Source organism: Bradyrhizobium sp. B025 (genome assembly GCF_042257955.1).
In the GTDB taxonomy this organism is placed as follows: Bacteria; Pseudomonadota; Alphaproteobacteria; order Rhizobiales; family Xanthobacteraceae; genus Bradyrhizobium; species Bradyrhizobium diazoefficiens.
Map to the genome: position 1 here is coordinate 6221702 of NZ_CP170150.1, position 57671 is coordinate 6279372.

At 59.6% G+C, this 57671-nt stretch carries 41 protein-coding genes and 2 pseudogenes (1 of these 43 cut by a window edge); 24 read left to right on the forward strand and 19 right to left on the reverse strand.

Annotated elements, in window-relative coordinates:
- Window positions 1-5 precede the first annotated feature (5 nt).
- The 3 genes from ACE10W_RS29345 to ACE10W_RS29355 all read right to left on the reverse strand — a co-directional run bounded on the left by ACE10W_RS29345 (window position 6) and on the right by ACE10W_RS29355 (window position 3956).
- On the reverse strand, window positions 6-1013 hold the full coding sequence (locus ACE10W_RS29345) for an NAD-dependent epimerase (protein WP_110116884.1): 1008 nt from the start codon (window positions 1011-1013) through the stop codon (window positions 6-8).
- Between the two features lie 12 nt (window positions 1014-1025).
- Window positions 1026-2309 carry a nucleotide sugar dehydrogenase gene (locus tag ACE10W_RS29350; RefSeq protein WP_110117350.1) on the reverse strand — a complete coding sequence of 428 codons (1284 nt, stop codon included), beginning with the start codon at window positions 2307-2309 and terminating at the stop codon, window positions 1026-1028.
- A gap of 393 nt (window positions 2310-2702) precedes the next feature.
- On the reverse strand, window positions 2703-3956 hold the full coding sequence (locus ACE10W_RS29355) for a glycosyltransferase family 4 protein (RefSeq protein ID WP_304564124.1): 1254 nt from the start codon (window positions 3954-3956) through the stop codon (window positions 2703-2705).
- A gap of 177 nt (window positions 3957-4133) precedes the next feature.
- Between ACE10W_RS29355 and ACE10W_RS29360 the strand changes: the two genes are divergently transcribed.
- The 4 genes and pseudogenes from ACE10W_RS29360 to ACE10W_RS29375 all read left to right on the forward strand — a co-directional run.
- Window positions 4134-5147: a deacetylase gene (locus ACE10W_RS29360; RefSeq protein WP_110116886.1), complete on the forward strand. Its 1014-nt coding sequence runs from the start codon at window positions 4134-4136 to the stop codon at window positions 5145-5147.
- Between the two features lie 38 nt (window positions 5148-5185).
- Window positions 5186-6070 carry a heparin lyase I family protein gene (locus ACE10W_RS29365; RefSeq protein WP_162603713.1) on the forward strand — a complete coding sequence of 295 codons (885 nt, stop codon included), beginning with the start codon at window positions 5186-5188 and terminating at the stop codon, window positions 6068-6070.
- Window positions 6067-7560: an O-antigen ligase gene (locus ACE10W_RS29370; RefSeq protein WP_304564123.1), complete on the forward strand. Its 1494-nt coding sequence runs from the start codon at window positions 6067-6069 to the stop codon at window positions 7558-7560. Before ACE10W_RS29365 ends, ACE10W_RS29370 begins: the two co-directional genes overlap by 4 nt.
- 215 nt (window positions 7561-7775) lie before the next feature.
- Window positions 7776-8095, forward strand: a pseudogene (locus ACE10W_RS29375) (IS481 family transposase); the annotation flags it as partial.
- A gap of 93 nt (window positions 8096-8188) precedes the next feature.
- Here the strand turns inward: ACE10W_RS29375 and ACE10W_RS29380 are convergent.
- Window positions 8189-8589 (reverse strand): annotated as a pseudogene (locus tag ACE10W_RS29380) (transposase); the annotation flags it as partial.
- 255 nt (window positions 8590-8844) lie between these two features.
- On the opposite strand from ACE10W_RS29380, the gene ACE10W_RS29385 reads away from it, so the two are divergent.
- Both ACE10W_RS29385 and ACE10W_RS29390 read left to right on the forward strand, forming a co-directional pair.
- On the forward strand, window positions 8845-9639 hold the full coding sequence (locus ACE10W_RS29385; protein WP_110116889.1) for a bifunctional 2-polyprenyl-6-hydroxyphenol methylase/3-demethylubiquinol 3-O-methyltransferase UbiG: 795 nt from the start codon (window positions 8845-8847) through the stop codon (window positions 9637-9639).
- A 147-nt stretch (window positions 9640-9786) separates the two neighbouring features.
- On the forward strand, window positions 9787-10281 hold the full coding sequence (locus ACE10W_RS29390) for an IS3 family transposase (RefSeq protein WP_110116890.1): 495 nt from the start codon (window positions 9787-9789) through the stop codon (window positions 10279-10281).
- Here ACE10W_RS29390 and ACE10W_RS29395 read toward each other — a convergent pair.
- The 6 genes from ACE10W_RS29395 to ACE10W_RS29420 all read right to left on the reverse strand — a co-directional run bounded on the left by ACE10W_RS29395 (window position 10268) and on the right by ACE10W_RS29420 (window position 18924).
- Window positions 10268-11107, reverse strand: a complete 840-nt coding sequence (locus ACE10W_RS29395; RefSeq protein ID WP_110116891.1) for a bifunctional 2-polyprenyl-6-hydroxyphenol methylase/3-demethylubiquinol 3-O-methyltransferase UbiG — start codon at window positions 11105-11107, stop codon at window positions 10268-10270. The two genes, ACE10W_RS29390 and ACE10W_RS29395, sit on opposite strands and share 14 nt — an antisense overlap.
- Window positions 11108-11280: 173 nt before the next feature.
- Window positions 11281-11466, reverse strand: a complete 186-nt coding sequence (locus ACE10W_RS29400) for a hypothetical protein (RefSeq protein WP_304564122.1) — start codon at window positions 11464-11466, stop codon at window positions 11281-11283.
- A 510-nt stretch (window positions 11467-11976) separates the two neighbouring features.
- The gene (locus ACE10W_RS29405; RefSeq protein ID WP_162603715.1) at window positions 11977-12762 is read right to left on the reverse strand and encodes a GNAT family N-acetyltransferase; all 786 of its coding nucleotides are present in this window, start codon (window positions 12760-12762) and stop codon (window positions 11977-11979) included.
- Window positions 12763-12785: 23 nt separating this feature from the next.
- On the reverse strand, window positions 12786-14294 hold the full coding sequence (locus ACE10W_RS29410; protein WP_162603716.1) for a lipopolysaccharide biosynthesis protein: 1509 nt from the start codon (window positions 14292-14294) through the stop codon (window positions 12786-12788).
- A 648-nt stretch (window positions 14295-14942) separates the two neighbouring features.
- The gene (locus ACE10W_RS29415) at window positions 14943-16052 is read right to left on the reverse strand and encodes a glycosyltransferase (protein ID WP_304564121.1); all 1110 of its coding nucleotides are present in this window, start codon (window positions 16050-16052) and stop codon (window positions 14943-14945) included.
- A gap of 1123 nt (window positions 16053-17175) precedes the next feature.
- Window positions 17176-18924, reverse strand: a complete 1749-nt coding sequence (locus ACE10W_RS29420) for a hypothetical protein (protein WP_110116896.1) — start codon at window positions 18922-18924, stop codon at window positions 17176-17178.
- Between the two features lie 149 nt (window positions 18925-19073).
- Here ACE10W_RS29420 and ACE10W_RS29425 point away from each other — a divergent pair, with 149 nt between their 5' ends.
- The 10 genes from ACE10W_RS29425 (at window position 19074) to ACE10W_RS29470 (ending at window position 34837) form a co-directional block, all read left to right on the forward strand.
- Entirely contained in the window at window positions 19074-20306 is a 1233-nt protein-coding gene (locus ACE10W_RS29425) for a glycosyltransferase family 4 protein (RefSeq protein WP_110116897.1), read from the forward strand.
- 395 nt (window positions 20307-20701) lie between these two features.
- A complete protein-coding gene (locus ACE10W_RS29430; RefSeq protein ID WP_110116898.1) occupies window positions 20702-21820 on the forward strand; it encodes a Gfo/Idh/MocA family protein in 1119 nt (372 codons plus the stop codon).
- Window positions 21807-22466, forward strand: a complete 660-nt coding sequence (locus ACE10W_RS29435; RefSeq protein WP_110116899.1) for a sugar transferase — start codon at window positions 21807-21809, stop codon at window positions 22464-22466. The genes ACE10W_RS29430 and ACE10W_RS29435 overlap by 14 nt, the downstream gene beginning before the upstream one ends.
- A gap of 41 nt (window positions 22467-22507) precedes the next feature.
- Window positions 22508-23686, forward strand: a complete 1179-nt coding sequence (locus ACE10W_RS29440) for a DegT/DnrJ/EryC1/StrS aminotransferase family protein (protein WP_110116900.1) — start codon at window positions 22508-22510, stop codon at window positions 23684-23686.
- On the forward strand, window positions 23686-24435 hold the full coding sequence (locus ACE10W_RS29445; RefSeq protein WP_110116901.1) for a DapH/DapD/GlmU-related protein: 750 nt from the start codon (window positions 23686-23688) through the stop codon (window positions 24433-24435). The genes ACE10W_RS29440 and ACE10W_RS29445 overlap by 1 nt, the downstream gene beginning before the upstream one ends.
- Window positions 24436-24540: 105 nt before the next feature.
- The gene (locus ACE10W_RS29450) at window positions 24541-25458 is read left to right on the forward strand and encodes a glycosyltransferase (protein ID WP_162603718.1); all 918 of its coding nucleotides are present in this window, start codon (window positions 24541-24543) and stop codon (window positions 25456-25458) included.
- A 1468-nt stretch (window positions 25459-26926) separates the two neighbouring features.
- On the forward strand, window positions 26927-27955 hold the full coding sequence (locus ACE10W_RS29455) for a polysaccharide deacetylase family protein (RefSeq protein ID WP_110116905.1): 1029 nt from the start codon (window positions 26927-26929) through the stop codon (window positions 27953-27955).
- Window positions 27956-28397: 442 nt separating this feature from the next.
- Entirely contained in the window at window positions 28398-30668 is a 2271-nt protein-coding gene (locus tag ACE10W_RS29460) for a heparin lyase I family protein (RefSeq protein ID WP_304564120.1), read from the forward strand.
- Between the two features lie 109 nt (window positions 30669-30777).
- Window positions 30778-33426 carry a type I secretion system permease/ATPase gene (locus ACE10W_RS29465; RefSeq protein WP_110116906.1) on the forward strand — a complete coding sequence of 883 codons (2649 nt, stop codon included), beginning with the start codon at window positions 30778-30780 and terminating at the stop codon, window positions 33424-33426.
- Window positions 33413-34837, forward strand: a complete 1425-nt coding sequence (locus tag ACE10W_RS29470) for an HlyD family type I secretion periplasmic adaptor subunit (protein WP_162603720.1) — start codon at window positions 33413-33415, stop codon at window positions 34835-34837. Before ACE10W_RS29465 ends, ACE10W_RS29470 begins: the two co-directional genes overlap by 14 nt.
- 78 nt (window positions 34838-34915) lie before the next feature.
- Here ACE10W_RS29470 and ACE10W_RS29475 read toward each other — a convergent pair whose 3' ends face one another.
- A complete protein-coding gene (locus ACE10W_RS29475) occupies window positions 34916-36256 on the reverse strand; it encodes a carboxylate--amine ligase (RefSeq protein ID WP_110116907.1) in 1341 nt (446 codons plus the stop codon).
- Window positions 36257-36266: 10 nt separating this feature from the next.
- The gene (locus tag ACE10W_RS29480; RefSeq protein ID WP_304564119.1) at window positions 36267-37397 is read right to left on the reverse strand and encodes an NAD(P)-binding domain-containing protein; all 1131 of its coding nucleotides are present in this window, start codon (window positions 37395-37397) and stop codon (window positions 36267-36269) included.
- Between the two features lie 971 nt (window positions 37398-38368).
- Between ACE10W_RS29480 and ACE10W_RS29485 the strand changes: the two genes are divergently transcribed.
- Window positions 38369-39751 carry a polysaccharide biosynthesis/export family protein gene (locus ACE10W_RS29485; protein ID WP_110116909.1) on the forward strand — a complete coding sequence of 461 codons (1383 nt, stop codon included), beginning with the start codon at window positions 38369-38371 and terminating at the stop codon, window positions 39749-39751.
- Between the two features lie 532 nt (window positions 39752-40283).
- Complete coding sequence (gene galE / locus ACE10W_RS29490) at window positions 40284-41342, forward strand: UDP-glucose 4-epimerase GalE (RefSeq protein WP_110116910.1); 1059 nt, start codon at window positions 40284-40286, stop codon at window positions 41340-41342.
- Between the two features lie 903 nt (window positions 41343-42245).
- Here the strand turns inward: galE and ACE10W_RS29495 are convergent.
- Complete coding sequence (locus tag ACE10W_RS29495; RefSeq protein WP_110116912.1) at window positions 42246-42626, reverse strand: VanZ family protein; 381 nt, start codon at window positions 42624-42626, stop codon at window positions 42246-42248.
- Window positions 42627-42947: 321 nt separating this feature from the next.
- Here ACE10W_RS29495 and ACE10W_RS29500 point away from each other — a divergent pair, with 321 nt between their 5' ends.
- The 6 genes from ACE10W_RS29500 to ACE10W_RS29525 all read left to right on the forward strand — a co-directional run bounded on the left by ACE10W_RS29500 (window position 42948) and on the right by ACE10W_RS29525 (window position 50080).
- Window positions 42948-43169 carry a hypothetical protein gene (locus ACE10W_RS29500; protein WP_162603722.1) on the forward strand — a complete coding sequence of 74 codons (222 nt, stop codon included), beginning with the start codon at window positions 42948-42950 and terminating at the stop codon, window positions 43167-43169.
- Between the two features lie 428 nt (window positions 43170-43597).
- On the forward strand, window positions 43598-45967 hold the full coding sequence (locus ACE10W_RS29505) for a hypothetical protein (protein WP_110116913.1): 2370 nt from the start codon (window positions 43598-43600) through the stop codon (window positions 45965-45967).
- Window positions 45968-46060: 93 nt separating this feature from the next.
- The gene (locus ACE10W_RS29510; protein WP_110116914.1) at window positions 46061-47104 is read left to right on the forward strand and encodes a TAXI family TRAP transporter solute-binding subunit; all 1044 of its coding nucleotides are present in this window, start codon (window positions 46061-46063) and stop codon (window positions 47102-47104) included.
- Window positions 47101-47721, forward strand: coding sequence for a hypothetical protein (locus tag ACE10W_RS29515; RefSeq protein ID WP_171463803.1), 621 nt, complete (start codon window positions 47101-47103; stop codon window positions 47719-47721). Before ACE10W_RS29510 ends, ACE10W_RS29515 begins: the two co-directional genes overlap by 4 nt.
- Before the next feature lie 36 nt (window positions 47722-47757).
- Entirely contained in the window at window positions 47758-48363 is a 606-nt protein-coding gene (locus ACE10W_RS29520; RefSeq protein ID WP_011089058.1) for a DsrE family protein, read from the forward strand.
- A gap of 820 nt (window positions 48364-49183) precedes the next feature.
- Window positions 49184-50080: a LysR family transcriptional regulator gene (locus ACE10W_RS29525; RefSeq protein ID WP_038967682.1), complete on the forward strand. Its 897-nt coding sequence runs from the start codon at window positions 49184-49186 to the stop codon at window positions 50078-50080.
- 10 nt (window positions 50081-50090) lie between these two features.
- Here ACE10W_RS29525 and ACE10W_RS29530 read toward each other — a convergent pair whose 3' ends face one another.
- From ACE10W_RS29530 to ACE10W_RS29555, 6 genes are all read right to left on the reverse strand, one after another.
- Entirely contained in the window at window positions 50091-51170 is a 1080-nt protein-coding gene (locus tag ACE10W_RS29530; protein WP_304564118.1) for an isocitrate/isopropylmalate dehydrogenase family protein, read from the reverse strand.
- A gap of 81 nt (window positions 51171-51251) precedes the next feature.
- A complete protein-coding gene (locus ACE10W_RS29535) occupies window positions 51252-52733 on the reverse strand; it encodes an aldehyde dehydrogenase (RefSeq protein WP_011089062.1) in 1482 nt (493 codons plus the stop codon).
- A 98-nt stretch (window positions 52734-52831) separates the two neighbouring features.
- Window positions 52832-53695, reverse strand: coding sequence for an NAD(P)-dependent oxidoreductase (locus tag ACE10W_RS29540; RefSeq protein WP_375762221.1), 864 nt, complete (start codon window positions 53693-53695; stop codon window positions 52832-52834).
- 116 nt (window positions 53696-53811) lie between these two features.
- On the reverse strand, window positions 53812-55305 hold the full coding sequence (locus ACE10W_RS29545) for a sugar ABC transporter ATP-binding protein (protein WP_304564117.1): 1494 nt from the start codon (window positions 55303-55305) through the stop codon (window positions 53812-53814).
- 4 nt (window positions 55306-55309) lie between these two features.
- Complete coding sequence (locus ACE10W_RS29550) at window positions 55310-56392, reverse strand: strictosidine synthase (protein WP_304564116.1); 1083 nt, start codon at window positions 56390-56392, stop codon at window positions 55310-55312.
- Window positions 56389-57671: the 3' portion of an ABC transporter permease gene (locus tag ACE10W_RS29555; RefSeq protein ID WP_375762222.1), read on the reverse strand. It continues 838 nt past the right edge of the window; the window shows 1283 of its 2121 coding nt (coding positions 839-2121); its start codon lies beyond the right edge, outside the window — the gene reads right to left on this strand; the stop codon is at window positions 56389-56391. Before ACE10W_RS29555 ends, ACE10W_RS29550 begins: the two co-directional genes overlap by 4 nt.

A 57671-nucleotide genomic window follows, 5' to 3' on the forward strand; every position in this document is an offset into this window, starting at 1 on the left:
TACCGCTAAAGCCTGTGATACTCACGATACCATGTCGCGAACCGTGCAACCCCCTCGTCGATTGTCGTGGACGGGCGGAACCCGAGGTCACGCTCAAGCTCGGCAATATCGGCGTAGGTTGCCTCGACATCGCCGGGCTGCATCGGAAGCATTTCCTTGATCGCCGTCCTGCCGAACTCTTTCTCCAGCAGCGATACCACATCCGTTAGATCTTCAGGACGGTTGTTGCCGACATTATAAATTTTCCAAGGAGCGCTGCTGGTCGCGGGATCCGCAGGCGCGCCCGGCCGGCCCTGGGGTGGACGATCGATCAGGCGTACGACCGTCTCGCTCACGTCATCGATATAGGTGAAGTCGCGCCGCATCTTTCCATGGTTAAACAGCTTGATCACCTCGCCGCCTAGGATTGCCTTAGCAAAGATGAACATCGCCATGTCCGGCCGGCCCCAGGGACCATAGACCGTGAAGAACCGCAAGCCGGTCGCTGGAATGCGATAGAGATGGCTATAGGCATGCGCCATCAGCTCGTTGGCTTTCTTGGAGGCGGCATAAAGGCTGATCGGATGGTCGACATTGTCCCGCACCGAGAAGGGCAGCTTCGTATTCGCGCCGTACACTGACGACGAGGATGCGAAGACGAGATGCCGGCACCCATTGTGACGACACCCCTCCAGCACATTGATGAACCCATCGAGGTTCGCATCGACATAGGCGTATGGGTTTTGTAGTGAATAGCGGACGCCGGCTTGAGCCGCGAGATGAATCACGATCGGGAATCGATGCTGTTTGAACAGTGCCATCGATGCTGCGCGATCAGCTAGATCATGCTTCACAAATGTGAACTTCGGATCGCGCTTGAGAAGCTCGATGCGCGCTTCTTTCAACTTGGTATCGTAGTAGGCATTGACACTGTCAGCGCCGACCACCTCGCGACCGTTAGCCAAGAGCTGTCGAGCAACATGAAAACCAATGAAGCCCGCAGCCCCGGTCACCAGTACTTTGTCGTTCAGCATCTTATCTCCGGATCAGAGCCGCCACAGTTCGATGACGGCGGGCTTTGCGGCACGATTTAGCTTTGCCTTGACGTCGAGCACGAGGCCCGAGCCATTGCGCAGCAGGCGCTGAACAAACGGCCAGCCACCGTCGACATAGGGCTGATGGGCGACGGCGAGAATGATAGCATCTGCAGGTTCCAGCGCATCCAGCTCGGTCAACATCACCCCATACTCATGCTGGCTATCGGCAACATTCGCCAGCGGATCATGGATCTGCACCGTGAGCCCGAAAGACTGAAGCTCGTGAACGATGTCGATGACGCGGGAGTTGCGAGTGTCGGGAACGTCTTCCTTGAAAGTCAGCCCGAGGATGGTCACGATCCCATTCTGAGCTCGGCGCCGCAATAGCCCACGAACGCATTCACGCGCCACTCGTTGACCCATGCCGTCGTTGATGCGTCGCCCAGCGAGAATTACCTCGGGATGATAGCCAGCTTTTTCGGCACGATAAGTCAGGTAATAGGGATCGACACCGATACAGTGGCCGCCGACAAGTCCCGGCTGGAACGGCATGAAATTCCATTTGGTCCGCGCCGCAGCCAGGACGTCGCCAGTATCGATATTTAGCGCCTGGAATATTAGCGACAGCTCGTTCATGAAGGCGATATTCAAGTCGCGCTGAGTATTCTCGATGACCTTTGCGGCTTCTGCTACGCGGATCGAAGGAGCACGATGAACACCGGCGCTGACCACAGATCCATAGACATCCGCCACGATCTCCAGCGTTCTGGCATCCTGCGCCGAGACCACCTTGGTAATCGTTTCAAAGCGGTGCTTCCGGTCGCCCGGATTGATCCGCTCGGGGGAGTAGCCGACCGTAAACTCTACGCCAGCCTTCAGGCGAGAGTTTTGCTCAAGTATCGGAACGCAGTCTTCCTCCACGGCGCCGGGATATACGGTTGATTCATATACGACGATATCACCTCTCTTGAGCACCGCGCCCACTGACCGCGACGCCGCCATCATCGCGCGCAGGTCCGGACTCCGAGCCTCGTCAATCGGAGTCGGCACAGTGACGATGAAGAAATCGGCCTTCACCAGTTCGGCTGGGTCGGCGGTAAACAGTAGCGTTTCTTGGCGCAAATCACCGCTCTCAGCCTCACGGGTCCGGTCCTTTCCTTCCCTGAGTTCAGCGACACGTCCGCAATCCACGTCGAATCCAACGACCGGCACTCCGGAACGCGCGAACGACACAGCCACAGGCAACCCAACATAACCGAGCCCAATCACCGCAATTTTTCGGCCGTGCATCATAATTGATGTCCAGTCGTCCGCGCGCCATTGACGCCGCTCGCCCCGCCTGAGAGCGACGTGGGACAACGCGTGTTCGGACAGGGCACGCTGATCTGACGGCACAGCGTGGATAGCATCCATCTATTCGCGAGATTCCGCGGCGTGCCGACTGATATATCGGGAAACATGAACCACGGTCGTAACATCACGGATCCTTCGCCGACCAACATGGCACCCAGATTATCCGTGGCAATGGGAGTCGTGGGCCTGTTCAGTTTTCTGCCGATCCTGATCATGGGCGTTTTCTTTTCGTATAATTTCACGCGACGCGTGAACCTTTTCGGATTGCCCCGTCGACTTCCCGCTTCACACTACTCGCCCTAATGCCATGAGCAGAAATCGATCGATTGTCGCTCACCGCGATTGCGTCCGCGAGGGTCTCGGCCGCGCCGGCTGCCATGAGCGTTTTGACTTAGCAACAAGAGGCGTCAAAGCGGCAATCAACTCACAAGCTTTTACCGCCGGCGAGTGATTGGCCTTAACATAGGTCTGACATCGTCGCGCGAGCGCATTGTAGTTGTCCGCGTCGATATCCCAAATTGCCTTCACTGATCTGCAGAGTTCCAACTCATCCTCAGCCGATGCACCGAGTGCATGACGCAAGACGATCAAATCCGGATCGACAGTCCGGCGCGTCACGACGGGTGTGCCCGCGGCCAGAGCCTCCAGGAACGCGTTCGAGAAGCCCTCATAATGCGATGTGCAGAGAAGCATCGCCGATTCTGATAGGAATGCTTGAATGTCGGTCCTCCGGACATAACCAACCAATTTAACATTTGGGAGATGGCGCAGGCTATTCACGGCGTCCATCGTCGATTGATCAGCATTTTCGGACGGCATCCCTGCGACGCGAAATTCGATGGTGGGAAGTTCCTGGGCGATCCGAAAAAGTAGAGGCAAGTTCTTTGGATAGCGAAAGACTCCAAGCCACGCGACATATCCGCGTTCTGCGCGCGGCAAAGGAGCGGTCGCGTCCTCTGCAACGACAATAGGATTATGAATGATGTGAATAGGCTTTCCGGGAAAACGTGCTGCCAAGCGGTCGCGCTGATACTGATTTTGACAGAGAAATCCGGCTGCTCGATGCCGGGCCCAAGAATAAGACAAGCATTCAAACTGCCGAAGACCGATTTTGTATCGTTCATCGACGTCTGCGTCGCTTACAACGCGGTAAACGAACGGAATTCTCAATTGGTCGGCGACGAAAGCCATGATGGCGGTGCCGACCCCGCGTGCGCCCTGAATGATGATATCCGGATGATAGGCGCGAGCGGCTGCCAGTAGTTTGGGAATATGTGAGTAGAACCACCTCGCAACCCGCACCCCCTGCGTCGGATCATAGGTCTCGATAAGTCTTATTGGCGGGTTCGAACCAACGTGGGCCAAAGCGCCTTTCCAGGTAAGGACCGCGGCTTCGTGGCCGGCGTCTTCAAGAGCGCGAAGCCATGTTGAAAGTTCGATCGCCCACCCGCCGACCGGATAGTTCTCATCCTTCAGCAGATAAGGAATGAAATGATCTATCGAGAGAATTCGCACTTGATACCCACAGCGTTGATTGAATTTTAGCCCCGCGCCGCCGCGGCTCAATGGACCATCCTGACTACCCATTTATTGCCAATTTCCATCCAGTGATCCGGTATGTACTGATTTTAGCTGCAACGGAGTGGCTGAGTGGCAAAGTGCTGCAGATGCGTCCCTTAGCAGTTTGCTGGCCTCTGCCAGATTCCTCGGCACAGTGCTCGGTCGGTAGCGACGTCGACGTGCGGCTAAGGTAGAGTAGATGTCTTGAGAAGCTTTCTAATTACGATCGATACAGAGGGCGATAACAGCTGGAGCAGGCGTTCAACGGTCGAAACTCGCAATGCTTCCTTTCTTCCTCGCTTTCAGTCGCTATGTGAGAACTTCGGACTGAAGCCCACCTACCTGGTGAACTTTGAAATGGCCAACGATCGTGGTTTTGTTGAATTTGGCCGCGATCTAATCGCACGAGGTACCGGCGAAATCGGGATGCATTTGCACGCTTGGAATTCGCCCCCAATCCATCCTTTGACCAGCAATGATTCCTGGTACCAGCCCTTTCTGATCGAGTATCCAGAAGACGAAATCCGGAATAAAATAGAATTTCACACGCATTTTCTTGAGGACGTTTTCGGCGTCAAAATGTTGAGCCACCGATCGGGCCGCTGGACCCTTGATGGATTCTATGCCGATGTGTTGAGGGAGTTCGGATTTAAGGTAGACTGTTCCGTAACCCCTCATGTGGATTGGCGCAGCACGATGGGAGATCCGGACGGCGCGGGAGGGACCGATTATCGAGGGTTTCTTGAGCAGCATTATTGGATGAGTGAACGAAATATCGCGCTTCCGGGAAGGTCTTCGTTACTCGAGGTCCCAATGACGATCATCAACCGATCGCCCGCTTTTCTGACCCGAGCGACTCAAGCTTGTGAGGACATATCAGACTTACTGGATAGGGCCCGGCGCTACATTTGGCCGCTGGATTGGCTGCGCCCCAATGGGTCGAATTTGACGTCGATGCTGCGCATTCTTGACATCGCGATTTCGCAAGATCGGCCTTATGTAGAATTCATGACGCATTCCTCGGAGCTCATGCCTGGCGGAAGTCCCTACTTTCCGACGGTCGAATCAGTCGAGAAATTGTATCGGGATTTGAACGAGCTCTTTTCAAAAGTGGCGAACGATTTTTGCGGCAATACGCTGATCGAATTTCACGATAGAGTGTCGATGTCGTCACGCTCCGAGAACGGGGTAAAATACGGCCAAGAGGAATGGCGATGAAAGTGTTACTCGCTATTCTTGTCGCGGCTGGAAGCTCCATGAACATCGATGATGGATTGACGTTCGTCGCCGCGACGACGGCGGATGCAGGTGACTCCCGGATTTTTGTGAGTTCAGGCCTATCGGACGTTCATAGCTTTGCTGCGACGAATACCGACACGGCAAGCAATGCGACCGCAGCATCGCGGCCTGAAACTAGAACAGTTGTCTCGTCGATTACGTCGTTTTCGGCAACGCCGCGAACGCACTTTCAGATCGGTGGCGACAGTTATCAAGTTCAGGGCGCGGGCCGGAGCTATAGCCTGACCACTCCTGACCCACAGACTCTGCGCTTCGAAGTCCGACCGGGTGATCAAGCCTGGTACGATGCTGGACACGCTGTTGATCGCAACGACGTTGCACTAGATCCAACTATTCCGGTCGGAACGTCTATCAGCATAGATTATCAGTTCATGGTGGAGCCAAATGGGCCCAATGGGACATTTGTAAACACCGCATCATGGTTCACCACTGCAGAAATGAACGGCTACCCGGCCGTCTCCTCGCCTCCATTCGAGATCGGTCTCGTCGGCAATCGACTGCATGTAATGGCTAGATATTGCCCCCCGGGGCAGGTTCCCAGTAACAGGGCCGGCAATCTTACGCAGCTCACGCTCTGGACCGCCCCCGATCCAATTCAACCTGGCCAGTATAACGATATCAAAATGTCGGCCAATGTATCCAATAACAGCAGCGGGTATTTGGACGTCTGGGTAAACGGCACTCGGGTTGTGAACTATCATGGCCCCTTGGGCTATGGGACCCCCACCTATTGGGAGTACGGACTCTATCGGAGCGCAGGTCCACCCGAGACCGCTGCCGCCAATTTTCGAAATATGACGCTAACGACCGGGTCGGGGCCGCCTGGAGTCTCGGCACGGTGACCCTGAACTCATCATCGGCGTGGTTAGCTCCGGCAGCGCTGGCGCAGAAATTCCGATACGTAATGAGGGATTCTTTGAACTATAGCGGCCGGGCTCCTTATCATCCCACGTTTGCGCATTCAGACGCGCAACGGGAACAATTCTTTTTTCTCTTGTTTATTTTTATGTTGCCATTTTCTCGGTTACCGCTTCTAGACAACAACCTCTTTGGCATCCAGGGATTTAAGCCGTTCAACTTGCTATCAGGTGTAGTTTTGGCCTACTTGGTGTTCCAAAGTAGGCTCCTACACGCGACGGATAAAATTGAGCAAAGGTCTATCAGACTCTTTCTCCTGTATTTTGCAACTTTTACTGTTGCCCTCATTCGATCAATTCCAAATGCTCCGCTCCTTCATAGTCGCGCCCCTAATTCATTTGCCGAGTCCTATTTGGATTTTACACTGTCATCTTGCGTGGTTCCCGCCTTTTATGCGTTGCCGTTTCTTTTTATTCTAAAGCGCATGTGCTCCTTTCAGGAGCTTGAGAGGATCACGACCGTGATCTGCCTCTCAATATTGTCGTTGTCGATCGCGTTCATCACACTTGTCCTGATGAATCCGTCCGTGCTGCTTTCGGGCAGCCCGGACGAAATGACTGACCTGGCCGCCGGAGACAGCCGAATGGCTGCCGGCGGAATCAATGAGTTGTGCGCAACTTATTTTGGTATTCATTACAACACGATCGGAACCATATACATTTGTACTATACCCCTGTTGCTCCATAGAGCTCTTAAGCGCGGCGCATTTTGGATCGTTCCTCTCGGTCTATCGCTTCTGGCGGTTCTTCTCCTCGAGTCACGCAGCGCGCTTGTCACGGTGGCAGCTTCGTGTTCCCTATTTCTGATCCTACGGCGCAGGTTTGTCATTTTGGTTCTTGGTGCTGCCGCGGCTGGCGTCACATCGTTCCTGTGGATCGGACCAACCGTCGCCGCTCTTCTATCGATCGGGTTTGGAGACAGTTCCGCCGTCTCGGCTGATAGCTTGCTGACGGGCCGTGTTGAGTACGTCTGGGCTCCTCTGCTCAATGAATGGACGAGCAATATCGGCCTGTTCCTGCTTGGCGCTGGTCGTTACGGAGTGGTGACGAGTGAACTTTGGCACACAGGAGCCCTGATACAGGTCACTCATGCGCATAATGCAATTATCGATTTCTTTCTTGATTGCGGAGTTATTTTGACCAGTGTGCTTTTGGTCTTCCTTTGTGTTGGAACAGCTACCGCCTGGCGAGTTGGGCGAAGGCTGAACAGTGACCTATATTGGGCTCTGTTCGCGTGCATCTTTGGTTTTGGAGTTGGTATGGCGACTGAGCGTGAAATTTTTCCAACAGCCGCCAACATGTATGTATTTCCGATCATTGCGATGATGATCAACTTGGCGCGGTTGCGCTATCTGGATTTCTGTCGCAGCTTATCCTGTCCCACAAATTGTCTGACTCGTTGCGAGGCTCCGTAGACGCCAAGCCGGTGGTCGTTCAGGTCTTGAACTGCCAAGCATGAGAGCATCGTTTTGAGAGATCGGCCAACCCTGCGCGATTCGTCAGCGTGGCTGATGGTCCACCGCCGTGGCTGCCCGCAAAGTGTCTGCGGCGTTGCGCGCCGGCATGGACTAGGTGTTTGGTCCCAAGCTTGAATGGTGCATTCGAATTTGCGCGATTCGAACGATGCGTTGTGGTTCAATTTTTACACGGCTGCGCCACGACGACGGAGGCAGTCCGTGCAATACAAAATAGTCAAGAGAGTCTGAGATCGCTAACCAAGCGCTACGGGATCAACCAGAAGATGGTCGCGAAGTGGAAGCAGCGCGACACCGTCGCTGATCTTCCGACGGGCCCGAAGGAGGCCAAGTCGACCACCTTCCATCGAGGAAGAGGTGATCATTGTCGCTTTTCAGCGGCATACGCCCTTTCGCTCGAGATTGCCCCTATGCATTGCAGCCGGCCATCCCTCATCTGACGCGGTCACCCCTGTATCGCAGCCTCCAGCGCCATGACGAGAGCACGAACTCGGTTGATATGGTCGATGTCTTCGAAGACTGGCAGCTGATCTGCGCTGTCCATTTCCAGACGATTGGAAGCCAATCGTTAGGACCGATGAGTTCGGGACAGGCCAGCAAACCGGCAATAAGCTCTTCGAGCAGCGTCGTTTCTCGCCGAGGGCGAGCAATTCCTCGTCAAACTGCCTGAGGCGACGCGATAGACCGGGCATTGGGCGCTCCAATTCCATGGCAGCAGTTCATGAAGCCGCCCCTGAGGGAAGCTGGCAATCCAGGCGAGCACGTCGGCAAGCCAGGCCGGCGTGTCGATATCGTTGGGCCTGTCCGTCACGATCAGTGTTGCCGTGACCGCGGCGCGATCCGAACCCAGGAACAGCCAGAACTTCCGTCCCAGCGCAAATCCGCGTAGAGCGCATTCTCGCATTGTTGCTTAAGGCAGATCCTGTCGTCATCGATGAAGCGGACAAACCGGTCCCAACGCTTGAGCACGTTTCGATCGGCTCGCCCGCGGCCCTATCATCCGCAAACCATGGGCAAAGTCGAACGCTTAGGGGCTCCGTTGGGCTACCTCTTAATAACGGTCGTTCATCTCCCGTTTGTAGCGCGAGGTTTCGGTCGGGGTCTTAAAATGAGATTGGATTGATAATATAAGAGGTTCGTCGCATCGGCCCCTCTTAGGCTGAATTGTGTGCAGGGCTGGAGCATAAGCACAAAGGAACTTTCGTCCCAAAATCAGGAGGCTCGATGCCGATTGAAAGGATCCATGCCCACCAAGTCACCGAAGGCAGTTGCCCGCCTCCCGCTCTTATCGATTCGTACTTCTTCCCTGAAGTATCGGCTGGAGGCTTTTCGCGCAATGATAGCGCAGTTGCATTCTATCAGAGAATAAACGCGCTAGTATCCTCCAGCTCGGTGCTCATTGACTTTGGTGCTGGGTGTGGTGCCTCCCACTATGTCTCCTATCGCAGCCGTCTCCGTAACTTCAAGGGGCGCGTGTCCAAGGTGGTCGGCCTCGATGTAGATCCCGCGGTAATCGCCAATCCATCACTTGACGAGGCGTTTCTTCTTGATCCCGACGGACGCGCGCCGTTGCCGGCCGGAACCGCTGACATCATCTTTTCTGACTATGTGTTTGAGCACTTTCGCGACCCAACACAGAGCGTGGCTGAAATAGATAGGTTATTGAAGCCCGGTGGTTGGATCTGTGCTCGAACGCCAAATCGGTTCGGCTACATCGCCGTCGCTAACCGTCTTATTCCGGATCAGATGAGCAAGTTAGTTCTTAGAATTCTCCAACCTTGGCGGAAGTCAGAGCACGTGTTTCCGGCATTTTACCGCCTCAACACACCGGGTACGCTGCGCAAGTTTTTTCCACCTTCACGCTTCGAACACTTCGTCTACGCCTGGGATGCAGACCCTCTATATCACGCTAACAGCCGAATTCTATACCGCGCGTTCTTGGCCCTGAACTACCTTACGCCGCCTCCACTAAAGCCTTTTTTGATGATATTCATTCGCAAAAAGTCTGGAGCCGGTTAAGACGGCTGAGGCATTTGAGCACTTCTCTCTCTCAGGATGGCGGCGGCCGGACGTGGGTCGCTACGCTTATTCGGTGATGATGAATGACGTCGATCCGCATGCCTGGGCGCACACGAACGCCCAAGCGGATCGCGCAGGGCTGCGGCGATGCAGCGGACGGAGTGGTGCATCGTCAATCGTAAGCGCGTGCGGCGGCTCATGCGCCAGATGGGAATAGCGGCGCTCGGGCCGAAGCCGCGCGCGATCCAAGCCGGCGCCTGCACACGAGATATTCCCTACCTGCTACAGGGGCTTTCGATCGAGCGGCCGAACCAGGTCTGGTGCGCGAGCACCACCTACATCGCAATCGGGCGCGGCTTCCTGACTTCTGGCGATCGTGCGATGCATGCCGACGTTCCGCAAGGCTTCGGAGCATCGGCGGTACGCCGAGAATGCGTCGCCTGCTTTCAAAGGCCAGCTGCAGACGGTTTCGCGCGCTATGCTCTGGATGTAGCGGCGGTGGCACCGGCCGATCCGCGAGTTCGCGCCGGCGGCTTCGTAAGGCCGGTTCGCTCGGCAGCCTCAAGAGCCACCTCCGTGTGGCTTCGGCCACCTCCGGCGTCAGGTGCGGGTGTCGACCATCAACGGTCTACATCGGCCTGAGCACGCAGTAGACGTTGTGGGCGATGAAATCCTGCAACACCGGAACGCGGGCAAGCGCGTTGGAGAGAGGCCGGATGAGCGGCAGCTCGATTGCGTTCACGTCGAGGTAGTCTAGCTGCCAGCCCGTGGCGCGGAGGTGCCCCAGGAACTCGGAATAGCGCATCTGGTTCAGGCCCCCGATGATCTCGCGCAGGCGGCGCGCCGGATCGGTCGGCCGGAAGCACTCACGCCGCACCCTGAGTATGGCCCGTTCCGAGAAGAAGACGCCGCGCCACGGAATCTGCAGGCGGAAAAAATACCCCATGTGATCGCCGAAGGGCGAATGGAACAGCGGACCGAAGCCGAGCACGGCGACGCCACTCGGCGCGACAAACTCCTTCATACGCGCGAGGAACTGGCGCGGCGCCTCGATGTGCTCGAAAGCGTCGAAGGAAAGCAGCACGTCGTACTTGTGCGGCGGGTTCCAGGTATGTAGGTCGCAGCATTCGAAGTGCGCGTTGGCGAGCCCCAGGCGCGCCACGTGCGCGCGTGCTGTCTCGATTGCGCGCGGCGTGAAATCGACGCCGGTGATCTGGCCCGCGCCCATGCGCGCGAGCGCGAGCGTGAGCTCGCCGGTGCCGCATCCCATATCGAGGTAGCGCTTCGCTGGATCGGCACTGAGCCGGCCGCCGAAGCGTCGCATCAGCTTGCGCATCTTCGGCATCGCCGCTTCGAAGGTTTGCGCGGTAGCCCCGCCGGCGCGCGAGTTGAGCTCTTCCTCGGTGGCGAGGTTGCGGCGGTGTGCGAGGCCTTTGAGCACCCAATAGTCGAGGGTCTCACCCAACATGAGAGCGTCTTTCGTGGCAGAAAACGATTTCGGTACGAAGCTGCGTCAGAGATCAGGTCAGGTCAAGACCATCTTGGGGGCAGCGATCGACGATCAGTGTTACCGATGTACTCACAAATGGGTAGCCACTCGCCCCCCAGGTGAACTTGATCGAGTGCTTTTATTCCCAACCCTCAAGGCGACGCCGTGCGATGTCCCGGCATGATTCCTCCTCCGACGCGCTGCCGCTCAATCGACAAGAACCACCAGTCGATCGTCAGCGAGAGCGTCACCAGCGGATGGTACATGACGATGATCGCGTCCAGCCGCGAGCGCAGAAGATCGGCCTGTCCGGTGTCGCGTCGTTCCTTCGATTTCATCGTGCCCTCCGATGTCTCCACGGAATCTCTACGCGCGACTCGATCGAATCCTGAAAATGAAATTGCAGGCTTTCGGGCCTTCAAGCGCGAAAAGCTTGCAATCTCAAACCTCGCTGCGCTCCAAAAAGCGACTCCCCACTGATGGCTTGGGAGGTTCTTTATGGCCGACTGATGGAGAGTGAAGATATAGGCGTCTGACTGACCATCCACCTACTCGGCTTGGCCCGGGCGGCAGCAGATCGCAAGATAGTCAGCATAGTTCACGACGTAGGCACCGGGCTGTTCCTGGTGCCCGTGGTCGCACCGGGCCAGCAGAAAGCGTCGGAAGTAAATGTTCGCCAGCAGAGGACTCAGAGGAGAGAGCCTTGCGGGGTCCCTTCTTAGATTGAAGAGCCGAAGAGCCCAGGGTTTTCGTCCAAAAGCGGAAGTGTCATTCTCAGAACACGGCTTTGATTGATCGCCTACGATAGGCCCCCCGGGAAGGAGTCGTTGGTCGAGTGTACGCGCGGTTCAGATCTTGATCCTTTGGTTGAGCCCAGTTGGAACACGTCCTAGCCAGGCTCGAAGCGGGCGTGCCCAGAGGTAGGCCCGCCCCAGGAGCGTCAACGCGCGCACGCCTTGAGCTTCCTGGCGCACGGTGCCGCCGAAGCCTTCCTTGAATCGGTTGATACGCAGCAGATCTTCGTCGTCATGTCCTGCGTACCAGCCGCCGAAGTCATACAGCGTGGCGCCCGCACCTCGGAAATGCTGCATTTCGAGCCAGTGCAGCAGCCGGTTCGCTCGGCCGATCAGGCTGCGGCGTGCCGGCGCCTGGCCTCGGAACAGCGAGGCGGAATGCAGCAGGCGGACACGGCTTCCGATCAGCAGATAGGAATGCCAGACGACGACCTCGCCCTCGTGCAACATCCTGCCCAGGCGCAGCACGCCGGCCCTGGCGGCGGCCCCTAGGTATTCCATGCGCACCGGCGACAGCCCCTTGTCGGCCGCGAACTGCGCGAAGAGGTCGTAGAAGGCCGCTAGCGAGGATGGGTCGGGAGCAGTGGGCGCCCAGAATTCCAGGGCATCCTTGTTCTGGGCGCGGCGGATCTCGTACCGCGTTTCGGACTGCATGTTGGCGAGCAGTTGCTCATCGGACAGCGTGAGATCCACGACGAGCGTGTATTTGGCCGACGGTTGGGTAATCTCCGGAATAGCGAGCCGCTGACACAACCAGGCCACGTCCACGCCGCGCTGGGGGATCGCCTCGTCGAACCAGAATTCCTCGATCCTCGGCCAAGCCCGCAGGACGATGCTCATCGGCGCGCCCTCTTGAAACAATGCTAAGATGTCTTGTTGGCGGCGACTTCAGGGAGCCCGAACTCCCCCACGGGACGAGACGTGTTAGCGAGTGCATTTCCCTCTCTTAGCATCTCGGCAAGCGTTCGATAATATCCCGTTGCAAACAAAATAGCGGCATAAAACACCAAAACGGCAGCAGGCCCGACTATCGCAGCAATTGGCGCCGATGGATTCAGCAGGTCGGCGGAAAAACGTGCCACGAGTGCGCAAACTGCCGATACGCTCCAAATTTTTCCAAGGCTTTTCCAATCCTGCAATCTTGCCACAGGAACGCTCATCACCTTTGAAAGCCTTGTCAGAAAAAGCGCATACACCACGAAAGTGGCCAATACCGAGCCCATAGCCGCACCCGGCAAACCGTAATACCAGACACCGACTAAACTGGATATTACAGCAACGGGCAAAACCGACGCTTCATAACGCAAGAATGTTGAACCTTGTCCGAACACATTCAGCAAGGTGGTGATCTCAACGGAAATCAAGGTCTGAACCAGATAAATGCGCAACACTGGCGAGCCGCTCAAGTACTCCTTCGTAAACAGGAACTGGATAACTTCGTCGGAAAAGGCGAACACCCCCGCAACGGCTGGGTACATGATCGCGCTGACGATCACATTGCCTCGATTGTTTAGGCGCAATAGCTCTTCGTGACGACCAAGTGAATGGAGGTGGCTCATTTTAGGCAGGAGCAAACTCCCCAATACGCTTCTCAGGATTTCAAACGGCATAATGAGCGTAGTTGCAATGGAAAAAATGCCGAACACCGCTGATGAAAACGCCGTAGCCACAATCCATTGCTCGGCCTGCTTCCGGCTGTGGAACAGCAAGCCGGCCACGTTGAATGGAAGAGCATAACGAAGCTGTACACGAAGTTGCTGCTTGTCCAGGGGGAACAGTCGAATACCGCAATAGCGTGCAATGAAATAACCCAAAAGTCCAAGGCGCATGCAGGCAGCAATCAATGTGGCAACCAGCACTTCTTCGAGCCGCTGAAAAATTACTGCTGCGGAAATGATGAGCGCAGCCCTGAGCACAGATGTGACCAGGATAGCTTGTGCCTGCCATCGAATCTGCCCTGCGGCGTTGGGTAACACGTCGAGTAACAAGCCCAAATTCCAGACAAGCAGGAAGAACGCAACCAAAAATCCCTGCTGGTGCAGCAGGTCTTTCATGCTCGAGGGCAGGGCATCGCCAAAGACAAAAATTAAAAGTGCCGCAATCACCGTTATGGCAAGTAATAGCAGCGCCGTCTGCCCGACATAAAGCCGGCGTCCCTCTGAATCCAAACGGACAAAGAAGAAAAGCAAGCTGCGTGGCAACTCGTTGAACAACACGGCCACACTAGTTACAAGCAGCCAGAACAGCCGATATTCGCCGAAGGCTGCGCTGCCGATCGTCCGCACCAGAACGATCGGCGTCAACAGCGTGATGGCCTGTTCGATGTAGCGCGCAGCGGAGAGTGCAATGCCTTGGCGCAATATCGATGCCATGGATCAGCGACCTAGACGCTAGCGGAGGTGGCGGCGATGAAAACAAGGCTGGTCAGAAACATCGGCCGCCCCGTCTTATGCCGCCAGCAGTCAGTCGCCGATGCATCGCCGCGCAGGTCATGGCCCTTGCTTAGGTTAGCACGCCGTTCAGCCGTTGCCATGATGTGCATCACGAACACTCATTGATTATCGATTGAGCTGCAGAGCGTCATCGGAGAAAACATATCAGAGCTCGCGTAGCGCCATTTTGAACAAGTGTAAGCAAAACGGTTAAGAATAGAAGCATCTCGATCGAGTCCACCGGTGCTGAGTGGCTACCCATTCGGGAGTAAGCCGGTAACAATAGTCAATGTTGACACAGACGATGGTCTTGACCGGACCGGACCTTTGATCCGAATTCTTCCTTCACTTGGCAACGGGTCGAGTCCCGAACTGATTTGCGCCCATTCGGCTCGATGGATCAATGGGACGACGGGGCGCGGAACCATCAGTGTAGCGCATGGTGCTCTTCGAGGCCCTGCGCTTTGCAATCTTGTCGTTGGACATTGAAACGGCCCCCGCAGCGCCGAGGGTGTCTCGCACTCCAATGTGAGCGCTAACTCTGGACCCATTCCTGGCATTCGTAACTCTAGCGATAAGCTACCTCGCTCAAGTCGCGCGCCCCCTCCTTTCCGCCACCCGCCGATAAAGGCAAAGATACGCGTTGGTCATCGCGTCGAGCGAGAAGGATGTTTCAATACGCCGACGCCCTTCCGTACCGAATTCGTCAGCAAGCCCACGGTTATTGAGGAGCCTGAGAACACGATCAGTCAAGGCTCCAGCATCGTGACGCGGCACAAGAAATCCCGTCCGTCCTTCGAGGACCAATTCAGGATTGCCCCCATCGTTTGTTGCCACAATAGGCTTACCCAACGCCATGCACTCGGTTATTGCGTTGGAAAAACCCTCCCCACTATTGCTAACGAGAACTCCCACAGTGAATAGATTAGCGATACTTTCTACATCTGTCCGCCGACCTAGAAACTTTATGCGTGGCGAATGTTCTGGTGGGACGCTATCGCGCACTTGCGACAACATTTGCCCTTCGCCGACGGCCACAAAAGTAACATCCTCCCTAACATCGCAAATGCGGCATGCCATTTCGACAAAGGATGCGTAATCTTTTCTTGGCGTGAAGTTAGCAACCATTCCGACAACGTGGGGAGTCGCGATTCCCAACATGCCGCGAAGCTCTGCCTCGCCCGTTAAGTTAGAGACTCTTCCAAGACTGAACCCATTGTGGATACATAGACCTTTGGGCTCGGGAATTTGGTAGGCAGCTAGGCCCGCGCGCGAATTGGCGACAACAATGTCTGAGAATGGGATGGTCATCTTGCCCATCAAGTAGTTTTTATTCCATAGCGGAATATGCGGCGGCGCGTCTCGCACGAAGCCATTAACGAAAGCTGAGCCGCACAGTTTCGCAATCGGAGCTGCATAAATGGAACACATCGGGCTCCAGGAGTGAACGATATCTATTTTCAAATTGGAGACCAGTTCATGCAAACTCTTGAAAAGGCGCAAATCTCTCTTGCCTCTCCGAACGAGCTGAATAACTTGCGCGTGTTCACGCTCAATTTCGTAACGAACCTCCTCCTCGTCCGTAACCGCGACGAATGACTCTATGTCACGGTGAGCGAAAAGTCCCCTCAACAGTTCGACGATCTGTCGTTCCCTGCCTCCGGTGCCCAGAGATTCGGCAAGGTGCAATATACGCATCTCAGCGCTCTCCCGCCTGGACAGATTCCGCCCAAGTCGCAACGAGGTGTTCAGCGCACCCTTCAAGGTCGATGCAAAGCCTTCCCATTTTCGCCTTCACGTCGTCTCAAGTGCGGATCCTCAATGAGGCGCCGATGCGTACATCGATATGACGAGTGCAATGTTCAGAACTCTACACCCGAATGTATCGTTACATCCGCGCTGAGCTTCAACTTTTTAGGGCTACCTATTCATGGCTGTGCAACGGAAGACCGGGATGAGGGGTTGCTGGGTGGGCCTTGATCATGACCGCGCCGAGGCCCTGGTCGAGTGCCGGAGCCAGCCACATGAACGATGCCTATCGCGCCGCTTCTTCGCGCAACTCGGCCTGCCATCCCTCATAGGTCTTGATTGCAATCAACGCTTGAGACTGACTAAGTCATTCGTAAAGTGATGTGCGCGCGATGCTCCCGGTTCGGAGCGCGCCGCGGCTCCAAATGCACCTGCCGAGGGCAAGAAGCCTTACGCCTCGGCTGACTATGAAGTTTTTGTCAGCGAGCTGGTAGCAACTCCAGCCTAACCTAACGCTTCCAGCAGCCAAGCCGGCGAATCTCGTAAGGACGAACGGGAACACGGCATTCGGACCGGACGGCTGCCATGACCGGCTCAGCTCGCAGCAGCATCTGGCCGGCAACGAACCTGACCATGCTCTGACCGCGCTGCTCCTCGGACCGCCGTCTGCGTGCGCAGAATTGCGCGGACCAGCGCGCCAGGGAGGCGGCGGCGCTCTTGAGACCAGAGCAGGGCCTGATTCACGGCACAATCTCCTTCGCGCTACAGGAGGTTGCTTCGCCGCCACCCTCCAGCGACGTTACACATCTCGTGCCTCGATCGCCGTTCGACGTTTCCCGCAGCAGAACGCCCGATCCGCGGTACCGTCATACGGGAGACGACACCAGCAGCTTCCAACAACGCAACCAATATCAGGACCGACGGGTCGCGCGGGAAGCCGAGTGACGGGCCATTGAACGAGACGTATCGAGTCAGGCGTCGGAGTCCGCCGCCGGAGCAGGAAGCGATCTGCTAGGAGCTTCGTGCCTGGGCCGAAACAGCATGGCCACGCTCGTTGCGGCCCGCCTCCCGGCTACACGCGAAAACGGAAGATGTGCCCATAATTGTCACGCAGTTCGGATAGATATCGCCGAACCGCCACTCCAAGTCGGTATGAGACCGATTCTGAATCCGGGAAAGCATCCGGCAGTTCATGATAAACGCAGCGTATATCCGCCGTTCTGCCGGGCGTGATATCGACGATCACTCTAAGACATCCATCGATGTATTCGTGCGCGACGACCTCTTGATTGACTGTAACATTTTTCAAGGAGGCGATCTGTGATTCTTGCTTCACAACTCGGATCCGTCGCGTCATCGCCTCCACGTTTTCGATGCGGACTTGTTCAGCAAACATCTTTACCATGATCGTTCCGCCGTCGGGTCTAATGCTGTAGCTGCGGAAAACAGCGTTCCCGAGAGTCCGCCAACAGAGTTTCCACCGCAAGGATGCAAGCTGTTGGAGAAACTCCGCCAGTTCGCTGCCGTGATCTCGGAAAATGTCGTGATGTCCGGCAACGAAGCATGGCTTTCCCAGGATTCCGTCAAATGCGAAGTTTTCAATGCCGTGGGCGATGTACCGCCGGGTGTAAATCGAGAATCCGCCATACCGGACGATGGCGACACTCCACAGGTCGGCAAGTGTCGTTTCGTTCGACGCGTCATCGGATGGTGCGACTTCCGTGTTCACTGCCGCGACGAAGCCGTTTCGCTTGAGAGCCGACACTGCCTCGGGCGAGAATGCCCCTTGCGGAAAAACCATCACGTTTTCATGATCGAGCGCAGTCTTATTGAGAAGAGACTGCATCCGAGACCTGGCGGTCTTTAATTTTCTGTCGAGCAGTTCGGCTGAACGGGCTGCAAATTCACCACGGGTGTGATCGCAGCCGTGCACGCAGACGGACAGTTTTTCGCGATTTTGCCGAAAGGCGGCAACGGTGTCGCGATTTGTTCGTTGCCAGTTCCATGGAATGAAGGCGACGGTCGTCGCGAGCGTCCGCTCGTTGGCCAGGTGCAGTAGCTCGCCAAAATCGAGTAAGCCGTACCGTGGCCACAGAGGCGGATCGTCGATGATCAGGCACGCGTTTGTTTCGGAGGCGTTCCAGCAGACGTTGCGGAACGACCACTTCAGATACATCACGACTGGCACCGCACCGGCAAAACGCTTCTTCACGTCAAAATAGGTCGCAGCGCGTTCGCGAATGTCCACCATCGCCAGTGACGCATCGGCAAAAAAGCGCACGCCGGAATAAGAAAATCCGGCGAACAGGTGTCCCTCGGGTGCTCCGAGGATGCTCTGCAATTCGCCATCATCCCGGATGACAAGCGCCGCATCCGCAGCGCCAGGCTCCAGTTGGATCCGCAGGGCCGACATTGGACCGCACATGTCTGGAAAAGCATCAGTGACCGAAACGGTCATTGGCCACGCGTCGATGCCGCGGATGTCGGCCTGCGGGTCTCCCGTGATCTGGCGCAGCAGAGCCCTGCAGGAATCCGCAGCTAGAAATCCATAGACGAACACGGAAGCGGCTGCCGCCAACCAATCCGGCAACGTTCCGGCCCTGCGAGGCTGCATGGTTTCGGCGAGGCAGGCCGCGGAAGTCAGGATGGAGAACCGCGGATGACTTGCCGTCAGCGAGGCTACATAGCCTCCGTTCGCTTCGCTGACTGTCAGCGCCTTCCATGGAATTCCGAAAAACTCGAGCATTTCCGCCAGGTTGCAATCGTCGGACGATGGAACGTCGCTGCGGAGCAGAAGCGCGATCGAAGAGCCTGTGTCCATGGCGTCAGCGTTCCTTCGTAGGGTGTCGCATCATCCTTCGACAAGGCCACCGGGTATCCTGCGGATCGTCCGCGACCTCGAGATTGTGTTCCTCTTTAGGCAGTCCTATACGAAAGGTCGCCAAGTTTCCACTGAAGGGCGTAGGCGCAATGGCTCTGTCGGACAACATATCTGCGGTAGGCGGTGCGGCGGGCGCGGTTCTTATCATCGTCGAAAACCTGCCGGTTCCGGTCGATCGCCGAGTCTGGCAGGAGGCCACAGCGCTGCACCAAGCTGGTTACACCGTTTCGGTTATTTGTCCGAAAGGAAGGGGATATGACAAGGCATACGAGCAAATAGACGGTGTGCACATCTACCGCCATCCACGTGGTGTGGAGGGCTCGGGCGCCGTGACTTATCTTCTCGAATATACTGTCGCCCTTTTTTGGGAGTTCGTTCTCTCGTTGAAGGTGGCGCACCGGCATGGATTTGACATTCTTCATGCCTGCAATCCGCCGGACTTGATCTTTTTGATCGCGATTTTTTACAAGGTCTTCCTTGGCAAGAAATTTCTGTTTGACCAGCATGATCCCGTGCCAGAACTCTATGCGGTCAAGTTCGGCCGCAAGGATTTCTTTTATCGTCTCCAGCTCCGGCTTGAACGCTGGACGTTTCGATTGGCCGACGCGAGCCTCGCGACAAACCCTACCCTGAAGCAGCAGGCCGTGGAGCGAGGCGGGATCGCGCCAGAAAGGATCTGGCTCGTCAGAAGCGTCCCCGACCTCGAGCGCTTCTGGCAGGTCAAGCCCGATCCCTCGGTCAGGAAGGCCTTTCGATATCTCGTCGGCTATGTGGGAATGATTGCCGAGCAGGACGGTGTAGACCTGCTGGTCGAGGCGATGGAGCACATCGTCAAGCGGCTGCATCGAACCGATATCGCCTGCCTGATCATCGGCGACGGCCCGGAAGTGGGCCAGCTCAGGATGCTCGCAGGCAAACTCGGGATCGCCGACAATATCGAATTTGCCGGTTACATTTCGGGCGATGCGCTGCCCGCCAAATTGGCGGCTTGCGATATCGGCGTCGTTCCGGACCCGCCCAGTGCCGCCAACGTGACGATGTCGATGATCAAGGTCTTTGAATACATGGCCGTCGGGTTGCCGTTCGTCCTGTTCGACTTGGCGCAGGCGAGGCTTGATGCTGGCGACGCTGGTCTGGTGGCGGCGCAGCCGACGCCGCAGGCGCTGGGCGAAAGAATCGTGGCGCTGCTTGAGGACGAGGGTGCGCGCGAGCGTATGCGCAGCTACGGCAGGGAGCGTGCTCGCAGCGAATTTCAGTGGGAGGTCGCAAAACGTTCCCTCCTCGCCGCCTATGCGAGCCTGGTACCGAGGCACCCACGATGAGATAGTGCGGCCTGCGCAACGCCGCCGCCAATCGTCGACGCCTACCGAACATTTGTGCCAGATGGATGCGCCCAACTACTTCCTTGCCGCAGAATAGGGTTCAGCTTGAACGGAATCTGCAGTGAGGAGAGATCCCCCCACGCACCTCGTGGAGCGCCAAAACTCCCGGCGCCTCTTTCCAGATTTGTCAAAGTAACACTCTCCTTTTGGATTTCGAATTTCAGAATTGGCCAGTCCGCCAGATTCTTCAGCCCTTCCCGCCCCCGGCGCTGAGCTTGGTCGGGGGGTAGTACCCCAAAAGAGCACCGATCATAATCCGTGTTCTTCAGCAGCGCGCACGCCCCGTCGGCTATCTTGAATGAACGCACAATTAGGTCTTCAACCAAGGAGCCAACATGGCGAATTCTGAGGGGGACGCGCGACTTCAGACCACGAAAGATGGTCCGTCGCTCGCCGTCATCGGTTGCGGCTACTGGGGTTCGAAGCACATCCGTGTCAGCTGCGATATACGCGACGCACGGATGTCGATGGCCGTCGATCCACGCCCTGACAGATTGGAATATATCCGTTCGCAGTATCCTTCTGTCGCCGTTTCGCGTGATATCGGCGCAGTGCTGAACAACCCTTCTATAGACGGTGTCATTGTCGCCACTCCTGTGGAAACGCACTTTGAATTGGCGCGAGCGGTGCTCCAGGCCGGAAAGCACGCGCTCGTCGAAAAGCCGTTGGCCATGACGAGCGCGCAATGCCGCGAATTGAATGCGATTGCCGAACAGAGCAAGCGCGTGCTGATGGTCGGGCACACGTTCGAGTATCACCCGGCGGTCGGCGTCATGCGCCAGATGATCCAGAGCGGCTCTCTGGGCGAGCTCTACTACATTGACTCGCGGCGCCTAAATCTCGGTCTCTACCGGCAGGACGCCAATGTCCTTTGGGATTTGGCCCCACACGACCTCTCGATCATCTTCTGCTTGCTGGAGGAGGTGCCGCAAACCATCGGCGCCTGGGGTTGCGCGCACGTTCTGCCCAACGTTGAGGATGTTGTTTACGCCAAGATGGGCTTCAAGAGCGGACCGACGGCCCATGTGCACGTTTCCTGGTTGGACCCGGTCAAGGTGCGCCAGATCACGATCGTCGGAAGCGATGCGATGCTGGTGTTCGACGACGTGCAGCCGTCCGAGAAAGTGCGCGTATACCAGAAGCGATTCAGGCCGCGGATTGACGGCGACTCCTACGCCGACTTCCAGTCGGCCTATCATCATGGCGACGTTCATATACCCGCGATATCCAGCAGCGAACCGCTGAAGCTCGAGGTACTCGACTTCGTCAATGCGATCATGACCGGGGAACGGCCGCGTGCGGACGCAATGCACGGGCTGCGCGTTGTCGAGGCGCTCGAGGAGGCATCGGTGTGTCTACGGCTCAAGCAAAAGCACCGCAGCAACGGTAAGGAGCAACGGATATTTCGGCGGCGGAACATGCCGGCGGGAGGTCCCGAAATTGCCGTCGCATGAAGCCACGCGACGGAAGGCGACCCCTCGGGAATTAGCCAAGCGGGCGCTCGACGTCGCGATCAGCGTTGTCGCGATTGTGCCGCTGGCTCTCGTCTTCGTCGTGGTGTGGATAGCAATCCATCTCGACAGTCCCGGGCCAGCGCTCTTTCGCCAACGTCGGATCGGACGCGACGAGAAGCCGTTCACCTGCTTCAAATTCCGGACGCTCCGCCACAACGCCGACGAAAACGTCCATCGCGAGGCGATCCGGCGGTTTTGGGCGAATGAACCCCTCTCGGACGACCCCGATGCCCCATACAAGCTGACAGACGATCCTCGCGTGACGCGCGTGGGACGGTGGCTGCGGAGAACCAGCCTCGACGAGCTGCCTCAACTCCTCAACGTATTGCGGGGCGAAATGAGCATTGTCGGTCCACGGCCGGCGATTCCTTATGAACTCGAACACTTCCGCGACTGGCACCATATACGTCACATTGTGAAGCCCGGAATAACCGGAATTTGCCAGGTACGCGCTCGGGGTCGTGTCAGCGCCGAGGTGATGCTCGAGATGGACGTCGACTATGCAATGAACTGGACCTTATGGACCGACCTGAAGTTGATTGCCCTGACGTTTCCCGCGGTGCTGCGGGGGCACGGTGCCCGCTGACGTTCTCAAGACACAAAGACGGATTCTCGTGAGGTTCGAAAATGCAAATTCCGTTTGTCGATCTTAGAGCGCAATATGAGACGATAAAGGACGAGGTGGCCGAAGCAATTCGGGGGGTTCTCAACTCCGCGCAGTTTATAGGCGGCGAGGCGCTTGCCTCGTTCGAAAGAGATTTCGCCGCGTATTGCCAGGTGCGCCATGCGCGCGGCGTGGCGAACGGCACGGACGCGATTCATCTGGCGCTACGGGCCTTGGGTATTGGTCGTGGCGACGAGGTGATTACAACCGCCCATACCTTCATCGCAACTGCGGCCGCCACCGCGGCGACGGGAGCGCGCCCCGTGTTTGTCGATATCGATCCGGAGACCTACACGATCGATCCCAAGATGATCGAGCGCGCCGTAACGGATCGTACAAAAGCGATTATCGCAGTCCACCTCTTCGGACAGCCGGCTGACATGGGTCCAATCAAGGACATCGCGCGGCGGCGCGGGCTCTATGTAGTGGAAGACGCGGCCCAGGCGCACGGGGCGGAATATCAGGGGGTCCGAACCGGGGCGCTCGGCGACGTCGCATGTTTCTCGTTCTATCCGGCGAAGAACCTCGGGGCCTATGGCGACGGGGGAGCGATCACCACCAACAGTGCCGCGATCGCCGAGCGGATAGAACGATTGCGTGACCACGGTCGAACCACCCACTACAGCCACGCCGAGATCGGGTTCAACAGCCGGCTCGACGCTCTGCAGGCGGCAATCCTGCAGATCAAGCTCCGGCGTCTGGATGAATGGAACGCCAATCGGCGGCGCGCTGCGGAGTGGTACGCGGCGGAGTTGGCGCAATCGGGGATCAAGACGCCGTTCGTTCGAAAGGGGTCGACGCACGTCTACCATTTGTATGTGATCACCACGAACGAGCGGGACGCAATGCGGATCAAGCTCGACGAGGCCGGCGTGGCAACCGGGATCCACTATCCGTTGCCGCTCCACCTACAGCCTGCTCTCGCTCATCTCGGCTACAGGCAGGGCGACTTGCCGTGCTGCGAAGCGATGGCCGCTCGATCATTGTCCCTGCCCATGTTTCCCGAGCTCACACGCGACGCGGTGCGCCATGTCGCCGCGATTGCGTGCACTGCGGCCGAGCGCGACGGTCACAAGAACTTGCAGCGGAAGTCGACGTATTCGTTCGCCGCGCTACAGGCCGATGTCGGGAAGGAGTGGTGATGAATCGAATCAGCGCATGGGCGGTGGTCGAGACCGAGGCCATCGGTGCGGCCGTGACGATCGCCGAGTTCGCCGTGCTGCGGCCTGGTGTTACGATTGGCAACGGGGTGGTCATTCACCCGCATGTCGTGATTGAGAGCGGCGCCAGAATCGGCGACAATGTCGAGATCTTTCCGGGAGCCTATATCGGCAAGGCGCCCAAAGGTGCCGGCGCGTTGTCGCGCCCGCCGCATTTCGAGGCGTGGGTCGATATCGGCGCCGATTGTTCTATCGGACCGCACGCGGTGATTTTCTACGACGTCTCGCTCGGCGCGGGGACCCTGGTCGGGGATGGCGCCTCGATCCGTGAACAATCGCGGATCGGCTCGAAGACCGTCATCGGACGTTACGTCACGGTCAACTACAATACGCGAATTGGCGATCGAGTCCGGGTGCAGGATCATACCTGGCTGGCGGGCAATATGACGATCGAAGACGACGTGTTCATTTCGGGCTGCGTCGGCACTTCGAACGACAATGCGATCGGCCGCAACGGCTACGACGGTTCGCCCATGCTCGGGCCCCATATCGCACGCGGCGCGGCAATCGGCCTGGGAGCCAACCTGCTGCCAGGCGTCAGAATCGGCGCTGGCGCCGTCGTCGGCGCCGGCGCCGTGGTGACGAAGGACGTGCCCGACGGTGCGCTCGTGATGGGCGTTCCGGCGGGGATCCGACGACGGCTCAGCGGAGTTAGCGACGCAGACCGGTGACTCGATGGCAGTTCGTGCCAAGCGTCGAGGGAAACACCAATCGTGAGAATCCTCTGTGTCACCAACATGTATCCGAGTCCGCAGAGGCCGGGCTCCGGAGCCTTCGTGTGCCAGCAGGTGGAGCAGCTGCGCCGGTTTGGCCACACGGTCGACGTCATCGATATTCTCGGATCCCAGTCCAAGATGAATTACCTGAGGTGCACTCTTGATGTCGTGCGAATGACGAGCGCGGTGGCATACGACATCGTCCATGCGCATTACGGTTATTCGGCATATCCTGCAATGTTTCGATTGCGGGCGCCGCTCGTCATTACGCTGCACGGGACCGACGTAATTGGACAGAGCATCTTTGAAAGGCTGAGCACGCGGGCTGTGTCGCGTTTCGCCGATGCCGTCATAGTCGTTTCGGAGGAGCTGCGGAGACGGATTCCGGGAATCGTGATTCCCTGCGGGGTCGACCTCGGCGTATTCAAGCCGTACGATCGCGATAAAGCACGAGCACGGCTGGGATGGCCGAAAGACAAGCATATCGTTCTGTTTCCATTTGATCCGGCGCGCCCTGAGAAGAGATATGATCTGGCAAGAGCGTCAGTCGAGCGACTTGTGCAGGAAGGCGTCGACGCGGAGTTGACGACGGTTGTCAATGTGCCGAACGGCGAAATGCCGTGGTGCTACAGCGCGGCCGACGCCCTGCTTCTCTGCTCGGATTATGAGGGGTCGCCGACCTCTATCAAGGAAGCTCTCGCGTGCAATCGTCCGGTGGTGGCGACGGACGTCGGCGACGTTGGCGAGCTGTTAAACGGCATCGCCGGAACGCGGATCTGTCCGCAGGAGGCCGGGACGATTGCCCGCAACCTTCGAGAGGTTTTTGACTGGTCGCGGAGCAGCGAGTTCCGGGGGCGGGCGGCAATGGCGAGGTACGACCAGGCGCTCACCGTGGAAAAGATCGTCGGGGTCTATGACGACGTTCTCTCCAACTTCAAGGCAAGGACGGTGGACAGACGTTTGCTGCGGAGCGGATGACGACAATGCGACGGCTGGACCTTCACCGACCAGCGGAGCGAGTGGCATTGCTGCGCAGACTAACGCCATGCTCGTGGGAGGCACCCTGGGCGTAATTCTGAGCCTGGTCCACAAGGCGCACGGCTTCGTTCGAGCAGGTAACAGGTAAATGGGCTTCGGTTCGCAAAGGAACGCCGCCGCCAGCCTCACTTTCGAGGGCGCACACTTGGTCCGCCATTGTTCTCCTCGATGAACTGAATACCTCCTTTTCGAGGGCGGCGCGTATCTTTTGCGCGGTTGCCTCTCAGTTCGCGATCGACCGACTCCAGCGAGCGATCGTGGGCGGAACGGAAATTCTGGCGCTGCGTCCAAGTGGCAAGCCCCCTCGCCTCTTCGGCATTGAGCCGTCATCCGCAAGCAGGTCGGTGAGCGCGATCGCAGACCATCTGAGGTTTGTGACCGCTCAGCTCTGCCTCGTCTGCGGCCGAACCACTTCTGATTCCCACCTCAAGTTTGCGGAGCAGCGGGCGATGGGCCGCAAGGTGAGCGAGCTCTTCACCGTACCCATCTCGGTTGCGTGTTGTGGCCCAACTGCAAAATGACGAAACGGACTCAATTCCTCGGCCAGAGGCACGATGACCTCCTTTCGGCAAATCGAGGCCGATCGGCGCTGGGCTGATCGCAGAGACTGTGATCGATGGGCTTGAGGAAGCCGAAGACTACGCGGCGCTCGAAGGGGCCATAACAGCCGACTACGACACGCAATCCGCTGTTGAACGAGAACTCGTGCTCCGACTGGCAAGCCTGTTGTGGAGGCTCCGCCGTGCCGCCGCGATCGAGAGTGGCCTGTTCAAGATTCAGCTTCGAAAGCGGCAACAGGCCCAAGGACCGCCAAAAGATCTTCGAGGGTAATGTACCTATCGAACACGGGATACAGCAGCACCAGGATGAGCTCGCGACCGGGGTAGAGGCCGAGTTAGTTCCGAAAGAAGCGCGCAAGCGATTCCGAGCAGTTGGATGCCCGCAAATCGCTTCCAACGGTCGTGCGCGAACGGCCTTTGACTCCGAGTTCGCGTGCGTAGCGAAGCATCGCGCAGACAGCGACCCTTGTTGCTCCAGCAGCGATAGCAAAGCTGGTCGAGCTCAGCGTTCACGCCATGAAGGCGAAGGAACAGAGCCAAGGCTCGAACGGCGATTGGCCCGCGGCAGTGCGAGATCGAGAAACCCTATTGGAAAGCTGTTCGATGGAGGCTCGAATTCGGAGGTACCTATAAGTGGGTAAATGATCAGCAGTTGCTTGTGTGAATCTCGTCGACTAAACAAAATTGCTCAATCGTCTCATATTCTGCAAAGGCGCCGCTTTACCCTGAGTTTCTACTCACAACGATTCTGAAGATGAACATTGGCGACCGACCGCGTACGGAAAAGCCATCGGAAATGTGCGGTCAATTCTCCAGGGCGAGCAGTGTCTTTCTGATGGGGAGTTAGAATGAAGCAGGTTCTCAAGGACAGCGCGATCGAATTGGCTCGTTGGTCTGGGCTAATGCCGACCTTCCGCAGGATCTTTGCTGGTAGGGCAGCTATCCTAATGTTCCATGAGATCCAACAAGATTGTCGCTCGGAATTGATGACCGGGACTTCAGTCGCCCTTCTTGAATATTCCCTCAATTGGCTGCGGCAAGAAGGGTGGGAGATTGTCAGTTTCGAAACATGTCTTGAGCGATTGGCCACTGGTCCCGGACCGGGCCGCTATGCGGTGCTTACCTTCGACGATGGCTACCAAGACAATGTCGCGACCGCGCTTCCAATCCTCGAGCGACACAACGCCCCATTCATGGTGTACGTTCCCACTGGCGCCCTAACTCGAACGTTGCAATCGTGGTGGCTGGGTTTGCGCGAAATATTTCGCATTGGAGACACGGTTACGATCGATGCGATGGGCATGCGTTTTCACTGTCCCGAGTTTCGCGAAAAGATGTTGGGCTTATGCAAGGTAACCGAGTGGATTCACCAGGATTATAACCGGGTTGCAATGCTCGCCCCAACGTTGAACAGGGCGGGAATATCGCTATCGGCTTTGAATGATGCATATTTCCTGAATGAACGCGAGCTTCAAATTCTGGCGCGGCATCCTCTCGTGTCAATTGGCGGGCACACCGCTTCGCATGCGGCACTGTCGTCTCTGGATGTTCTTTCAGCGCGAGCCGAAATGGCGGATAACCGCTACTATCTGGAGCAATTGCTGCAGCTTCCGGTTCGGCACTTCGCTTTTCCTTACGGCAACTCTAGAGCATGTGGCCCTCGGGAAGCACATCTCGCGAAGGAAGTAGGCTTTTCGACCGCAGTAACAACGCGGCATGGGCAAGTATCCGATCGCAAATCAGATCATTTTGCACTTCCTCGCGTCGGCGTTGGGGGGCAATTCGATACGAGAGCTAGGTTCGAGGCTCGCATGAGCGGCATTCAATCGACGGCTCACATGCTGCGTTCATTATGGATGGACCAGCCAACTTTTTAGGGCGGCACGGGCCCCGAAAAAGTGCACACACGCCGATCACGCGCTCGTCGTCGCTCGCGACCTCTCCACGACAACGAGCCATTCAGTCTTGTCCGATTGGTAGGCAAATAGTGCATCATTTCAGCGCCATACGTCGGGCAGTGGTCCCGTATACGTATGTATATCGTCACACTTTGAAATTTTTTTCGCCACACTTCCTAATTAACCATCCGGCCCAGCAGTAGGGGGGCCAGGTTCCAAATTTCCCGCTGCTTTGAAATAGGTCTGCCGTGCTTTGCGCTGCGGGCGTGCGCTGTGTCTCGCGCCTTCGCGAGGCGCGGCACAAATGTGTTCGCTTGCTGCGAGCATGCAATAGGTCGCGCGCCTTCACGATGCGCGGCAGCGGAATTCTCTTGTCAACGTCAAAGACAAACAACTCTGTAACTCGATGGAGATCCTGCAATTGGATACGACCGGCACAATCACCAATTTTTCGACGACGCCGCAATCGCACTTTCAGATCGGTGGCGACGGGTATGAAGTTCAGGGTGCGGGCCAGAGCTGGAGCCTGGCCAATCCTGATCCACAAACTCTGCGCTTACAAGTCCGACCGGGTGATCAAGCCTGGTACGATGCTGGACACCCTGTTGATCGCGACGACGTTGCACTAGATCCGACTATTCCGGTCGGTACGCCTATCAGCATAGATTATCAGTTCATGGTGGAGCCAAATGGGCCCAATGGGACATTTGTAAACACCGCATCATGGTTCACCACCGCAGAAATGAACGGCTACCCGGCCGTTTCCTCGCCTCCATTCGAGATCGGTCTCGTCGGCAATCAACTGCATGTAATGGCTAGATACTGCCCCGCGGGTCAGACCCCCACTAGCAGCAATATGACGCAGATGACGCTCTGGACCGACCCCAATCCAATACAACCTGGCCAGTATAACGATATCAGAATATCGGCCAATGTATCGGATAACAGTAGCGGGTATTTGCAAGTCTGGGTGAATGGCACTCAGGTTGTAGACTATCATGGCGCCTTGGGCTATGGGACCCCCACCTATTGGGAGTACGGACTCTATCGAAACGCGGGCCCATCCGAGACCGTTACGGCCGATTTTCGAAATATGACGCTGGTCACCGGATCGCAGGCGGTCGGCTGGACGGGTGTGGGCGGCACCTCCTCGCCCACCACCCCAACGGTGACACCGGCGGTGACTCAGGCCACGGCCTCTCCGGGAACGGGCATCGAGCATGCCGGAGATATCATCACCCTGTCGCTTGCCTTCAACGAGGCCGTGACGGTGACGGGCACGCCGACGCTGTCGCTCAACGACGGCAATATCGCCACCTATGCAGGTGGCTCGGGCACCAGCACGCTCACCTTCAAAACGACAGTTGCGTCGACCGACACGAACACCTCGGCGCTCGCCATCACCGGCGTCAATCTTCCGAGCGGTGCGGGCATCAAGGACGCGAGCGGTGTCGCTGCCAATCTTGCTGGCGCGGTGAAGACATTCACCGGCCTCCAGATCGATCCGGTCTTGCCGGCGGTGACGCAGGCCACGGCCTCGCCTGGAACAGGCACTGAGCACGTGGGAGACACGATCACGTTGGCGCTCGGCTTCAACGAGGCCGTGACGGTGACGGGTACACCCACGGTGTCGCTCAATGACGGCGGCACGGCCACCTATGTCGGTGGTTCGGGCACGGGTACGCTCACCTTCAAGACAACCGTCGCATCGACCAACACCGGCACCTCGGCGCTCGCCATCACCGGCGTGAACCTGCCGAGCGGTGCGGCCATCAAGGACGCGAGCGGTGTCGCTGCCAATCTTGCTGGCGCCGTGAAGACGTTCTCCGGTCTGCAGATCGACCCGACGTCATCGACACCGACGTCGCCAACGTCGCCAACGACGCCGACGTCACCGCCGACCCCAGCCGCGGCCACGCCTGTCCTCACGATCGCGGACGACTCGCTCTGGGTGGCCGGGAGAGGTGGTACCGTCGATCTCGGGACGAAGGTGACAACGACCGATTCCAACGACCTCGTGACCGTGAACATCACGGGGCTGCCGAAATATGAATCGATCACCGATAAGCTCGACGGCCGGACGTTCCAGGGAAAGGACATCACGTTGACGGCCGCGCAGGTCGACAGCGGTCTGACGCTGACCTCGACCTACAGGGGCGGGGGTCATCCGGTTGCGACACTTACGCTGACGGCAAGTGCGAAGGATCCGTCAACCGGTGCGGTTGCGACGGCTTCGCCGCAGACCATCACCGTAACGGATCCTCGACCTGCGACGGTCACGACCACGACAACGTCGTCGCACGACCACCACACCGCGATGGATCATCAGCCTGTTGCCACCACGACGGCCGCGACCCCGACGATCTCGCAGACGCTCGAGTCTACGGATCATCAGCAGACGGCCGCTGCAAACACGGGGTTCTTGGCAAGCCGGGGCTTTGCGCTGCTCCAGCAGCATTTTGACCCGGCCGCCAGCACCCTGGCAACGACCGCTGCCCATCCGGCCAATCAGGCAGATCATCCGGTTGCGATCGGCACCGCGATGGCGTCGTTCGCAAGCCAGAGCTTTGCGCTGCTGAGCCAGTACCTGGCCGCTCACACCGGCCAGGTGGATCCCGGTCAGATCGTGGCGGCTGTGTCGCAGGCGACCGGTTGGGGGCACGATTCGTTGCTGGCCCGACCGCAACACTAAGGCCGAGCCGCACCCAGGCTCAGCGCCTGGGTGCGGCCCCGTCAATGTTTGGGAATGCATGAGAAGGAACATCGAACGCGGCCGGTAGCCGCGAAGGGTTGAGTATTAAATGGCGATCCAGAATGGAAATGCCCATGCCGCAGATCTCGGGCTTCGATCCCTGGCTCTGTTCCTGCGCCTTCATGGCGTGAACGCGGAGCCCGACCAGCTCCGCGACCATTGCGGGGAAAGCGCAATCGGCATCCGTGCGATGCTTCGCTGCGCCCGCGATTTCGGACTGAAGGTCGGTTCGCGCACGACACATTGGAAACAGCTCGCAGGCATCAGCCTTCCCGGAATCGCAGCGCTGCGTGATGGCGGATTTCTGCTGCTCGGGAAGGTCGAGGACGACGCCGCGCTCGTGCTGCATCCGACCTCGCCACATCCGAAGTTGATGCCGCGTGCGGAATTTGAAGAAATCTGGGACGGCCGCTTGCTCCTGGCCGGATCTCAAAGCCTCGCCGATCGGGCGCAGCATGCCTTTGCCGGTCTGATTGCGCGCGGGCGTGACCTGGTTGCGCTCGCCGGCGATGCTCTGGCGTCTGCACGCTCCGCCGAACGTAGCGATATGCCCGTCCAGGAGTCGAGTCCTGAACCTACGGATGGCGATGAGTCGGGGCTCATTGCGATGGCGATATTGCTGCGGTGCCATGGCATTGCGGCCGACCCGGAGCAAATACGCCATCGCATGGGCACCTCGCGGATCGGTGTGACCGAAATCCTACGCTGTAGCAGGGAATTCGGGCTCAAGGCCAGGGCACAGCGGTCGAGCTGGAATAGGCTTGCGGTCACGCCGTTGCCGGCAATAGCTGCGCTGCGCGATGGCAGCTTCCTGATCCTGGGCAAGGTCGTCGACGACCGGCTTCTCGTTCAGCGTCCATTGGCTTCCCGCCCCGAATCCATGACGCAGGCCGAACTCGAGGCCGTCTGGGACGGCGACATCATCCTGATGACCCGGCGTGCGGCCCTGACGGATCTCTCCAGGCGATTCGATATCGGCTGGTTTCTCGGTGCGGTCCACAAGTATCGCCGTCTTCTCGGCGAAGTGCTGATCGCGTCGTTTTTCCTTCAGGTCTTTGCCCTCGTCGCCCCGCTGTTCTTCCAGGTCGTCATCGACAAGGTACTCGTGCATCGAAGCATCAGCACGCTCGACGTCCTGGTCGCGGGTCTGGTCGCGTTGACGTTGTTCGAGACCGTTCTCGGCACGTTGCGCGTCCACCTGTTCGCGCACACGACGAACCGCATCGACGTCGAGCTCGGCGCCCGGCTGTTTCGTCACCTGTTGGCGTTGCCGATCGCATATTTCCAGACACGCCGCGTCGGCGATTCGGTCGCGCGCGTTCGCGAGCTTGAGAACATCCGCCAGTTCCTGACGAGCTCGGCGCTCACCCTTGTCGTCGATCTTTTGTTCACCGTCGTCTTCCTTGCGGTCATGTTCTACTACTCGACGGCGTTGACGTGGATCGTTCTGGCGTCGTTCCCATTCTACATCGGAATTTCCGCCGGCGCCGCGCCGCTGTTTCGCCGGCGACTCGATGAGAAGTTCAATCGCGGCTCGGAGAACCAGGCCTTCCTGGTCGAAAGCGTCACGGGCGTTGAGACGCTGAAGGCGATGGCAGTTGAGCCCCAGATGCAACGCCGCTGGGAGGAGCAGCTCGCCGGCTATGTGGGGGCGAGTTTCCGCGTACTCAGCCTGAACAATACGGCGAGCCAGGCGGTCCAGATGATCAACAAGCTGGTCACGGCCGCAACGCTCTACTTCGGCGCCAGGTTCGTGATCGGCGGCGACCTGACCGTCGGAGAGCTGGTGGCGTTCAACATGCTGGCGACGCGGGTAAGCATGCCGGTGCTTCGGCTCGCGCAGATATGGCAGGATTTCCATCAGGCCCGGCTGTCAGTCGATCGTCTCGGCGACATTCTCAACACCATTCCGGAGCCAAGCTTCAGCTCGGCCCGCGCCGCGCTGCCGCCGATCCGCGGCAAGGTCGTATTCGAGCACGCGACCTTCCGCTACCGCGTCGACGGCCCCGAGGTGCTGCACGATGTGTCCTTCGGCATCGAGCCCGGCCAGGTCATCGGTATCGTTGGTTCTTCGGGCTCGGGCAAGAGCACCATCGGCAAGCTGATCCAGCGTCTCTACGTGCCGGAGAGCGGACGCGTGCTGGTCGACGGCGTCGACCTCGCGACGGTCGACCTGACCTGGCTTCGGCGCCAGATCGGCGTGGTCTTGCAGGAGAACGTGCTCTTCAATCGCTCGATCCGCGAGAACATTGCACTCGCCGACCCGGCCATGCCCATGGAGCGCGTCATCGAGGCGGCATCACTCGCCGGCGCTCACGACTTCATCCTGGAGCTGCCCGAGGGCTACGACACCATCGTGGGCGAGCGCGGCAGCAGTCTGTCCGGCGGGCAGCGCCAGCGTGTCGCGATCGCTCGCGCGCTCATTACCAACCCCCGCATCCTTATCCTCGACGAGGCGACCAGTGCGCTCGACTACGAAAGCGAGCGCGCCATCCAGCAGAACATGAAAAGGATTTCCGCCGGCCGGACCGTCATCGTCATCGCTCATCGGCTCTCTACCGTGCGCAATGCGAACCGGATCATCACTCTCGAGCATGGCCGCATCGTCGAGGACGGCAGCCATGATGAACTCATTCGCTCGAACGGGCGCTACGCAAATCTCCACTATCTGCAGGCCGGTATCCATGACGTCCGCTAACCGGAATATCGTTCCGTTTCCGAGAGCCGAGGTTCGACGGCGCGAGCATGAAATTGCATTTCTGCCCGCGGCGCTCGAGATCACCGAATCGCCGCCGTCGCCGATCGGTCGCGCGATCGGGGCAAGCATTATCGCCGTCTTTTGCGTCGCGCTGTTGTGGGCATCATTGGGCAGCGTCGACATCGTCGCCACGGCGACGGGCAAGATCGTGCCTGGCGGACGCACCAAGCTGATCCAGCCGTTCGAGACCGGCGTTGTCCGCGCCATTCACGTGCGTGATGGACAGAGCGTCAAGGCCGGCGACGTTCTGATCGAACTCGACCCGACGATGACGGAAGCCGATCAGGAGCGCCAGAGAAGTGATCTCGTTGCGGCCGAACTCGACGTCGCGCGGCTGCGAGCAGCCCTCACCGGCGATCCGCTTGCCGCCTTCCGACCGCCGCAGGGCGCGAGTGCCGCGGAGATCGAGATGCATCGCCAGTTTCTGATCAGCCAGCGCGCCGAGCAGAGTGCCAAGCTCGCGGAGATCGAGCGCCAGCAAGGCCAGAAGGAAGCGGAGCGGGCGACCACATCGGCCAGCGTGGCGAAGCTCCAGGCGACGATACCGGTGCTGCAGGAGCGGGTCGACATTCGCAAGGGTCTCGTCGACAAGGCCCTGGCTTCGAAGGTGGTCTATCTCTCCGAATATCAGGAGCTGGTCGGCCTTCAGCAGGATCTGGTCCTCCAGCAGAGCCGGCTCGGCGAGGCCGACGCCGCCATCGCCTTGCTGAAGGAAACGAAAGAAAGGACTGCCGCGGAGTATCGGCGTGCCACCTATGACGCACTCGCCAAAGCCGAGCAGAAGGCGGCGAGCGCCGCGCAGGAGGTGGTCAAGGCGGAGCGGCGCACGAAGCTCCAGCATCTGACTGCGCCGGTCGACGGCGTCGTGCAGCAACTCGCCGTTCATACGGTGGGAGGCGTGGTGACGCCGGCACAGGCGCTGGCCATCGTGGTCCCAAGCGAGAGTCAGCTCGAGATCGAGGCCATGCTCTCCAACCGCGACATCGGCTTCGTCCATCCCGGACAGAAGGCGGAGATCAAGATCGATACGTTCAACTTCACGCGCTATGGGCTCCTGCATGGGGACGTGCTCAGCGTGTCGACCGACGCCATCACGCGGGACAGGCAGGGCGGACCGAACGACCGCGCGTCGGGCACGGCGCAGGGCAGCAGCGAGCCGAAAGGCCAGGAGCTGGAATATGCGGCGCGCATTTCGCTCGACCGCACGCACATGCAGGTGGAGGACAAACTCGTCAAGCTCGGTCCCGGCATGGCGGTGACGGTCGAGATCAAGACCGGCGCACGCAGGATCATCAGCTACCTTCTCTCGCCGCTGGCGAGATACAAGCAGGAGGCGCTGCGGGAGCGATAGACGAAGCGGAGCATCATCGATGAGCATGCAGGTAACTGGAAGGCGGCCATTGGGAGCGGAGCAAGTGCGCGGCATCCGTCAATCCGACCACGGCCGTGTCAGAGACTGCCATAGTGGACCCATGATCGACGTCAAGCGGGACCGCGCACCGTATCCCGTAATCGGCATCGCCTGATCCGGTTTGGACGCTTGACCCGCGCTAGTCGACTGACGAGCGGCGTTGGACTTGAACGGTCCAATCCGGAGTATTTTGCGGATGCCCTGGATCGCAATACGGGGCCACACCATCAGGAAAGGCAGAGGGTCATCCCAGCTGAACCAGGCGAACTCCTTGCGACCTTTGAATGATTGCAACCAGGCACGGGCCGACAGCTCGCTTCGCCTGGCATAGTTCACGCTCGCACGGAGATCCTCCGGTTCCAAGACGAAAACGCGTCCGTCGACCTGTTTCGAGCGTCGCACGGTCTGTCCGGTAAGGTCACGGTACAGTGCTCTCGCGACGTCCAGGCCATTGTCGTCCACGAACACGCGAAACTGGGCTCCGATGCGCGGATTGAAGTCCAGAAGCTTGTACTTTTGATCTCGCTCGTCGAAGCGAAAGTCCAAATCCATGATGCCCGCATAGGATATAGCCTTGAGCAAAGTCTGGGCGTGATGGAGCAGAATGTCATTGGTTATGGATCTGCCCAATGTAGTCATTCCGGCGTAGGGCGGATGGGATCGCAGTTTAATTCCCGTGAAGCCCGCCAAGCAATCCGACGCGCCATTGCAGTAGCCGTGGAAGAACCAGTCGGCTCCAGGAGGAATGTATTCTTGAAGCAGGAGGTTCGGATTCTGGGAGCTGCCCACCCGATGCCAGACATCGACAAGCTCCTGCTCCGAGTGGACAATTGACACCCTCAGCTTCGGATGGAGCCATCCCGCTACCGGTTTGACAACAATCGGGAATCTCGCGGATGCTGCAAATTCGTGCACATCTGAGATCGATGTGGGGCACTGCGTGTTCGGACAGGGCACGTTTATTTGACAGCAGAGCGCGTGCAGCATCTGCTTGTTCGCAAGTCTACGCGGCGTGCCGATCGATATATGGGGAAATACGAACCACTGCCGCAGCGTTGCCGACTCTTCGGCGACCAAGATGGCAGCCAGATCATCGGTGGGAATGAGAATGGTGGGCTTGTTGAGCTTTCTGCCAATGCTGACCAAAGCTTCAAGCAGCTGCGGTCTTGGTAAATTACCCGCATGCCAGACAAAACTGCCTGCCAAGTATCTTGAAAACCCCGCTGGGGTCAGGTGATCCTCTGCAACCGTGTATACGGGTATACCTAGCCTTCCCAGGCTCCGGATGATGCCAAGCTGCCCGTGGTGAATAGCATAGCTCCCGGTCTTCAGGATAAGCACGGGGGTGGGAGCGGTCATGGGCGATGTCTTATGAGCTGTTCGGGTTGTGCTCGGAAACCAGCGCCGCCAAAGTCGAACGGGATGGCGCTTGCCTTTCGCCAATACTGCGGCAGATGCGCTCGGCCGTGTACTGACATCCACACAGGAAGCGCATCACCGGCCCAAAGTTGTAGGCGCTCGCGATCCCGGTGAAATAGAGACCCGGGATTGAAGACTCGAAGCTGGTAGACAGTAGTGGGACCTGCTCGACGCAACGGAGATCGCGCAACAATGTTGCATCGATGAACGGCAGCGAATGGGCTACAAATCGGTAGCCGGTTGCAGCGATGACATGGTCGGCGGCAATATCGCGTGATCTTCCATCCTGTCCACTGACGTGGAGGACTGCCCTCCCGCCTCTCATCGTCGCGCCTAACACGGATTGGCCCAACAGGATCGGGATCGGGAAACGGCCGAGGACCCGCTCCCGAAGCCACCACGCGCCCGCGGGACCCAGCACCGCTTCGCGGCGCCTGCTGCCCCGTACCATGTCGAGACGCTCCCTTTGAGGTAGGTAGTAAAACAGGAACGGGGCATTTGCGCAGAACCACGTTCGAAGCCCGGCTCCCAGTGTCGAATCTGGCCGCCGCGTTCGTTGCCAGAGCGATCGCGGATCAGGCGAGGGAATCCCATTCCAGCTAATCGAGGGCGCGCGCACGAGCAGGATGACCTTTGCCTGGGACTCGTTCAACAGAGCTGCAGTCTCGAGAGCCGACTGTCCAGCGCCGATGATAATGACATCGCGACCTTTAAAGTGGCTCAGGTCGCGATGGACACTGCTGTGTGACCGCAACTCTCCGGGCAACTGCGCCAGCTCCTGCGGAATATACTCGGCGTGGGACAAGCCGGTCGCGATAACAACACTTTTCGCCCTGATTCTTTGCCCGTCCGCCAGCCTCAAGTCAAACCCGTCTGGTCTTCTGTCGAGCGCCGTCACCAATACGTCTTCCACCACGGGAACGAAACGCTGCTGAAATGACAATGCGTATCTGGTGAACGTGTCGAGCGGAATGGGAGCCGGCGCGTGGGACAATCCTTCCGCTGCGCAGAACTGCCGTAGAGTGTAGTGCCCGGACGGATCGGCAAGGCTCGAGGCGTGCTCTTCAGATTTCAGAAACAAGCGGCATTTGCTCTCGCCACCGACGCATCGGCGTACCGAAGATCCGAAACGGCACACCACAGGAGCGCAAATGCGCCGCGACGGAGAGGCCATAAGGCCCTGCCCCAACGATCGCTACCGGCAGGTCCGACGGACTAGCCATTGTCGCCCCCAATCGCAATCCCTGGCGCATAGGACAAACGCGCAGCGACCGCCCAAACCGTGTGCGGAAGCTACGATGCCATCGTCCCACACGCAGGCCCGTGTTCCATGGTAAAATTGGTCTGAGCTGCAGACCCTTACGGATTACCCCGTTGGCTCCCTGCTTCGCGCTCGCATCAGCCCGACGCCGCCGCGAGAGATCACTTTCTCCGGGCACGCCAATGCCCGGGCGATGCCCTGCGCAGTCAGAGTCTACTGCCATGAGATCGGCGACTGACAATTCAAGCGACACCATCTCGGCTCGACGGTCTGCCACCAGTATCAATAGAGCAGCCGATCTACCCCTTCCCACGGCTCATGCAATCGCCCTGCCGCCATCGACCGAATGTACCGGAAGCCTGGCAAACGTCGGAAAATTGGTGAAGGACGCACAACTCATAGCAGTCAGGCACCCGATCACTCGCCACTTGGCCTGAATCCGTACAATCCGGGTCACTGGAAGGAAATTGGCAATAACTGGATGGGAAGGGCAACAAGTGGGTAACTACGATGGTCGATTGAGCCGCTACGACGCGGGATTAGATTCGGGCAGCCATCGAAGCGCCCGACCCAATGGGCTCGATGGGAATGATCAATATCAATAGAGGACCAATCACTCGAACAGAGCGGACGAAGGCGCCGATCGGTTTGGCGTCAATGAGAGAACAGAACGTCGTTTTGCGGATCGCTTGTCTGGACGGTCACTCGGACGGTTGTCGACGTGCTGCCTTCCGCGAACAACTTGAAAGACTTTCACTTCGGTGACCACCGTTCGTACAGGGAATGACGCCATGCCGAACTCCAGACTGCGCAATAGCTTCCATGTCGACGTCTCTGGCAGCGACCTGGGTCGTTGCATCAAATGGATCTTGGTGGCTATTGGCCTGACAATCTCCGTTACTCAAGCAAAGGCCGAATATCTGGTAGACATCGGAGATGTGCTGGAGGTTGCGGTGGCGGGCGTGCCGGAGCTGCGGCATCGTGCTGCCGTCCAAATGGACGGGAACGTTTCGTTACCACTGGTCGGAACGCTTCCAGTGGCCGGCCTGCCCTTACCGCAGATCCGAGCCAAAATCGGGGCTGCACTGGCGAGCAAGGTATTTCGACAGAGGGCGTCCGATGGACGTGAGACGGTCGTCGTGATCGACGCAAACGAGATCACAACGGTCATCGCGGAATACAGACCCATATACGTAAATGGGGACGTATCGAAGCCGGGCGAGTACCCCTATCGTCCGTCTATCACCGCACGTCAGCTGGTCGCCGTGGCAGGCGGCTACGACATCATGCGCATCAGAATGAACAACCCATATCTCGAGTCAGCAGACCTGAGAAGCGAGTATGGTTCGCTTTGGACGGAACTGGCCAAAGAGCAGGCGCGCATGTGGCGCATCAAGACTGAACTTGGAGAGGGAGCCCAGATCAGTCCCGGCGCTCTGATGGACCCGCCCTTAGCTCGATCGGCGATTTCGGAAATCGTGAATTCCGAAAAGGAATATCTGAAGACCAAGCAGAGTGATTATCAGCAGGAAAAAACGTTCCTTCAGAGCGGTATTCGACAGGGAGACGACGAGGTCCGCGTGCTGTCAGAGCAGCAGAAGAAGGACGAAGAGGGACTTCAGGGGGATCTTGAAGAGCTGCAGAAAGCGACCGAGCTCTTCGGCAAGGGATCCCTGATCAGCCCTCGCGTTACGGATGCGCGTCGCGCGGTGCTGCTGTCATCAACCCGGAAGCTGCAAACCTCTGCGCAACTGCTGCAGGTCAAGAAGCAGCAGGACGAGTTCGTCAGAAAGCTGGCAAAGCTGGATGACCAGCGGAGGCTCGACCTGCTCCGTGAGCTGCAAGAGACCAGCGTAAGGCTCAATCAAATTCGCGAAAAGCTGCAGAGCGTCGGCGAGAAGCTTCAGTACACCACAATGGTTCGATCACAACTTGTGCAAGGCGCTGGCAACCACGTAGAGATTTCCGTCATCAGGAAGGGCGATAAGGGGCAGGAACGGATCACCGCAAGCGAAGATACCGAGCTGCAGCCGGGTGACGCTGTCGAGGTCAGCCTCCACTACCAGGATGGTCCTGTCGTCTCTCCTCGCATGCTAGGCAGTTCAAATATTCCATCAGGAACGAGCCGGACCGATTCGGCCGCCGGCGATTCGGTGCACGTCGGACAGAGATGATGAGCGCCGACGTAATTCGGGAACGGGAAGCTGCGGAGTCTTCCCGTATATCGTTGCGCACACGGAAGGTGTCCAGCGAAATGATTCTGTTAGCCGGAGGCGCTCGTAGTATCTCATCGACGGCGGGGCCACTTGCACGGTCAATTAGGCCAATGAGCGGGGCTAATCGGTACTTCAAGTCGTGGCGACGGCTGAACGCGTTACGGGCGAATCAATCCGCGTCGCGCTTGTGCCGAGACGGGCTGGCGATCCCGCGGTCCTGATCGGCACTCACGAAAAGGCACGAACCTGCCCGGCTGGAAGCCGGAGCGATCTGACCTGGAGGTTCAGATCCGCGACGCGTGGCAATGGATGACACGACAATCGTGAGCGCTCGATGGCCCGCCCCCCGGCGGGTGGCGCCGCGCGCGATGCTGTCCATCAGAGGTAGCTCATAAAGTCCAAAATCTCCACGCCTCACGGGCGCAACTTGCAAGTAATGTGATGTCGCATTGCACAGAGCCTCGTTGAGCGAAAGTGGAAGGTATCCAAGATGATCTTGGTAACAGGAGGTGCCGGCTACATCGGGTCCCACGTTTGTATCGCGTTGCTAGACGCCGGGTTCGACGTCGCCGTCGTCGATAACCTCTCCAACAGCAACAAGGCCTCGCTTGAGCGGGTCCAATCCATCTGCGGGCGATCGCTCGTCTTCCGGCACGCAGACATCCGGAATGAAGGGGTGATCTGCGACACGCTGCGTGCCTGCGGAGTGACTGCTGTCATTCACCTTGCAGGGTTGAAGGCGGTGGGCGACTCCAACCTACGGCCCATGATGTACTACGAGAACAACGTCCTGGGCACGATGCGGCTGGTGTCGGCCATGAAGAGGGCGAATGTAAAGACGCTCGTCTTCAGCTCGTCCGCGACCGTCTACGGGATACCTAAATACCTGCCGCTCGACGAGAAACATTCTCTCGGTCCGACCAATCCGTACGGCCGCACAAAGCTCGTCATCGAAGAGATGCTGAAGGATCTGTGCAGGTCCGACGACGGTTGGCGGATCGGCAATCTGCGCTACTTCAATCCGGTTGGCGCGCACGAAAGCGGGCTCGTCGGGGAAGACCCGCTCGGCGTTCCCAGCAACCTGTTGCCGTTTGTGGCGCAGGTGGCGATTGGACGGCGGGAGAAGCTGCGGATCTGGGGAAACGACTATGATACGCCTGATGGCACCGGAATCCGCGACTTCATTCACGTGGTCGATCTCGCATCCGGGCATTTGAGTGCCCTGCGCCATCTCAGGCAACTCGGCCTGATCACGGTCAATCTTGGAACGGGCAACGGCAGCAGCGTTCTGGACATCGTCCGTACGTTTGAATCGGTGAGCGGGCGATCAATCCCCTATGAAATCGGGGAACGCCGGGCCGGTGATGTCGCCGCCTGCTATGCCGACCCGACGCTTGCGAAGGACGTGTTGGGCTGGGCATCGACGCGGTCGTTGGAGCAAATGTGTGCGGACCATTGGCGTTGGCAATTGCAGAACCCCAACGGCTATCAGGGCTGTGAGCTTCCGAAGGTCCGGGAGCGGTCCAGGCATCTCCGTCGTCATGCGTGAGCCTGCGCGTCCGAGGTGTTGGAACGCGCACCGGAGGGGCTGACCGCGTGAGTGGAGTTCGGGGCGAGCCGCGGCAGCACGCATGCCCCCATCAGAGGTAGCTCGTAATGACCCTCACCCCAGATCGAGCCTGCAGGTAAGATGCAGTCGCGCCTGGGGATTTGCGATGCCACACTATCGTGCGTACGTTCTGGACGAACACGGCCAATTGGGAAGCGTGGTCAACCTTCACTGCCCTGACGACGCGTCCGCAACCAAGCGGGCCGGGCGGTTGGCGGATGGTCACGAGGTTCAGCTTTGGCGACTGGTTGCCGAGCTCAAATTCGACGAGCCGCAGCACCGATCCAGGCGGCGGCGGAGTATCCGCGCGCCAATGCACTGAGCTCGATTGAGCGTTGCGCGTTCGCCTCGGTCAGCTCCACAGACAATTTGTATTGCGGTTCGACTGCCAACTACGCGGCGCGATCCCACGGATGCGCATCGGCCAAACTGCACGCCATCGCGCTGACCTCGTGGGTCGAAGCCGGCCGCATAGGTAGTTCGCGGACGTCCTGCAGAAATCGTCCAGGAGCAGCCCGAATGCCCTGCTTCCGATGATCAATCCCTCACCTGCGAATAACTCGCCCTAGCCCACGAAGTCGGTAGACTCGGCGTCACAGGGCCATCGCGCGGGCTTCATCATCCTGCACTGCGACGGCCACCGCGCATCGCCGGCGTTAGCGCGTCGCGCCGCCTGCCGGAGGTCGAGGACGTCGCTTCCATGGTGAACTATCTTCTCGGCGAAGGCGGCAGGAAACACCCGTAACACCGCCTGACCGTCGTGGCTGCTCACCGTGCTTTAAAGATTCCGCGCGTGGTATGTGACGCGCAAGAAGCTTTGGTTGAGGCAGATCAGTCTGCTCATTAAGGACGTTCGCGTGTCAACGGGTCGGGATCTTCGCCAACTTGCGCCATCATCCGGCCGGCCGCGGCGGACAGTGCGAAGCCAGCGCAGGCCGAGAGCGCATCGACTACAAAATCCTCAAACCTCGCGTGCCGTCCCGGCGCCCATAGTTGCATAATCTCAAGCAGGCCGATCAGGGCAACGGCGACCGCTGAAACAGTCCAGCGCCGCTGCGGATAGGCTAGGGCAAAGAGAATCCCGATCAGAAGAAAGGCGAGCGCGTGATCGCCTCGCTGCCCGAGAACAGGGTGAGGCCGAACGTCCTCAGGTCCGAGCGTTACGAAAGTGACGATGGCCGTGAGCAGCCACGCGACAAGCCGAAGAAGAGCAGTACGAACCATTAAAGCGCCTCGATTGGTAGCCCCAGCCGGGGCCTTTCATTTCCGAGACTCGATATCAAGAGCATGTTCCCTCCACCCACCGCAAACGGCAGCATCAATACTCATGACGCTTCAGCGAATATTCTTCGTACGCCGCGTGCAAAACATCATTGGACGCTCGACGCACAATTTCAAATAGCGCTTGACACAGGCTGCCGTGCATAGGGAGTACCCATCCATGGCAGTTGTTCTGAAGGGCTCCTTTTTGGCAACAATAGTTGCTTTCCTCAGGGGCGAGGACAATGCAATGGCGACCCAGGAAGACGCTACTCGGAGGCCAGCTTGTCGATTAGTCGCACGCAGACCATTGAATGGGACGGCAAAGCCCTGAGCGGCTGGGTAAACCTTGGCGGAACGCCGACGAAAGTCTCGGCAGACCGGGAAACAATCCATACCCATGCGCCTGGCTTTAGTGACGCACTCAACCGCGAAATCGACCGCCATCGGGATGAGATTTTCGAGAAGCTGCTGCCGTTCTTCAAGCAGCAAAAACGAGATTTCTAGCGCGGTTGATTGTGGTTGCACGTAAGATTGTCGACCCGTTTGGTTCGGCCGAAGGCAGTATCAACCTGTAGTGCTTGCTCCGCGCCCCTATCCGGGCGCGATAGAAGCGCGCTTGCGGTTCTTGTTCTTGGTGCACCCTGAAGGCAGGCCCGGAATGGGCGGCCCCAGGCTCGAGCTCACCGGCGCCGGTCATTGGCGAAAACGGCGGGCCCGCCACCGTTAGTTGGCGATCAGTTCCATTCGCGAAACACAGATGCACGGGAGAGACCTTCGAGCAGTTCACAGCTTCGATGATCGGACACAATCTGCGGCCTAACCCGAAAGTGGTGGGGAGGGTCCTCCATCCGAGCTATATGATTCGCGTAAAGATGCTGGGCATAATGATGCATCAGGGGGAAATCGTACCACCACGCGACAGGTGATTGCAGATGAGTCGCACGGTCATGTTCAACGAGAAAGTGGTGAAGATCTCCCTTACGCGGCGAGAACGTGCACCCCTGTGTATGGCAGCGGTCATGCTCGCTATGACATGGGCCTCGGAAACGGACGCTTCCCCGCGTCAGGCGCGGCACCTCGCAGACGCGCAGCAGGCGACGACTGCCCGCGATCGCGGTTCTGACGAGTTCGAGACCTGGCCGCCGCGCTCAGGAAGGGACAACTCGATACAGATTGCGCAAGCGACGACCAGCCACACAGGAGCCCTGCAGCCATCTCCGGAGCAGCAACGCGATTGGGCAGAGTCACTGTCTTGCGAACTTGCCCTTGCAAGGCGCGACATCACGTTGCTGCAACATTTCGAGCAGGAGCGCGATCGGGCCGAGTGGCTCGCGCAGGATCTTGACGCTGCGCGGCGCGAGGTCGAAACGCAAAAGGCGGTGGTGGCGAAGGCCGTCGAGGAGGCTTCCCGCCTGAAGGAAGCTTCCCGCCCGAATCGAGCGGGCGAGAGTGGCCCGGCTGAGTTGCAGGCATCGCTGCAGGAGGAGCGTGAGCGGTCGGTACGGCTGGAGCAGGATCTCGCAGCCGCGCTGCGCAATGTCGAAACGCAGACTGCGCTGGCGACGAAAGCGGGTGAGGAAACGTCCCGGCTGAAACAGGCGGGAGAGAGCCAAGCCGTGGAGCTGCAGAAGGCCCTGCAACAGGAGAGCGAGCGAACAGCGCGGCTGGAGCAGGATCTCGCAGCCGCGCGGCACGATGCCGAAACCCAGACTGCGCTGGCGACGAAAGCAGGTGAGGAAACGTCCCGGCTGAAACAGGCAGGAGAGAGCCAAGCCGTGGAGCTGCAGAAGGCCCTACAACAGGAGAGCCAGCGGACAGCGCGGTTGGAGCGGGATCTCGCAGCCGCGCGGCACGACGCCGAAACCCAGACTGCGCTGGCGACGAAAGCAGGTGAGGAAACGTCCCGGCTGAAACAGGCAGGAGAGAGCCAAGCCGTGGAGCTGCAGAAGGCCCTACAACAGGAGAGCCAGCGGACAGCGCGGTTGGAGCAGGATCTCACAGCGGCGCGGCAAAACGTCGAGTCCCAAACTGCGTTGGTGGCAAAGGCAAACGAGGCAAAAGAGGAAATGTCGCAGCGAAGTCGGGCGGCGGAGGCCAGCGCCGCAGACTTGAGGCGATCGATGCAGAAGGAGCGCGAAAGGGCCGACACGCTTGCGCAAGATCTCTCCCTGACGCGAAGCGCCATTTATGCATATCAGGCGCAAACCGCGCTGTTGGCGAAACCCAGCGAGGGCCCGTCCCGGCTGAAAGCGGCAGCAGGGGGCGATGCGGTGGAATTGCAGAAATTCATGCAACAGGAGCGGGATCGGACCGGCCGGCTGGAGCAGGCGCTTGAGGCCGCGCAACGCGATATCGATGCGCAGACCGCCCTGGCGGCAAAAGCGAGCGACGAGGTCGTCAGGCTGACGCAGGCCGCAAAAGCCGGCGCCGCGGAGCAGATACGATCGATGCAGAAGGAGCACGAGAGAGCCGATGCGCTGGCGCAGGATCTCTCGATGGCACGCAGCAAGATCTACGCATACGAAGCTCAAGCGGCCAAAGCCAGCGAGGAAGCGGCACAGCACAAGCAGACTGAAGCGAGCGAAGTCGCCTCCTTGGGGCTATCGCTGCAACGGGAGCGCGAGCGGGCCGAGCAGCTGGCCCGGGATATCGCGAAAGCAGGCCGCGATCTCGACGCGCAGACCGAGCGAGCGTCCAAGGCGAGCGAGGAAGTCCTACGGATCAAGCAGGCCGGAGAGCGAGACTCGGCCGAGCTGCGCGGCTTGTTGCAGCGTGAGCGCGAGCGGGCCGAAGGACTGGAGACGGAGATCGCATTGGCGCGTCTCGACAACGGCGCCTTTGTGGCGAAACATCCCTCGCCCGCGTCTCAGCCGGCGACGACCGGAAAGGCCATGCGTGAGCCGTTCGCAGCGCCGGCGCGACAAATCCAGGATCAGCCGGTCCAGGAGAAGCCAGCCCAGGATAAGCAAGTCCAAGATCAGGCCATAGTGGCGCGCAGCCCAGGCGACGCCCGGGTCAATCCTGACGAAGCAGTGCAAGTCGCGAGGCTGATCGCGCGCGCGAGCTTGCTGCTCGAACAGGGAGACATCGGCGCAGCGCGGATCGTGCTGGAGCACGTCGCCGGGATGGGCAGTGCGCAGGCAATCTTCGTACTCGCTGAAACCTACGATCCGCTGATCCTACCCAGTCTTGGAACGTATGGAACTCACGGGGACGCGACCAGGGCGCGAGATCTCTATGCGCGGGCCGAAGCCGGCGGAATCAAGGAGGCGAAAGCGCGCTTCGAAGCCTTGCGTCGATAACACGGTCTTGTGCGGCGATTTTCCAAACCGGCCACGCGCAATCAAGGATCGAAAGCGCCGACACGGATGCAGCATGTTTAGAGGAGTTGGTCGATGAAAAGGCTTACAGGATTGCGTCGGCTGCTCCTGCTCGCGTCGTTCGCACCATTGCTGCTGGCGATTCAACCTTGGGCGGATGCGCGGCCGCAAGATACTCGACCTCACAAGATTCGTCTGGCACGGCCCGAGCCGCCGCAGCCAAGGCCTCAGGTGATCTCCATGAACGCCTGGACGATCGGCCTGGCCGGAGGTCTCCTCGAGGGCGCGCCGATCCGCCTGGCGGCGGAGATCGCCCGTGTGGTCGACGATGGAGATAACCTGCATGTTCTGCCGGTTGTCACTCGTGGCGCTGCGGAGAACCTCAATTCCCTGCTCTATTTGCGCGGCATCGACGCGGCGATCATCAATTCCGACGCGCTCGAGGAATACAAGATCCAGGTGCCGGACATCCAGCGACGAATTGCGTATGTCCTCAATCTATTTCCGTCCGAGCTGCATATCTTCGTTCGACCCGAGATTCGAACCTTGAACGATCTCGCCGGCAAGAAAGTCAACTTCAATACGCTGGGCACCGCTGCGGCGTATTCGGGGCCGCTGATCTTCAGTCGCCTCAATCTCGAGGTCGAGAAGACGTTCATTCCACATCAGGTCGCGCTCGAGCAGATGCGCAAGGGCGAGATGGCCGCCGTCGTCTTCATTACTTCGAAGCCGGTGGATGCTTTCGTGCGGGGCCGTTGGGAGCCAGGTTTCAAGTTCCTGCCCCTCCCCTACGAGAGCAAGTTCGAGGACTACTATCTTCCCGCCGCCCTCGATGGGACCGACTATCCCAATCTGATCAAGCCGGGCGAACGGGTTTCAACGATCGCCGTGCCGACCGCTCTGGTCGCCTTCAATTGGCCGGCCAACTCGAACCGCTCTGAGCGCGTCGCGCGCTTCATCGATCACCTGTTCTCCCGGATCGACAGATTGCAGGGGCCAGGCTTCGATCCGAAGTGGAAATCCATCAACCTTGCTGCGACGGTTCCGGGTCTCACGCGCGTCCCTGCGGCGCAGCTGTGGCTGGATCGCCAGCCCCGCGCAACACAAGCATCGCAATGAAACGCGCCGCGGTCCTTCTTCTTATTGTGCTCGGAGCTACAGGCGGCATTGCGTTGGCCCAGGATCCCATGACGCAGCTCCGTTCCTGCCTTCAGAAGGACCACGCGGAGCGCCTGGCGTGTCTGAATAAAATGACGCGTACCATCGCGCCTCAGAATCGCCCGACGCCCGAAGACGACTGGATCGTCAGCCAGACAACCTCCCCCATCGACTATTCACCGATCGCGACCGCTACGACATCGTCGCGCACCGGGACCGGCGAGTCCGCGATGCAATTATCGATCCGCTGCCGCGGCGGCCGGACGGAGCTGGCACTCGCGGGACCCGGCATCTCCCGCGGAGGCGGTGACGATGCAATTTCCTATCGCGTCAATGACAATCCGGCGGTGCAGGTTGCGGCAGCCGTCCCGGCATTCGGTCCCGGCATCGCGTTCACCGGGGACGTTGTTCGCTTACTGCAGTCGCTTCCAGGCAGCGGGGACCTTATTGTCCTGCTCTCACCACGGGGCGGCGCTGCCCGTGACGGGACGTTCTCCCTCGCCGGGCTGGATGCGGCGCGTGCGAAGATCGCCGCGGCGTGCAAATGGCCGCGCGCGATCGCGACACCAAATCGTTGATGGTGTGCATATGATTTTCTTCGATGGAGGCGGATAATGATCAGATTTCAACATATCGCCAAATCGGTCGTGATGGCAGCGATCGCCGTTCTGGTTTCCGCATCGTTTTCGGCCGCGGAGCAGGGCGGAAAGTACTGGACGCCGGCGGACGGGCAACCCGTCCCGCACAAGGCGGGCCATGCGAGGCAACACGTGGCGAAGCCGACGACGGCGACGGCGACGCGGAAGCAATCCGCGTTTGCCCGCATGGAGGATTCGGCCGCAGCAAAGAAAAGAGAACATCATTTGATCCTGCAGGTGAATACCAACGACCCCGCAGCGATGAATCTCGCGCTCAACAACGCGACCAATGTGGCGCAATACTACAAGGACGCTGGCGAGAAGGTGAAGATCGAGGTCGTCACGTTCGGGCCCGGCCTGCACATGCTGCGTGAAGACACCTCGCCGGTAAAGACGCGCATCGAGGAGATGGCCCTGAGCACGCCCGAGGTTTCGTTCAAGGCCTGCGGCAACACCCAGGAGAAAATGCAGAAGGCCGAGAGCAAGGACATACCGATTGTTCGGCAGGCGGAGGTCGTGAAGTCGGGCGTCGTGCGCGTGATGGAATTGCAGGAGATGGGCTGGACCTACGTCAAACCGTAGGCCAACCATGTCAGGATCGGCCCAAACCAACCCCAAATTTCCATCGGGGTCGCGTATTCAGGTAAAGCCCACAGCGGGCCCTCGCTTGGCTGGAAAAACCGGGAGAGTGATTGGCGTTGGATACTATCCGAAGAGTCTCCGTGTGGTTCTCGACGGATCGAAGGCTCCGCTTACTCTTCACGCAGACTATGTGGTCGCGATTGATGCGCGAACCGACCATCCACGGTCGGATTGATGGATGGCGTCTCCGGTATGGACTTGAAGATCACCTGACTTCTTACCGATTGAAGAACGGGGATTCTCGCTCCAGTCCGTCAAGGTCCGGATCGCCCTCTCCGGCGGGTGAGATCGTCCGCGCGGTAAGATCACGTCACCGCCAGCGCAGTCACTTTGATGCAGGACCTCAAGCTATAGCGCGGGGTAGCCTTACACATCGTCAGGGCCCGATATCGGAAAAGACCGTCCGAGAAATCAGCTGCTCAAACGGTTCCCCCCGTTAAGCCGCCGATTTGGTGGGCGCACCAGGGCTCGAACCTCGGACCCGCTGATTAAGAGATTGCGACGGGTTGAGAGCAATCAATGGCTTGCCGGCCTCAGACTGGAGCTTATCCGGCCGAAAATGGGCGTCTGCCGCGCGTTCACAACGCTGCTTTTGCCTGGCCGGCCGGGGTCTTGCTGCACCGCAACTTGGCTGCAGATTTCTTCGTGCGCGTGCCTGCCAATCAGCACTGGATATTGCGGGTGGCCCCATTCCGGGCAAAGAGAGGAACCCTCGTCCTCCTGCGATAAGCCGCATAGACGCCGAACAAGGTAGCAGCCGTTGTCGAACATCAATCTCAAGCTCCTCCATACCTTCCTGCTCGCGGCGGAGCACGAAAGCTTCCGGAAAGCCGCACAGGAATCGAACCGGTCTCCGTCCGCGGTGAGCATGCAGGTCCGCGGGCTGGAGGAGCAGATCGGCGTCCAGCTCTTTCGCAGAACGCCGCAGAAGGTCCTGCTGACGCCCGAGGGCCGGATCCTGTTCGAACAGGCCAAGCGTGCGCTGCAGGAGGTCCAGTCAGGGCTCGATTTGCTGACGGAAGCAGCTCAGTCGCGCAGCCGCCACATTCAGATGGCCTGCGTCCCGACGCTTGCGACCGGCTGGCTTCCGAACATCCTGGCGACTTTCAAGATCCGTCATCCGAACACCCAGGTGCAACTCATGGAGTTGCCGACCGGGCCCATGCTTGAACTGCTGCGACGGCGGGATGTCGAATTCGGAGTTGGTCCGCAGATTCCTGGCATGGAGGATTTCGAGTTCGAGCCGATCCTCGAGGATCCGCTCTATGCTTGCGTGCCGCCCGTCTTCGACGAGGGACAATCGAGCGTCTGCTTTGCCGACCTCGTCGACAAGCCCACGATCATGCTGTCGAAATCGACTGCCGTCCGGGGATTGATCGATGACACGCTGGAGACACTCGGAATCCATCTCGATGTCCCGTTCGAGGTCCAGCAGGCCACGACGGCAATGGCCCTTGCGGCGTCCGGGCTCGGCATTGCAATCGTGCCCCGGGTCGCGCTGGTGCAGGCCGGAGTGCAGCAATTTCGCATGGTGCCGATCTCCAACCATGTCGGGCTCCGTCAGGTCGGCCTGATCACCGCGCGCGGGCCGATCCTCCGCCCCAACACCGAACGGCTGATTACCTTGATACGAACCAGCCTTGCCCAGCTCCGCTGAGCCCGGCGCATCAAAGCCGTTTCAGCAGAGCATCCACGACCTGATTGGTCGGCGCGACGCCGCCGATGTCGCGGGTCCTCAATGCGGGGTCCTCCAGCCCGGCGCACACCGCAGCTTCGATCCTGTCGGCCCCAAGCTTCAGCCGGCTATCGCGATGGCGCTGATCCAGACGCCTCAGCATCAGGATCGATGCCAGGATGGTTCCATAGGGATTGGCGAGCCCCTTTCCCGCGATGTCGGGCGCCGAGCCGTGCGAGGCCTGGAAGAAACCGATCCCGTCACCGACCTCTTCCGATGGAGCCATGCCCATGCCGCCGACCGTCGCCGCACCGAGATCGGAAATGATGTCGCCGAACATGTTCTCGGTAACGATGACGTCGAAATGAGAGGGCTTGTTGACGAGATGAACCGTCATCGCGTCAACTAGGACGTGCTCGGCCTCGATGTCGGGATAATCCTTCGCCACCTCGTCGAACACGGCACGGAAGAACGCGTAGGTCCGCAGCACATTGGCCTTGTCGCAGCAGGTCACGCGGCGCCGTCCGTCCTTCGGCGAGCCGTTGCGCGTTCTGGCCAGTTCGAACGCGAACCGTACGATGCGCTCGACGCCCTTCCGGGTCTGGACGAGGGTATCGACAGCCACTTCTTCCCTCAGTAGCGCACCCGCGCCGCGCGCGGCATAGAGCCCTTCGCTGTTCTCCCTGACGATGACGTAATCGATCGGACCCGGCCGCCCCAGGGGCGACGGAACGCCCTTGTAGAGTTTGATCGGCCGCACATTGGCAAAAAGGTCGAGCTTGAAGCGGAGCGTCAACGTGAAGTCGAGCCCGGCCTCGGTCCCGTCGGGATGGACCACGCCGGGAATGCCGGCCGCACCGTGCAGAATGGCGTCGGCTGTCCTGCAGCCCTCGAACGAGGCTGCCGGGAACGAGTCCCCCGTCTTCAGGAAATGATCGGCGCCCGCGGGATAGTCCACGAACCGCAGCGTGCCGGCCTGGACGCCGGCCTGCAGCACCGCGACCGCCGCACGCGCCACTTCAGGGCCGATGCCGTCGCCATGCACGACAGCAATTGTGTAAGTGTCTTTCATGATACTCGCTCGGTGAATTGCATCTGTGGTTGCCTCAGATTGCGCACGGCAGGCACGCATGCGATCGCATGCGTCTCAAGGTCAGTCCAGCTTGATCCAGACACCCTTCGTGTGCAGATATTCGTCGAGATGCTCGGTGCCGCCCTCGCGGCCATATCCGCTCATCTTGTAGCCGCCGAATGGCATTGCGGGATCCAGCGCGTGGTAGGTGTTCACCCACACCGACCCTGCGCGGAGGCTGCGAGAGATGACGTGGGCCTTGCTCACGTCGCGCGTGAAGACACCTGCCGCGAGCCCGTACGGCGTCGCATTGGCTCTTTCCACTGCCTCGTCGAGGGTGTCGAACGGCAGTGCGGAAATAACCGGCCCGAAGATTTCGTCACGGGCGATCTGCATATCATCGGAGACGCCGGCGAACACGGTCGGCTCGACGAAGTTACCCTTCGCAAGATTCCCCTCCCTCACGCGCCGGCCGCCGGCCACCACCTTCGCGCCCTCCTCGCGCCCGCTTTGCAGGAAGCCCTCGACCTTGTCGAGCTGTCGCTGGGAAACGAGAGGTCCGATCTCCGTCGTCGGATCCGCGCCATCGCCGATCTTCAGGGCCGAGGCGAACTTCCCGAGCCGCTCGACCAATTCATCATGGATTTTACGCTCCACGAACAGGCGCGAGCCGGCGATGCAGATCTGACCCGAATTGGCGAATGCGGCCATCGCGGCGATCGGCACGGCCTTGTCGAGATCAGCGTCGGCGCAGACGATGACCGGTGACTTTCCGCCAAGCTCGAGAGACACCCGCTTGAGGTTTCCGGCCGAAGCCCGGATGATCGCCTGGCCGGTCGCGGTGGAGCCGGTGAAGACGATCTTGTCGACATCGGGATGCTCGGCCAGCGGTGCGCCGGCCTCCACCCCGGTTCCGGTCACCACGTTGACGACGCCGGGCGGCACGCCGGCCTCGTTCATCAGATCCGCGATCAGCAGCGGCGTCAGCGGCGCCTCTTCCGACGGCTTGAGCACGATCGTGCAGCCGGTCGCGAGCGCGGGCCCGATCTTCCAGACCGATGCGGCCGTCGGCGCATTCCACGGGATGATGGCGCCAACCACGCCGATGGGCTCCTTCCGGGTGAACGAGACGATGTCCCCAGGAAGCGAATTATCTACCGTCTGCCCATGGAGCGCGGTCGCCATGCCGGCGTAGTATCGCAGCATGCCGATCACGCGAAGCTTGTTTGCGCGCGTCCGGGCGATCGGCATTCCCATATCGGCCGTATCGGATTGGCTGATCTCCTCCCAGTGCTTCTCGAACAGGTCGGCGATACGCAGGAGCAGCGCCTGCCGCTCGAACGGCTTGAAACGGCTCCACGGTCCTACGAAAGCGCGTCGGGCCGCAGCGACCGCGACGCTGATGTCGGCCGCCTCGCCGCGCGGGACACGACCGATCACTTCGCCGGTCGCAGGATTGCGCGTCTCGAAGACCTTGCCCGAGCGGGCTTCCACCCACGCGCCATCGACGAACATCTTTCGGGCTCGGCCGTCGAGCGGAAATCGGATCTCAGCTTTCGTCATTGGAGTACTCCTGTCTCAACAGAGGCGATGGACGGATGCCTCGCCGTTGTCTGATTTCGCGCTTTCATAGCGGTGATTCTTCGACTCGGGCAGGGCCTCTAGGCGGCCGGGTGCGGCTTCCGCAGGAAGCGCGCCAATTCCGGTATGTACGCCTCGCCGTGACCGCTCTCGACCACTGCCGCGATCGCGCCGGCAACGCCGTCCGCGATCGTCCTGGATGAGCCGGATGCGCTTGCCATGGTCCGGTAGTAATCGATGTCCTTCAACGCATTGCCGATGAAGAACGGGACCGTGCCGACGTCGTCCGTCACGATGGCTGGCGTCATACGCTGTAGCGCAGCGCCGGCCCCGCCTCCTTTGGCGAGGACATCGACGAAAACCGCGGGATCGACGCCCGCATCGGCCGCCTGTGCGGCGGCTTCGCTGAGCAGCGCCATGAACCCGATCGAGACATAGTTGTGGAGCAGCTTGAGCCGATGACCAAAGCTCACCGGCCCAACTCTTTCGAGGCCCTCGGTGAAGGATGCGAGGACCGCGCGGGCATTCTGAAAGTCCGCTTCGTCGCCGCCCACCAGAAGGTTCAGCGCCCCTTCCTCCGCGTGTTTTGCCGTGCGGGTCATGGGCGCATCGAGGAAGGCTCCGCCGGCGGCCCGGACTGAAGCAGCCATCCGCAATGTCGATTCCGGCAATGCGGTCGAACAATCGACGATGATGGTTCCCTTGCGCAGCCGGGACAAGACGCCCGCGTCACCGGTGAGAACCGCCTCGACCTGGGGCGAACCGGTGACGCAGAGGATGATGATGTCCGATGCTTCCGCGACGTCAGCAGGAGTCTTGCAGGCTGTGGCACCGAGTCCGACGAGATCGTCGACGGGCTGGTTGCCCGGGTGATCGAGAAACGCCAGGGGGAAGCGGCCCCGCGCCAGGACGTTCTTCGCGATGCCGTGGCCCATCAGGCCCACGCCGATAATTCCGACCCTCGTCACGGTGACCTCGTTCATCTCTTGCATGTCCGGTCGCCGGTGTCGTGCCCCACATGATCGTGTTGGGACAGCCGGCATATGCTGTGGCAGGCGGTCTAGTGGACGGCGGCGTACATGATCTGCTGCTCGGTTGCCTCGGCTGTCTTGATCTCTTCGACGATCTTGCCCCGCTTTGCGACCAGGATGCGGTCCGAGAGTGCCAGGACCTCGGGCAGGTAGGAGGAGATCACGACCACGGCGAGACCGTCGTCAGCCAGGCTATTGATGAACTGGTGGATCTCGACGATGGCGCCGACGTCGACACCGCGGGTCGGCTCGTCGAAGATGATCAGCCTGGGCTTCTGGATGAGCGACCGCGCGATGACGACCTTCTGCTGGTTGCCGCCGGAGAGTTCGATCACCCTGGCCTTTTCATTGATCGACCGAAGCTGAAGCCGCCCGGCCCATTGTCGCGCCAGCTCCTTCGCCTGTGTCATCGAGATCACGGACAGCGGGTTCGAGAAGCGCGAGAGCTCGCCCAGATGCAGGTTCTCGGCCACCGTCATTGTCTCGAAAAAACCGTCGAACTTGCGGTCTTCCGTGACGTAGACGATGCCCTCGCGGACCGCCATCCGCGGAACCCGGTAGCGGACCGATTTGCCGCGATACTTGATCTCGCCACCATGGAAGATGTCCCGCTTCAACACGCCAGCGACCACCTTCATCATTTCGGTGCGACCGGCGCCGACCAGCCCGAAGACACCCGTCACCTGTCCTGCGAAGATAGAGAATGACGTGTTGCGGACCATCGTGCCCGAAGACAAATTCTCCACGCTGAGCACCCGTTCGCCATACGGCCTGGGCGGGCGGCCGTGATCGCCATGCAACGTCTCGGTCAGGTTTCGTCCGACCATTGCCTGGATGACCGTATCGCGCGTGAACGTCTCCTTGACATCCGATGCGACCAGCCGCCCGTCCCGGAGAATTGTAATGCGATCGGCCAGCTGCAGCGCCTCTTCAAGCGCGTGCGAAATGAAGATGATCGCGACCTTGTCGGCCACCAGACGCCGGATCAGGTTGAAGAAGTGCCGCTTCTCCTCCGGCGTGAGCGTCGCCGTCGGTTCGTCGAAGATGATCACCTTCGCCTTGTGATGAACGGCGCGCGCGATCTCCACCATCTGCTTTTGCGCCGCTCCGAGCTGCGAGACCTGTGCCGTGGGATCGACCTGGAATCCCATGCCAGCCAGGAATTGTCGGGCCTGGATGTAGAGTCCCCGCAGCCTATTGAACACCTTCTCCTCGCCTAGGTAGATGTTCTGCGCCACCGTCATCGACGGCACGAGATTGGTCTCCTGGTAGACCATGACAACACCCTGCTTCAGGCCTTCGGCAGGCGTCGACAAATGCACCGGCGTCCCGTTCAGGAGCATCTCTCCGGACGTGAGCTTGTAGACGCCGGCAAGAACCTTCGTCAGCGTCGACTTGCCGGCACCGTTCTCGCCGAGAATGGCGTGAACCTCTCCCGGCGAAACGGCGAAATCGACTTCCTGGAAGGCGGGGATCCTTCCAAACAGCTTCGTTCCGTTGCGGATTTCCAGAATTGGCTGCATGCGATTACTCCGAGAGGGCCGTCGCCGGATCGCGGATTTCCAGGACCGCGTTCGAACCGCGGCTGGCGAGGTAGAGCGCACCTGCGCATTCGGCGGCCGCCACGACACCATGCCGCGTGCCGTCCGCACGGGAGTGGAAGGATCCGATGGGCGTCATGTTCGCGTCGCAATACGCTATCAGCCCATAAGACCGCGTGACCGAATAGGGCTTCAGGATGCCCATCTGCTTCAGCTGGCTTCCCTGCATCGGCTCCTTGAAGCTGCGTCCTGAACAGAGTGACGGGGCCACCCAGTGCTCTTCCGGCAGCTCGTTGACCATACGGGTCCTGTATTCATCCTCGCGCAGGATGAACTCCACGAGCTGGTTGCGCACGGAATAGAAGGAAAGCCAAATGCCACCGGCAGCCGCGCGCGTCAGGCGTGCGGGATAGCCAGGCAGGCTGGTGACAAGCTCAACGGGCTTTCCAGCCGGAAGCGCCAGCCCAAGGACGCGGTGACGCAGACACTCGGAGACGAACACCTGTCCGTCTGATGCCGCCAATCCGGATGGCCACCCCAATCCGGTCGCTGCGATCGTAACCCGGTCCTTGACGAGATCGACGACGACGACTGAGCCGGAAAGATCCTTCGTCATCAGCGCACGCCGCCAGTCGAGTGCACCGACATGTTTCGACCCGTTGCACACGGCGAGCGTCGACTCGTCCAGCCACGCGATCGCGGTCGGGCAATGCAGGACGTCACCAGAGGGCTGAACCACCTTGCCGTCGAAGCGACCGCCCCGTACGACGAGTCCCTTGCGGTCCAGCCCGATCGCCAGCGCATCCCCCAGTCCAGCCATCGCCGAGATGGGGGCATCGAACCTTGCCATTGTCTCCGGACCTGAGGAGGAGGTCGGCGGCAGACGGAGCAGCCCGGAGCCGCTCGAGGCAAAGAGGTTGGCACCGAGAGCCACGAGGTTGTCGACCTGATCGACCTGGCAGAGGACCGGCGCGGCCTCGAGCTTCTGGTTCGGCAGGAAGGGGCCGTCGAGCACTGGCACCGTGACCGCGCCTTCGCGGCGCCCCAGCACTTTGTCGATCCATTTCACGAGCGGCGGCCCCAATAGCTGTCCACACCGCAGAACGCGGGGTCGGCTCCCTCCAGCCGGTATGTCCCCATCCTGTTGTTGAAGATTCCGCAGAGATAAAGCACGCCCTTGTGCTCGCGCATCGAGGTGATCATGGGATGCTTCTGACCGCCCTGATCCCAATAGCTTTCGAGGATCTCGCCGCGCTCGTTGAACTTGAGAACACAACCGGTGTTCAAATTCGGCATCAGCCAGGCATCTTCGGAGCACCGCCGCGACATCCTCTTTCGGAAGCCCGGCATCTCGAGCGACAGGTCGAGCGCCGGTGTACGCATCCCCATCAAGGCCAGCCAGTAGCACCCGTCGGACGCGCGATTGATGTTGTCGGGGTAACCGGGAAGGTTCGGAATGACGACCTCCACCTCGCCCTTCTTCGGTCCATCGAAATAGTACCGACTGATCCGGCAAGCCCAGCTTTCCGCGAAGAGCAGGGACTCGTTATCGTAGGACATGCAGATGCCGTTCGGAAACACGAGGTTCTTCAGAACGGTTCGGGTCCTTCTGGTCTTCGGGTCGTAGCGGATGATACGGCCGTTGCCGCGACTCTCGAGCGCGTCCGAATACCAGTCGTGCATCTCGAACCGCGTCGTCGCCTCGCTGAAATAGATGGTGCCATCGGGCGCGATGTCGAGATCGTCCGCGAGCTTCATGTTGGAATCGTCGATGATCGACAGCAGGCTCCGGTTCGTCTCCGCGGTCAGGCGGCGCACCGTGCCGTTCATCTCGACCTGATAGAGGCCCATTCCCGCGACGCAGATGTTGAGATGTCCCTGGCGATCGAACGCCATCCCCAGCGGCGAGCCGCCGATATGCGCCAGCACCTCCCAGCGCTGATAATCGGGCGGAAGCCAGCGCACGATGTCACCGTGACGGTTGCCTGTGTAGAGGTTGTCGTGGCGATCGAAGATGACGTCCTCGGCGCCCTCCAGAATGCCAAGGCCGATGACGCCGACGTCGCGCAGCCTGTCGTTCGGTGCCATGGCGCCGGCGCCCGGGTCCGTTGGGATGGGGTCGGGCATGCGGGCATAGGCCGGGGAAATGTAGACGCTCCGCAGCAGCTTGTGGCGGTTCTTGACCCAGCGCACGTCAAGGAAGACGGCGGCGACAAGGATCAGACCCAGCACGAGGTCGGCCCCGGGGCCGGAGATCGCGAGCGCGAGGAAGCTGTTCGACAGGAGCAGCACGAAAACGGCCCCCATGATCGCCTTCGAGACCGTGCCCCGCCCACCACCAAGCGAGA

Excerpts from the sequence above, each read along its gene's own strand:
- ACE10W_RS29345 (WP_110116884.1), bottom strand. The coding sequence starts at position 1,013 with ATGCTGAACGACAAAGTACTGGTGACCGGGGCTGCGGGCTTCATTGGT.
- ACE10W_RS29350 (WP_110117350.1), bottom strand. The coding sequence starts at position 2,309 with ATGATGCACGGCCGAAAAATTGCGGTGATTGGGCTCGGTTATGTTGGG.
- ACE10W_RS29355 (WP_304564124.1), bottom strand. The coding sequence starts at position 3,956 with ATGGGTAGTCAGGATGGTCCATTGAGCCGCGGCGGCGCGGGGCTAAAA.
- ACE10W_RS29365 (WP_162603713.1), top strand. The coding sequence starts at position 5,186 with ATGAACATCGATGATGGATTGACGTTCGTCGCCGCGACGACGGCGGAT.
- ACE10W_RS29385 (WP_110116889.1), top strand. The coding sequence starts at position 8,845 with ATGCCGATTGAAAGGATCCATGCCCACCAAGTCACCGAAGGCAGTTGC.
- ACE10W_RS29390 (WP_110116890.1), top strand. The coding sequence starts at position 9,787 with ATGCAGCGGACGGAGTGGTGCATCGTCAATCGTAAGCGCGTGCGGCGG.
- ACE10W_RS29395 (WP_110116891.1), bottom strand. The coding sequence starts at position 11,107 with ATGTTGGGTGAGACCCTCGACTATTGGGTGCTCAAAGGCCTCGCACAC.
- ACE10W_RS29400 (WP_304564122.1), bottom strand. The coding sequence starts at position 11,466 with ATGAAATCGAAGGAACGACGCGACACCGGACAGGCCGATCTTCTGCGC.
- ACE10W_RS29405 (WP_162603715.1), bottom strand. The coding sequence starts at position 12,762 with ATGAGCATCGTCCTGCGGGCTTGGCCGAGGATCGAGGAATTCTGGTTC.
- ACE10W_RS29410 (WP_162603716.1), bottom strand. The coding sequence starts at position 14,294 with ATGGCATCGATATTGCGCCAAGGCATTGCACTCTCCGCTGCGCGCTAC.
- ACE10W_RS29415 (WP_304564121.1), bottom strand. The coding sequence starts at position 16,052 with ATGCGTATATTGCACCTTGCCGAATCTCTGGGCACCGGAGGCAGGGAA.
- ACE10W_RS29420 (WP_110116896.1), bottom strand. The coding sequence starts at position 18,924 with ATGGACACAGGCTCTTCGATCGCGCTTCTGCTCCGCAGCGACGTTCCA.
- ACE10W_RS29425 (WP_110116897.1), top strand. The coding sequence starts at position 19,074 with ATGGCTCTGTCGGACAACATATCTGCGGTAGGCGGTGCGGCGGGCGCG.
- ACE10W_RS29430 (WP_110116898.1), top strand. The coding sequence starts at position 20,702 with ATGGCGAATTCTGAGGGGGACGCGCGACTTCAGACCACGAAAGATGGT.
- ACE10W_RS29440 (WP_110116900.1), top strand. The coding sequence starts at position 22,508 with ATGCAAATTCCGTTTGTCGATCTTAGAGCGCAATATGAGACGATAAAG.
- ACE10W_RS29445 (WP_110116901.1), top strand. The coding sequence starts at position 23,686 with ATGAATCGAATCAGCGCATGGGCGGTGGTCGAGACCGAGGCCATCGGT.
- ACE10W_RS29455 (WP_110116905.1), top strand. The coding sequence starts at position 26,927 with ATGAAGCAGGTTCTCAAGGACAGCGCGATCGAATTGGCTCGTTGGTCT.
- ACE10W_RS29465 (WP_110116906.1), top strand. The coding sequence starts at position 30,778 with ATGGCGATCCAGAATGGAAATGCCCATGCCGCAGATCTCGGGCTTCGA.
- ACE10W_RS29470 (WP_162603720.1), top strand. The coding sequence starts at position 33,413 with ATGACGTCCGCTAACCGGAATATCGTTCCGTTTCCGAGAGCCGAGGTT.
- ACE10W_RS29475 (WP_110116907.1), bottom strand. The coding sequence starts at position 36,256 with ATGACCGCTCCCACCCCCGTGCTTATCCTGAAGACCGGGAGCTATGCT.
- ACE10W_RS29485 (WP_110116909.1), top strand. The coding sequence starts at position 38,369 with ATGCCGAACTCCAGACTGCGCAATAGCTTCCATGTCGACGTCTCTGGC.
- galE (WP_110116910.1), top strand. The coding sequence starts at position 40,284 with ATGATCTTGGTAACAGGAGGTGCCGGCTACATCGGGTCCCACGTTTGT.
- ACE10W_RS29495 (WP_110116912.1), bottom strand. The coding sequence starts at position 42,626 with ATGGTTCGTACTGCTCTTCTTCGGCTTGTCGCGTGGCTGCTCACGGCC.
- ACE10W_RS29505 (WP_110116913.1), top strand. The coding sequence starts at position 43,598 with ATGAGTCGCACGGTCATGTTCAACGAGAAAGTGGTGAAGATCTCCCTT.
- ACE10W_RS29510 (WP_110116914.1), top strand. The coding sequence starts at position 46,061 with ATGAAAAGGCTTACAGGATTGCGTCGGCTGCTCCTGCTCGCGTCGTTC.
- ACE10W_RS29515 (WP_171463803.1), top strand. The coding sequence starts at position 47,101 with ATGAAACGCGCCGCGGTCCTTCTTCTTATTGTGCTCGGAGCTACAGGC.
- ACE10W_RS29520 (WP_011089058.1), top strand. The coding sequence starts at position 47,758 with ATGATCAGATTTCAACATATCGCCAAATCGGTCGTGATGGCAGCGATC.
- ACE10W_RS29530 (WP_304564118.1), bottom strand. The coding sequence starts at position 51,170 with ATGAAAGACACTTACACAATTGCTGTCGTGCATGGCGACGGCATCGGC.
- ACE10W_RS29535 (WP_011089062.1), bottom strand. The coding sequence starts at position 52,733 with ATGACGAAAGCTGAGATCCGATTTCCGCTCGACGGCCGAGCCCGAAAG.
- ACE10W_RS29545 (WP_304564117.1), bottom strand. The coding sequence starts at position 55,305 with ATGCAGCCAATTCTGGAAATCCGCAACGGAACGAAGCTGTTTGGAAGG.